The sequence below is a fragment of the Streptomyces sp. NPDC060064 genome (assembly GCF_042736455.1).
Classification (GTDB): Bacteria; Actinomycetota; Actinomycetes; order Streptomycetales; family Streptomycetaceae; genus Streptomyces.
On record NZ_JBHWWF010000036.1, the window covers coordinates 1 to 57671 of the forward strand.

A 57671-nucleotide genomic window follows, 5' to 3' on the forward strand; every position below is an offset into this window, starting at 1 on the left:
CTCCTCCAGCAGACCAGCCCGCTCCGCCGGCGAAACCACCTCGATACGCGTCACGGACGTTTCCGGGTCAGCCGTGACCGCCGCCAGTACCTGCAGCAGCCCCTGGACCATGCGCTCGGCAGTTGCAGCATCGAACAGATCAACCGCATAGGACAGGCCGGCCGACATCCCGTTCCGGCCGTCGGTGTCCGCTGTTCCCTCGGTGAAGGAGAACTGCTCGGCGAAGGAGAACTCCAGGTCGAACTTGGCCATTTCCAGGTCTGTCGGGACTGTGTCGATGTCCAGCCCGGGCAGGTACAGGTTGGCTTCGGTGTTGTTCTGCAGGTCCACCATGACCTGGAACAGCGGGTGGCGATTCGTGGAACGGGTCGGGTTGAGTGCCTCCACCACGGCCTCGAAGGGCACGTCCTGGTTCTCGTAGGCCGCGAGATCCGCTTCCCGAACCCGTTCCAGCACCTCACGGAAAGAGGGATTGTCGGAGAGGTCGGTGCGCAGGACGAGAGTGTTGACGAAGAAACCGACCAGATCATTGAGCGTGTCGTCGGTCCGGCCCGCGACGGGAGTACCCAGGGGAATATCGTCCCCCGCGCCGAATCCCTGCAGGGTCACAGCGACGGCGGCCTGCAGGACCATGAATTCGGTGACGCCGCATTTGGCGGCAAGGCCTGTGACGGCCCGGTGCAGGTCCTCCTCGACACGGAAGGGTATGACGGCACCCCGGTGGGAGGCTTCGGCCGGCCGCGGCCGGTCCCACGGGAGAGCCAGTTCCGTGGGCGTACCCGCGAGCGCCTGACGCCAGAACTCCGTCTGCCGACTCAGCACACTCTCCGCGTCGCCGGCGGAGCCCAGGAACTCACGCTGCCACAGCGTGTAATCCACATACTGGACCGGCAGCTCATCCCACCCCGGCACTCGTCCCGCGCAGCGCTCCGCATACGCCTGAGACAGGTCACGGGCCAACGGCGCCACAGACCATCCATCGCCCGCGATGTGATGAACCACAATCACAAGGACCGACTCGGTTTCCGACACCACACCCAGCGCCACGCGCGCAGGCATGTCCACCGAGACATCGAAACCGCGCGTTGCGACACCACGCACCCACTCACCGACATCACCACGGATCTGCTCTTCCGTCAGTACATGCTCAGCGGCCTGGAGCACGACCTGGGTAGGCTCCCCGTCACGCTCGGAGAACACCGTCCGCAGCGATTCATGCCGTGCCAGAACGTCACCCCACGCGGCGCGCAGCGCTTCACCGTCCAGCACACCCGACAGCCGCAGGGCCAGGGGCATGTTGTAGGTCGCGGAACGCCCTTCCCAGCGGTTGAGGAACCACAGCCGTCGCTGCGCGAACGACACTGGGACGATCTCCGGCCGCACCTGCCGCGACACCGCAGGACGCACCACACCCGACGCCTCGTCCAGCCGCACCACCAGAGCGGACACCGTCGGTGCGGCGAACAGATCCCGGATCCCCAGCTGGACACCCAGCATCGAGCGGATGCGGCTGACCAGACGAGTCGCCAGAAGCGAATGCCCGCCCAGCGCGAAGAAGTCGGCGTCGATGCCGACCGCGGGCAGCCCCAGCACCTCCGCGAACAGCCGCGCCAGCAACTCCTCCCGTACTGTTCGCGGACCACGCGCCACCGCGCCGCCGGAGAATTCGGGCGCGGGCAGTGCCTTGCGGTCGAGCTTGCCGTTGAGCGTCATCGGCAGCGCGTCCAGCACCACCACCACCGACGGCACCATGTACTCCGGCAGGCGTGCCTTCAGTGCTCGGCGCAGGCTTTCGGGCAGGTTACTGATGAATTCCGAGCGGGAGATCTCGCCGGCCACCGCGTGTCCGTCGGCTGCGCTCTCGCCCGTGTCATCGCCGCGCACCACGTAGGCAGTCAGCCGGACGTCTCCGGGGCGGTCCTCCCGCACCACGACCACGGCCTGTTCCACGCCGGGCTGGTCCAGCAGCGCCGTCTCGACCTCGCCGGCCTCGATGCGGAAGCCTCGCAGCTTCAGCTGGCCGTCAACTCGTCCCTCGTAGACCAGTTGACCGTCCGCGTTCCAGCGTGCCAGGTCCCCCGTGCGGTACATGCGCTCGCCCTGGGCGCCAAAGGGGCAGGCCACGAAGCGCTGGGAGGTCAGTCCCGGCATGTTGTGGTATCCGCGGGCCAGGCCCGGGCCTGCGAGGTAGAGCTCGCCCACGACGCCTTCCGGCACGGGTCGCAGGTCGGCATCCAGAACGTAGGCCCGGGCGCCTGCCACGGGGGTGCCGATCGGGGGCATACCGTCGCCGCTGAGCTCACCACTCGTGGTGGCGCAGATGGTGGCCTCGGTCGGCCCGTACGCGTTCAGCATGCGGCGGCCCACATTCCAGCGGGCAGCGCGTTCGGCGGGGCACGCCTCGCCACCGACCAGGAGGGTACGGAGGCCGGGAAGAGCCTCGGGCTTGACGCCGGCGAGGACCGTGGGCGGGACAAGAGCGAGCGACACACGCTGCTCGGCCACGAATGAAACAAGGGTGTCGTCCGCCAGGACGGTGTCCTCCGGCGGTACGACGAGAGCCGCGCCGTTCGGGAGCGCCATGAGGAGTTCCATGACGGACGCGTCGAAGCTGGGAGAGGCGAACTGCAGCACCCGGGTGTCGGCGTCGATGCCGAAGCGCTCGGCCATGGTGGCGACCAGGCCGCCGATGCCCGTGTGGGTGACGACGACGCCCTTGGGCGTGCCGGTGGAGCCCGACGTGTAGATGACGTACGCCGGGTGCTCGGGAAGAAGGGGGCGGCACCGGTCGCTGTCGCTGGGGTCGTGGTCGGCTCCCCCGGTCGCGTCGTCGGCCGGAAGGTCCAGGAGAAGCAGCCGGTCGGGCATGACCGGCAGCTCGTCGGTGAAGGTCGAAAGCGTGACCACCAGCGCCGGGCCGGCGTCACCGAGCATGTACGCGATGCGCTCCGCGGGGTACGACGGGTCGACGGGGAGGAAGGCGGCTCCCGCCTTGGCCACGGCCAGCGCGGTGACGATCAGGTCCGCGGAACGTGGCAGGGCGATCGCCACCGTGTGCTCCGGACCGATGTCACGGCTGATGAGCGTGTGGGCCAGGCGGTTGGCGCGGGCGTTCAGTTCCCGGTAGCTGAGCTCCGCCGTCCCGGTGACGAGCGCCACGGCGTCGGGTGAGAGGGCCGCGCGGTCTTCGACGAGCGCGGGCAACGTGACCGCCCGCTGGGTGTCGCCGGTCCCGTCCGACTCGCCCAGCAGCTGGGGGCGTTCGTCCGCGGCGAGCAGATGCGCGTGGCCGATCGGCTGTCCGGGCTCTTCGACGAACTGTTCCAGCAACCGCGTCCACCGTGCCATCAGCGCCTCGACGGTGGCGCGGTGGAACAGGTCTGTGGCGTACTCGGCCACTCCGGCGATGCCGGCAGGGGTGCCGTCGTCCTCGTGCTGCTCGAGCAGGCTCAGGGCGAGGTCGAAGCGGGATACCCCGATGTACATGGGCCGGCCGGTGGCTTCCATGCCGGGAAGTGCGAGATGGGGGTACTCGTTGTTCTGCAGCGCCAGTGAGACCTGGAACAGAGGGTGGTGGCCGGACGATCGCTGCGGCCTGATGGCCTCGACGATGCGTTCGAACGGCATGTCCTGGTGGGCATACGCGGCCAGGCTGTCGCGGCGGACCTGGTCGAGCAGTCCCTCGAAGGTCGGGGACCCGGACGTGTCGATGCGCAGGACGAGGAGGTTGACGAAGCAGCCCACCAGGTCGTTCAGCGCCTCGTCCGTGCGGGCCGCGATCGGTGAACCGATGGGGATGTCGTTACCGGCGCCCACTCGGGTCAGCAGTGCCGCCAGGCTCGCCTGGAGCGCCATGAACAGGGTGGCGTCGTGTGAGCCGGCCAGTTGCCTGATCCGGGCGACCAGGTCGGCGTCGAGTGGGAAGTCCAGGGTGTCGCCGCGGTGCGAGGCGATCGCGGGGCGGGGCCGGTCCGTGGGTGCCGTCACCACGTCCGGCAGGCCGTCCAGCTGACGGCTCCAGTACGCCAGCTGCTGGTGGCCGAGGCTGTCCGGGTCGTCCTCGTCGCCGAGGAGTGAGCGCTGCCAGAGGGTGTAGTCGGCGTACTGCACCGGAAGAGGTGCCCACTGCGGCGGGGCGCCTTCGACCCGGCTGGAATACGCCGTCAGCAGGTCCTTCGCCAGCGGCGTGAAGGACCAGCCGTCAGCGGCGATGTGGTGCAGCAGGATGAGCACGGTGTGCTCGTCCTCGGCCGTCTCGTACAGCGTCACCCGCAGCGGGAGCGTGGTGGCCAGGTCGAAGAGGTGGAAGGCAGCCGCCTCCAGCTCACTGTTCAGGTCCTGTTCCGTGGTCTTCTGTGCGAACCACGGCACCGGCGCCTGCTCGGGAGGAAGGACGCGCTGGTAGGGCCGGTCGGCCTCGTCCACGGCGAAGAGCGTCCGCAGGGACTCGTGCCGGTCCACGATGTCCTGGAAGGACTGCCGCAGCGCCGCCTCGTCGAGGGTGCCCGACAGGCGCAGGATCAGCGGAATGTTGTAGGTGGGCGACGGGCCTTCCATCCGGTGGAGGAACCACAGGCTGCTCTGGGCGTAGGACAGCGGCACCGGGTTCGGGCGCTCGTGGCGCTTCAGCGGTACGCGCCGTGTGCCGGGGTGGTCGTTGTTCAGCCAGGTGGCGAGCCCGGCCACGGTGGGCGCGTCGAACACCGCGCGCACCGGGACCTCCAGGCCGAGTACGGACCGTATGCGGCTGGTGAGGCGCGTGGCGCTGAGTGAGTGGCCGCCGAGATCGAAGAACGAGTCGTCGATGCCGACCCGGTCCACCTTGAGCACCTCGCTGAAGAGCTCGCACAGCAGCTGTTCGCGGTGGTCGCGGGGAGCGCGGCTGGTGGCGGTCGCGGCCGCGGTGGGGGCGGGCAGCGCTCTGAGGTCGAGCTTGCCGTTCGGTGTCAGGGGCAGGTGGTCCGTGATCACGACGTGGGCGGGGACCAGGTGGCCGGGCAGGCTCCGGGCCACGTCGCTGCGCAGTTCGGCTCCGGTGGTGTGGGCGCCGATGGCGGGGATCGCGTAGGCCACCAACTGGTTCTGCCCGTCGCTGTCCTCGCGCACGACGACGGCTGCCTGACCGACCTGGGGGTGGGCGAGCAGGGCCGCCCGGACCTCGCCGGGCTCGACGCGGACTCCCCGGACCTTCACCTGGTCGTCGACGCGTCCCACATAGAGGAGTTCGCCGCTGTCGTTCCAGCGCACGAGGTCGCCGGTGCGGTACATCCGGCCGCCGGTGGGGTCGAAGGGGTTGGCGACGAACCGGGAGGCCGTCAGTCCGGCACGGCCGCGGTAGCCCCGGGCCAGTTGGGCGCCGGCGAGGTACAACTCGCCCACCACGCCGACGGGTACGGCGTTCAGCGCCTGGTCCAGCACGTACATCTGCGTGTTCCAGACGGGGCCGCCGATCGACACCGGTCCGGCCGGGTCCGTCGGGCGCAGACGTCCCGAGGCGCTGACGTCGATGGCGGCTTCGGTGGGGCCGTAGAGGTTGCGCAGGTCGACATCGAGCTGCTCCAGCAGGCCGTCGCGCAGGGCCGGCGTCAGTTCCTCGCCGCTGCACAGAACCAGGCGCAGACTGTCGCAGGAACGGGCCAGCCCCTCGCGGACGAACATGTCGAGCATGGACGGTACGAAGTGCAGGACGCTGATCTGCTCCTGGCTGATGACGGACGCCAGGTACGCGGGGTCGCGGTGGCCGCCGGGCTCTGCGAGGACCAGTACCGCGCCGGTGCACAGCGGCCAGAACAGTTCCCACACCGAGACGTCGAAGCTCGCAGGAGTCTTCTGCAGCACCCTGTCGGTGGCGTCGAGGCCGTAGGCGGACTGCATCCAGAGCAGCCGGTTGACGAGGGCGGCGTGCGAGACCACGACGCCCTTCGGCCGGCCGGTGGAGCCGGATGTGTAGATCATGTACGCGGGATGGCCCGAGACGGCCGAAGAGCCGGACCCGGTGGTGGGAGGCGGGGCGTCGGCGCCGGTGTCGGGTATCCGTGCGCCCTGCTCGTCGAGCACGAGCACCCGGGCACCGTCTCCCAGGGCAGCCTCCACGGTCGGCCGTAGCTGCTCGGTGGTGAGAACCACGGACGGCCGGGCGTCGTCGAGCATGAACCGCACGCGCTCGACCGGGTATTCGGGGTCGACGGGCACATAGGCGCCACCGGCCTTCGTCACGGCCAGGGCGGCCACCACGAGCGACAGCGACCGAGGCAGAACCAGGGCGACGAACTGCTCGGGGGCGACGCCCTGTTCGCGCAGTGACCGGGCCAGGGCGTCGGTGACGGCGTCCAACTCGCCGTAGGTCACCTCCCGTCCGTCAGCCACGACAGCGGGAGCGTCCGGTGTCCTGGAGACCTGCTCGGCGAAGAGGTCCGGCAGGGTCAGGTCATGTACCTCGTGCCGGGTGTCGTTGTACTCGGCCACGACTCGGCGGTGCTCGTCCTCGGAGAGCAGCGAGAGTTCACCCACCCGCACTGTCGGCCCGGCCTCGCGCACGCGTCGCAGCACTGTCGACAGTCGATCGGCCAACTCGTTGAGCCCTGCCTCGCTGTGGCGATCGGCGTCGCCCTCGATCTCAAGGCTGAGGCCGTGGTGTTCGGCGTCCATCCTGAGGTTCAGGGTGACGTCGTGCACCGGCCCCGTACTGATCATTCGGAACTCGGCCGCCACGTCACCCAGCCGGAGATCCGAGTTGAAGTTCATGATGTTGACCCCGACTCCGAAGAGCGGATCCTGCCGGCCGTGGATGCGGCGGCTGTCGTGGATCAGCCACTCGTAGCGGTAGCGCTGGTGCTTCATGGACGCCCGGACGGTGGCCGAGACTTCGCCCGCCAGGGCAGCAAAGTCCTGGTTGGGCTGTCCGCTGAGTCGTACCGGCAGAATGTTGGACATCATGCCGGGGATCGCCTTCAATGCGGGGTCCACCCGCGCTGCCACAGGAAGCCCGATGGGCATGTCGTACCGGCCGGTCGACTTCCACAGCAGAAGGGCGACGTGCGTCAGCAGGACCGTCGACGTGGACACGCCCAGCTGCTCGGACAGGCTCACGACGCCGACCGCGTCCTCCTTCTCGAACTCCCGTCGCAGTACGTGGGTTCGGGGCGCGAGGCGCACCGGGTGTCCGGAGAGGGTCACGGCCTCGGGGCGGTCGACGAGCTGGGCATGCCAGAACTCGGCGTCCTGCTCCCGGTCGGCCGATGTGCGGTACTGCGTCTCGCTGGCCACAATGTCGGCGACCGGACCGAACCAACGGGCCGAGATCTCCTGCCCCTGGGTCAGCTCGGTGTAGACCTGGCTGATGCGGAGCGCGACCAGCACCCCGCCGAGCCCGTCGATCACCAGGTGACTGCCGTGCTGGAAGAACAGCGCGTGGTCGGGGCCGACGTGGATCAGGGCGAAGCCCGTCAGGATGTCCTGCTCCTGATACCCCGTCACCCAGATGCGGTTGCGCATCCACTCCTCGGCCGCCGACAGCGGGTCGGGGGCGGCCGTGAAGTCGAGGATCTCCAGGTCGACTTCCGCCTCGGAAGCGACGACCTGCTCGACGTCATCGCCATCGGCACGGACGCTGCTGCGCAGCGCGTCGCTCTCGGTCACGACGGTACGGAGCGCGCGGCGCAGCAGGTCCACGTCCAGGGTGCCTCGGAGTTCGAGGGCCTCGCCGATGTTGTAGACACCCGTGGACGGGTCCACCTGCTGAGCGAGCCAGACACCCCGCTGGGCCTCGGTGAGCGGCAGGCGGTACTCGGTGCCGGTGCCGGTCGCGTCGGTGCTCTCGGCGTTCGCTTCGACTGCGTCCACGATCTGCTTACTCCTGTACATCACGAGCATGAGGTTTGTAATGGATGAGCGCCGGCAGGGGGTGCTGTCCCCAGAAAGTCAGCAGCCGGCTTCGGCGAGCTCCATCAGGCCGTCGTCCGGCGCCTCGACGGCCCTCAAGGGGGCAGCCGGCCGGGAGGAACGGTGGCGGCGAAGAGCTTCGCGGCGGTGGTCTTGCCTTCGTAGAATGCAGCGTGTGTGGCGCCGGCTCCGTCGTCGGGCGCCGTCGCGGCGACCTCGGTGTGGATCAACAGGCGCCAGCCAACGACGAGTTCGCCGACTGCGGTGAGGAACGGCACGCGGTGACTGCTTGTCCGGTGCAGGGCGGCAGGGCCGGCACCGCACTGTCGGGGTGGCCTCGCAGGGTCCCCAGCACGGCCCGTACGTGCGTCATCGCGTCCGCGAGTGTGATGCGGACCTCGGTCAGCCGCTCATTGCCCGCGGCCTCGGCTCTCGCGGCGATCCCGGCAGTGACCGCGGCGAATGCCGCGCCGTCATCCCGGACGATCTTGCGAGAGAGGATGTCCGTCGACCGGATGTCCGTGGTGCCCTCGTATGGTCGGCAGCGGTGACGGGAAAACAACCGTGCCCAGCCTGCTCAATGCGAAAAGCCACGCAGGAAATCCGGTTCGTTGCCCACGAGGACGCCGACCCGGTCCCCGGCTGGATTCCGCAGGCGGTCAGGTACGCCGCCCTACGTGAGGACTCTTCGCTTAACTCCCCCAGGGCATGCGTGACCCTCAAGTGTTCCCCCGGTATTTGTCGCCACATGAATCACAACAGTCACAGTGATCATTGCCCGCCACACGCATATATGTCAAGATCAGTAAACGTCACACTGGGTCAGCTTCAGTGGGTGTGACCGACATCTCAAGACGGGCACTGAGTCGCTCCAACCTGCCTGTCTGCTGGGCGAGTTGGCTTGGGCGCGGGAGGGCCGCCACCCCCGGGCGACCTTCTTTGCGGGGGTGGGGCCTGGACGCCGTCCGGTGCTCTCCATGGCGCTGCCTTGTACGCCCCTCTCTCTGCCGGGCGCGCGACCGCCCGCCTCGGAGCCGCTGGGAGCGCCGTGGCTTCCTGCGGTCCGAGACGGGCGGTTGCCTGGGCCCCGGCGGGCGGACAGCCCGATCTGCTCTGCTGTTACGGCGCCATCTCGTACGCCCCGGACAGCGCCTCGACGCGCTCCCAGACTCGGGCCGAGCGGGCGTCGTCGACGACCGGGCGACGGACCGCGCCCAGCGCCCAGTGCTGCTGTTCCGCGGTGGCGGAGTCCTTGCCGTGCAGTTCGACGGCGTGCGCGGAGAAGTCGCGTACGAGGACGGAGAACAGTTCGTCGAGCACGTCCTCCTCGACGCCGGTCAGGCGCGCCTGTTCCAGGATCAGCTGGCCGTGCACGACCAGCGCGAACAACTGGCCGACAGCGAGAAGAAGATCGAGGTCACGGCTCTGCTCCTCGCCGGGAGCTGCGGTGGTGACGAACTCGCACAGGGCGTCCGCCTGCTCCCGGAAGCGGCCGACGTTGGGCACATCGGCATACGCGTCGTAGGCGGTGCGCCAGTCGTGGAAGCGTATGGAGCCCAGGCCGCGGGCCGGTCCCTGCCGGAAGAGGAAGGCGTCGTCGGCTGCGTCGAGGCGGGTCGGCACGGGGGCGTACTGGGCCGGGTGCAGCAGGTGATTGCGCATGAACTTGAGGATCAGCGCAAGGTTGACGTGGACCGTGCCCTCCAGCTTCGGCAACCCCCGGATCTCGACGGCGGCCTGGGCGAAGTAGGTGTCCTTCTCGAAGCCCTTGGCCGCGATGACGTCCCACATCAGGTCGATGACCTTCTCGCCCTCCGTGGTCACCTTCATCTTCGTCATCGGGTTGAACAGCAGGTAGCGACGGTCATCGGGGCCGGCCGAGCGGAAGTAGTCGACGGCGCGGTCGCTGAACAGCTTCATGCCGACGAGGCGGACGTACGCGTCGGTCAGCTCGCGGCGCACGTGCGGGAAGGCGGTGACGGGGCGGCCGTAGAGGATGCGGTTGTGCGCGTGGGTGACGGCCTCGTACATCGCGTGCTCGCAGATGCCGATCGAGGCGGTGCAGAGGTTGAACTTTCCGACATTGACAGTGTTGAGGGCGGCGTCGAAGGCAGCGCGGCCGGTGTGCAGTACGTCGTCGGGGCCGACCGGGTAGTTGTCGAGGCGGAACTCGCTGACGTACTTCGAGGAGTCGACGACGTTCTTCACGAGGTGGTACGCCGGGTGGCGGCTGTCGGCGGCGAAGAAGACGTAGCCGTCGGGGCCCTCGACGTCGGTGCGGCGGCCGAAGACGGAGACCAGGCCGGCGGCGTTGCCGTTGCCGATGTAGTACTTGGAGCCGCTGGCCCGGAAGCCGCCGTCGCCGTCGGGCTCCAGCAGCATGTCGGTGGAGTAGATGTCCGCCCCGTGGGCCTTCTCGGACAGGCCGAAGGCGAACACCTCGCCCTGGGAGAGGAGTTCCGCCGCACGGGTGCGAGCAGCGGCGTTGTCGCTCTGCCAGACCGGGCCGAGGCCGAGGATGGTCACCTGCCACGCGTACCAGTAGTCGAGCCCGTAGAACCCGAAGATCTCGTTGAGGGCGGCGATCCGTGCGGTGTCCCAGCGGTCGTCCTTCTGCCCGCCGGCGGAGGCCGGGGTGAGGAAGGTGGAGAACAGCCCTTCCTTGGCGGAGAACGCAAGGAAGTCCGCCAGCCAGGCACGGGAGCGGTAGTCCTCGATCAGCTTGCGCTTGCCGCGGTCCTCGAACCAGTCGACGGTGGCGCGCAGCAGCCTGCGGGTCTCGGGGTCGAAGTGCGCCGGGTCGTAGGTGCGCGGGTTGAACAGCAGTGGGTCAGCCATGGATGTTCGCCTTTCCGGCTTGAGGGTCGAGGATTGTGGGCTGGAGAGCTTCAGGTAAGGAGGGCTGACGGGAGTGGTCGGGACGGACCGGTGGCTGTCGGCGGCGGTTCAGCGTTCGGGACCGAGCCGGTGAAGCGTCTCGAGTACGTCGTCGAGCCAGGCCAGCGTCATCCGCTCGTACGCGATGCCGCCGCGCAGCACGACATGCTGGAGTTCCCGCCCGGCGTCGGGCGTTCCGGGAACCTCGGGTCCCGTGAAGTCACGCCGCTCCCCCACGAGATAGTGCGCGAGTCGTTCGGTGTGTGCCTGGTGGTGCCGCTCGACCTCGCGGATCAGCGCGGCGGGGTCGTCGAAGGCCGCGCCGCGGATCTTCACGGCGAGGTCGTGCCGGACGCTCTCGGGTTCGATCGGCTCGTGCAGCCACTGGGAGAGGGCGGCCCGGCCCGGGGTGGCGACGGAATACTCCTTCTTGTCCGGCCGGGCCTGCTGCGGCACCTCGCGGACGTCGATCCAGCCGTCGCTCTCCATACGCTTGAGGACGCGGTAGATCTGCTGATGGGTCGCGGTCCAGAAGTAGCCGATGGACCGGTCGAACCGCCGGGCCAGCTCATAGCCGGAGCCCGGCTTCTCCAGCAGAGAGACGAGAATCGCGTGCTCGAGCGCCATGCCCCCGATCCTTCTATGCAACTAGTTGCATAGACAAGCGGCACCGCCCAGGTGAGACACGGCTCACCCGGGCGGCCGGGCGGAGCCACAGCGCACATGGGCTGCTTCGAACGGGAGCCGTTCCGGGCCATGGCCCGACCGCTGGACAGAGGTGCGGAGCTCTTCCACGGGCGCGTGTCCTGGCCCGGACGGGATGCTGCTCGCCGTCCCCGACTCGGTCGACAACCGGGAGAGCTTCGGCAAGCGCGGCTCGCAGCGCAGCCCGATGGGTTTACCCGCAGGCGTGGGTGGTCGCGGTGGCGGTCATCGCGGCGACGAAGACCGTGGCCGCAAGCGCCGGCACCAGCAGCCGGGCGCATACGTAGGTGGAGACCTCAAGCCCGGTCATCGCCTCGCGCGCGGCGTCCGCGGCCGCTGCGGTCCGCGGGGCGGCCGAGAGTGAGGGGATCATCGATCCGGCGCTCTCCGTCACGACTCCGCCGAGTTGCTCGGCGTCCTGGCCCGAGAGCCCGGTACTGGTGAGGCGGTCGCGCAGGCTGGAGGTGAGCGTGCTGAAGAACGGTGTAGTGAGTACAGCGATACCGAGCGCGGACCCCACACCTCACCCGCGAGGGCTCGCCGCTGACGAGCTCCCCCTCCAGCGCAAAGGTGAGGGCTTCGAGAAGCCATCGGGCGAGTACGCCCCCGGCGAGATTGTGCCTGCCATGTGATCCAACCCCACGCTTGCGTACGGCACTCAGGGGGAATAACCCTTGCTTCTCAGGGGGAACAAGGGGGGGCCTGATCATGACCGCGGGGGATCCACAGAGCCGTATTCCGGCCTATCCGGGCGTCGAGCGCTTCATCGACGCGTTCGACAAACTGGTGGTACAGCCGCGGCGCAGCCGCAGCAGAGTGCCGGTCGTCCTGCTCAGTGAGCCGGGCGGCGGCAATGCGGGACGCCGGATCGTCACGGGGCTCCGCTCACGGATGCGCGGCCGCAGCGAGGTCCTCGCCCCACACGCGTACATCCCGCAGATCCCGGACGGGACCGACCCGCCGCCGCTCGAACTCTTCGAGCATCTGACCCTTCAGCTCGCCGAGACCATGCCGCCCGGCACCGGTGAACTACGGCTGCACAGCTACCGGTTACTGCGCTCCGTCGTCACCGCGCCCGCCATCGAGGGACTCATGGAGCGCCGCCACGCCGAGCTGCGCAATCACTGCTACGCGGAGCACCGCAACTGGTCGCGTACCGCCCAGACCCTGTGGTGGCTCGGCGGCCGCGACCAGGCCAGCGGCGGCACGCTCCTCGAGCTGCTCTGGAACTTCATCGCAGGCCCGCTCTTCCAGCGGCTGCCACGCGCCTTCTACGGCTGGCGCGCCAACCGCCGCATGCTGGGGCGGGCCCGCAGCCGCAGCTGGTACGCGGAGTGGGTGCGCCGTCAGCACGGCAGCCCGCCCACCGACTTCTTCCGCTCCGCGCTCGACCTCGTACACGGCGAGCCCGCCAATGAGCCGGAGCGTATGGACCGAGTGCTCATGCACGCCCTGCTCGCCGACCTCGACCAGGCGTGCCGGGCCCGTCTCTTCAACCCCTGGCGGCGACGCCGCACCACCCGCTTCGTACTGCTCTTCGACGAGGCAGGGCCGGCCGACTCACGCGTCCAGCGCTTCCTGCGTGAACTCCGCTCCGCCATGGAGGACTTGCGCTGTACCTCGGTGTTCGCCGTGGCGGGCGGCGTACGTTCGCTGGCCTCGCGCATCCCCGACATCGACGCATCGGGCCTCGCCCACGCCGGCGCCGAGCTGGTCAACATCGAGCGGCGCGGGATGTCGCCGGGTCAGCCGACCGGCATCGTCGTGCCGGTGGCCGAGGGACCCGAGGACGACCAGGCCGCGGTGTACTGGCTCGGCCGCTGGCCCACGCTGGTGACCCCCTCGCCGCGCTGGGGTCCCGGCGCCGAGGTGGCCGGAGTGCTCGGCATCGGAACGCTCGCACTCGCGCTCGCCGCCGGCCTCGTCCTCGTACCGGACCTCGGGAGCAGCGAAGAGGACGACCCCTGCCAGGGCTCCACCTTCCTCGGCACGGACGGGCAGTGCGTCGGCGTCGCCGAAGGCGCGGCCGGCTTCGGCAAGGAGCCCAGTGAGCAGGCCGTACGGGCCGTACTCCAGCAGATCGAACAGCAGAACGAGGAGGTCGACAAGGAGCTCGCGGGCCGGCCCGGCGACGACCCGCGCCCCGGTCGTCGCACCGTCGTCTACTTCGGCCCGCTCACCGGCGGCAAGGACGCCGAGGACCCGGTGCGCGGCGGCACATTGGCGGAGCTGCGCGGCATCGCGCTGGCGCAGCAGCACATCAACGCCCAGGCGCTGCGTTCCGGCGAGCGCGTCCCGCTGCGGGTGCTCGCCGCCAACGCGGGTGACCGTTTCAAGGACGCACCCGCCGTCGCCGACCGGATCGCGGAGCTCGCCGCGAGCGATCCGTCCATCGCGGGCGTCGTCGGCTTCGGGCAGAGCCGCCGTAATACGTACGACGCGATACGCACACTCGACAAGGCAGGCATTCCGATGGTCGGTACCTCGGGCACCGCCGATGAACTCCTTCGCCAGGGCGAGCACTACTACCAGACGGCCCCCACCGATGCGCGGGCCGCCGAGCTGATGGCAGCGTTCGCTTCGGGCGCGGGGATGACCACGGGCGGGCAGAAGGCGCGCCGGGTGAGTCTCGTTGCCGACGCCACCGACGCCTACAGCAACAGCCTTGCCGCGTCCTTCCGTGCTTCGTACGGGCCCGGGCGCACCGACGTACTCCTCTACACCCCCACCGACGCACCGGAACCGGGACCTGTGCCGGGTGCGCTCGGCGGGCGGCCCGTGCCGACCGTGGAGGACCTGGCCCGCGAGGTCTGCCGTGCCGTGCGTGAGGAGCCGCGGACGGCGGTGGTGTGGTCGGCGCGGGCCAGCCAGTTCCAGCTGTTCCTGGCCGAGATCGCCCGTATCTCCGGCGGCTGCCCGAAGATCAGCGTGCTCGGCGGCGACGACGTCACCAACACGCTGACGGAAGAGCGGCGCCCCTGGGACGACTTCAAGGGCCTCACCCTCTTCTATGTCTCGCACGGCTACGCCCCCACGCTGGCGGCACGGAGCCCGGAGGCCGCGGCCTTCCTCGCCGCGTACGACCGCGCCTACGGCGGCGATCACAGCGCCAGGACGAAGGCCATGCGCGAGGACGGCCATGTCGCCCTCGCCTGGGACGCGTTGCGCTATCTCGCTGAGGGCATCGACCAGGCCTGGCGCACTACCGGCGGACATGACGACCGCCTCGACCGCGGGCTGCTGCAAGGCGTGCTCTACCAGGGCCTGGGCGGCGGGGGCTTCGACGGCGCCACCGGCCGTATCGACGCGCACGGCGCGGCGGGCGGGGGCCGGCTGACGGAGGACAAGCTGCTTGCGGTGCTGCGGGGCAGCAACGACGAGCCGACGACCGAGCTGCTGTGCGGCACGGTGGCGCGCGGCGATGAACGCACGACGTGGGGGCCGAAGGGCGAGGCGCATCCGTGTCCGTAACCGCGTCGGCTCATCGAACCTGGCCGATGCGATCCGGGGGACGCTGTGGGCGTAGGGTCGGCGAGGGTGGGACGTTGCCGACTCTGTGGAGGTGGGAGTGTGGATGCCTCGCACGGTGCGGATCCGCCTGCAGCATCATTGCCGCGCAGATTGGCCGCATTGGAGATCTGTCCGCTGACGGATCGGTCGGGAGTGCACGCGGCCGGCGAGATCACTCTGACCACCCGCACGGCGTGGGAGCGGACACTGGAGGATTTGGTCGGCGGGGGTGGTGACGTTCACCTGGATCTGTCCGCGGTGACGTTCGTCGACGTGGCGGGTGCGTCCGCCGTGGCGGTTGCGGCCCAGCAGCTGGGCAGCGGCAGGCGCATGGTCCTCACGGGGCCGCCGCCCGGACTGCGGCGTGCTTTGGAGATGTTCTGGCCCGGCTTGGTGGCGATCGAGGTGACGGCGTGACGCACTCGGCTGAGTCGTTCGTCCACCCGGCGTTGTTCTACCGGGGAAGCCAGGAGTACCTGGCCGGGACGGTGCCGTTCATCCAGGAGGGTCTCGCCCTGGGTGAGCCGGTGGCGGTGGCCGCCCCCGGGAGCAACCTCGAACTGCTGCGCGCGGAGCTGGGGGGAAGCGCGGAGACAGTGCGGTTCATCGACATGACCGAGGCCGGGCGCAACCCGGGGCGGATCATTCCCAAGGTACTGCGGGCCTTTGCCGATGCCTCTCCCGACCGGCGGGTGCGGATCATCGGTGAGCCGATCTGGGCCGGCCGTACTCCGGCCGAGTACCCGGCCTGTGTCCAGCACGAGGCGCTGATCAACACCGCGTTCCGCGGACGGGAGGTCACCATCGTGTGCCCTTACGACGCCGAACGGCTCGATGCCGCGGTGCTCGCCGACGCGTACGCCACACACCCCGTCGTCGTCGACGGAGGACGTGAGGAGCGCAGCGACACGTACGACCCCGACCGGGTCGTGGCTGCCTACAACCAGCCGCTGGCACGCCCGCTGCGGGCCGCCGCGTTCGCCTTTGAAGCCGAACGCCTTCCCGATGCCAGGGACTTCGCGGTCGAACAGGCCAAGCACCTGGGTCTGACGGGCCAGCGTCTGGGGGACTTCGCCCTGGCTGTCGCCGAACTGACCACCAACAGCGTGGTGCACGGCGGTGGATCAGGCACCGTATGGGTCTGGGACGAGGGCGGACAGGCCCTGTGCGAGGTGAGGGACTCGGGGCACCTGAGCGACCCACTGGCGGGCCGACGTCCGCCCCTGCGCGACCAACTCGGCGGCCGGGGCCTGCTGATGGTCAACTACCTCACCGACCTGGTCCGCGTCCACACCAGCTCGGAGGGCACCGCGGTCCGCTTCCACCTCGGGTACTGACCGGGACACCGAACTCTTGGCGCGCGGGGCGGATGGAATGCGTGCCGAACGAAAAAGCGAGATTCCTAAAACGCGCGCATGGAGTGCCAAACCCCGGGCACATGAGGTCCTGGAGGTTGATAACTATGGTTCCCCTGCTTCTCGTTCTCTTGCTCGCCCTCATTCTCTTCGGTGCCGGATTTGCATTGAAGGCACTGTGGATCGTGGCGGTGATCGTGCTCGCTGTGTGGCTGCTCGGCTTCGTCATGCGCTCCGCCGGAACCGGAGGAAGCCGCGGCCGCTGGTACCGCTGGTAGCGGCACGACCCCAGATTCGCAGGGCGGCCCCGGACATCCTTGTCCGGGGCCGCCCTGCGCGGCATTTCATTCCGGCGAATGGGGTTGCGGCGTGCACGAAGGAGCGAATCCAGAACAGGAAGCGCGTATGACAGCAACCCTCCCGGAGTCCTCTCCATTTCCGGTATGCAGCTATGCAGCAGCCACAGGATCGAGTTGGTCAACGGAAGGCCGCCTCGAAAAGGTTGGCGAGGACTACCACCACCCCTGATGGCACGTATGTCGGCCGAAGGCTGCGCTGCCCCAATGGATCCGGCGACCGCAAGGTCACCTCTCCCCTCCAGCCGCGCCTGACGCCTCGCTCCCTTGCGGCGGGTCACCCACCCCATGCCGACGGAATCCGCGTTCCGCCGATCTTTGTCGGCGTTGCAGCTCGTGGGCTAGTCTTTGGCGAATTTGCCGTCTTCAAGGGCGGCGGATCGTAGCGTTGGCTCGGGCATTTGCGATCTGTCCGAGACAGGCACTTCGTACCTCCGTGTACTGCTCTCGTAGCGGCCGAACTCGAGTGAGGTTGACATGGCTGACACGACCGGATCACCGTCTGCGGTGGGCAGCACGGCTGCACACGGCGGCGCCAAGGTCGGTGAGCTGGAGTTGCGGCAACTGCTTGCCGGGCTGACCGCCGTACGCGACGGTGATTTCGGCACCAGGCTGCCCAATGAGGCCGACGGCCTGCTCGGTGAGATCGCCACGGTCTTCAACGGCATGGTCGACCAACTCTCCTTGTTCACATCCGAGGTGACCCGCGTGGCCCGCGAGGTGGGCACCGAAGGAACACTGGGCGGACAGGCCGAGGTACCCGGCGTGTCCGGCACCTGGGCGGATCTCACCGACTCCGTGAACGCCATGGCCGGCAACCTCACCGCTCAGGTGCGTTCCATCGCGCAGGTGGCCACTGCGGTCGCCAAGGGCGATCTGTCCCAGAAGATCACCGTCACCGCGCGCGGCGAGATCCTGGAACTGAAGAACACGATCAACACCATGGTCGACCAACTCTCCGCATTCGCCGACGAGGTGACCCGCGTCGCACGCGAGGTCGGCACGGAGGGCAGGCTCGGCGGCCAAGCGGACGTCAAGGGAGTCTCGGGCACCTGGAAGGACCTGACGGAGTCCGTCAACGTGATGGCCGACAACCTCACGGCCCAGGTGCGGTCCATCGCTCAGGTCACGACCGCGGTGGCGCAGGGAGATCTGTCACAGAAGATCCGCGTGGACGCGCGCGGCGAGATCTTTGAGCTCAAGGACACCATCAACACGATGGTCGACCAACTCTCCGCATTCGCCGACGAGGTGACCCGCGTCGCACGCGAGGTCGGCACGGAGGGAAATCTGGGGGGCCAGGCGACCGTGCGCGGTGTGTCGGGCACCTGGAAGGATCTCACCGACAATGTCAACGTCATGGCCTCCAACCTCACGGGCCAGGTGCGGTCCATCGCTCAGGTGGCCACCGCCGTGGCACGCGGCGACCTGTCGCAGAAGATCACCGTTGAGGCCAAGGGCGAGGTGGCGGCGCTCGCCGAGGTGATCAACACCATGGTCGACACGTTGTCGGCGTTCGCGGACGAGGTCACTCGCGTGGCGCGTGAGGTCGGTACCGAGGGCATCCTCGGCGGCCAAGCGCACGTCCCCAATGTGGCCGGGACCTGGAAGGACCTGACAGAAAACGTCAACTCGATGGCGAACAACCTGACCGGCCAGGTACGCAACATCGCCCTGGTGACCACCGCTGTCGCCAACGGCGACCTGTCGAAGAAGATCGACGTCGATGCGCGCGGCGAAATCCTGGAACTCAAGACCACCATCAACACGATGGTCGACCAGCTGTCGTCCTTCGCAGCCGAGGTGACGCGTGTCGCCCGGGAGGTCGGCAGCGAGGGGCGACTCGGGGGCCAGGCGGAGGTCGAGGGAGTTTCGGGTATGTGGAAGCGCCTCACTGAGAACGTCAACGAGTTGGCAGGCAATCTGACGCGGCAGGTACGGGCCATCGCAGAGGTGACCAGCGCTGTTGCCGAGGGCGATCTGACCCGCTCCATCACCGTGGACGCTTCCGGCGAGGTCGCCGAACTCAAGGACAACATCAACTCCATGGTGGGGTCGCTGCGGGAGACAACCCGGGCCAATCACGAGCAGGACTGGCTGAAGTCAAATCTGGCGCGCATCTCCGCGCTGATGCAGGGCCATCGTGACCTGGCTGTCGTAGCAGAGAACATCATGGATGAACTGACCCCTCTGGTGGAGGCTCAGTACGGTGCTTTCTATCTCGCCGTGGACGGCGACCAGGGCGTGGAACTGACGCTTGTCAGCTCCTACGGCCGCCCGGCGCGATCCGCCCCGGACACACGGTTCAAGCTGGGCGAATCCCTGGTCGGCCAAGCTGCGCGCAGCCGCCGCGTCATCGCCACGGACAAGGTTCCCGGCGACTACGTCACCCTGTCGTCCGGCCTTGGCCGCACGACGCCGGGTAGCTTGATCGTGCTGCCGATTCTCGTCGAGGACCAAGTCCTCGGTGTCATCGAGCTCGCGTCCTTCACTGCCTTCGCGCCCGTCCACCGCGACTTCCTCGAGCGGCTCATGGGAACCGTGGGCGTCAACGTCAGCACCATCGTGGCCAACGCCCGTACGGATGAACTGCTCGGCGAGTCGCAACGCCTGACGAGCGAGCTCCGGGCGCGCTCGGAGGAACTGCAGGTGCAGCAGGAGGAGCTGCAGAGGTCCAACGCCGAGCTGGAGGAGAAGGCCGCGCTGCTGGCCGCGCAGAACAGTGACATCGAGGCCAAGAACCTGGAGATCGAGCAGGCCCGCGGCGAGTTGGAGGCCCGGGCTCAGCAGCTGTCCCTCGCTTCGAAGTACAAGTCGGAGTTCTTGGCCAATATGAGCCACGAGCTGAGGACGCCGTTGAACAGTCTCCTCATCCTCGCGCAGCTTCTGTCGCAGAACCCCGCGCGCAACCTCACGCCCAAGCAGGTCGAGTACGCGGGCATCATCCATTCAGCCGGCTCCGATCTGCTGCAATTGATCAACGACATCCTGGACTTGTCGAAGGTCGAGGCCGGCAAGATGGACATCAATCCGGAGAGAGTCCCACTGCGTCGGCTCCTGGAATACGTCGAAGCCACATTCCAGCCGCTCACCGTTCAAAAGAGTCTCGGCTTCACGATCACCACAGCACCCGGAGTGCCGGCTGACCTGCTGACCGACGACGCGCGGCTGCGTCAGGTACTGCGCAATCTGCTGTCCAACGCGGTCAAGTTCACCGAACGCGGCAGCGTTGAACTTCGTATTGAGGCGGCGGCGGACAGCGAACTGCCGCAGACCATGCACCGGGTCGGGCCCACCGTGGCATTCCGTGTCAAGGATTCCGGAATCGGCATCGCCGAGCAGCAGCTGGAATCCATCTTCGGCGCCTTCCAGCAGGCAGACGGCACCACGAGCCGAAATTACGGCGGCACAGGGCTGGGTCTGTCCATCAGCAGGGAGATTGCCCACCTGCTCGGAGGCGCGGTCACCGCTGAGAGCACGCTGGGCCAGGGAAGCACTTTCACCCTTTATCTGCCCGCGTGCCGCGCGGACTTCGAACACCGCGCCGCACCGGCGCCGAGCGCCGAAGTCGGCAGTAGTGAAACGGCCCCCGACGATACCCTTCGTCCCACCGCTCCCCCGGCCCTTCAAACGTTCCCGCGCCAACGACGCCTTCTGGTGATCGAGGAGCGGCCGCGTGGCCTCATGACGCTGGTCGCCGAAAGCACCGTCACCGAGTTCACCGACAGCCGCGACCTGACCGACCCGCGCGCCTCAGTGGAAGTCATCAGCGCCCTCGGAGCCCAGGAGGCGGCCGCCGCGCTCGCCGCAGAATCCTGTCACTGCGTCGTACTGGACCTGGACATGCCCGACGGCGAGGCCCTGCGGTTCCTTGACGCCATGGACGGCGACGCGGGACTCCGCGGCGTTCCCGTCCTGGCCCACAACAACCGTCGTCTGGGCCAGGCACACGAACGGAAACTGCAGACGCGAGCCGAGACCCAACCGCTGGAGCTGCTCTCCAGCCTGGACGAGCTGCGGGAACGCATCGCCCTGCACCTCTCCGCCGAGCAGCCGGGCGACGTCCTGCCACTCATGCGACCCGAGGAGGCCGCGCTCGCTTCGCCCCAGGACACTGACGAAGCCCTGGCCGGGCGCACCGTCCTCGTCGTCGATGACGACGCCCGTAACCTGTACGCCCTCAGCGGCATCCTGGAACTCCACGGCATCAATGTTCTGCATGCCGAGAACGGCCGTAAGGGCATCGACACTCTCTCCGAGAACCCCGGTGTCGATCTGATCCTGATGGACGTGATGATGCCGGAGATGGACGGCTATACCGCCACCGCTGAGATTCGGCGGATGCCGGCCCACAGCACGCTGCCGGTCATCGCCGTGACAGCCAAGGCCATGCCTGGGGACCGCGAGAAGTGCCTGGCCGCAGGAGCCAGCGACTATGTCACCAAACCGTTGGACGCCGATGACCTCATCGCGTGCGTCCGCCGCTGGGTGAACACGTAGCCGGCTCCCCGTCCCTGCCGACCACTTTCGCGCGTCAACCATCCCGTCAGGAGCAGCACTACGGTGAAAACCCCCCAGCCGCCCGAAGAGCCCGTCCGGGATGACGGGCCGCTGGGGGCTACCTCCGATCACCGGTACCCCCGCGTCAATACCCTGCCCCCGTCCTACGGTTCGGAAGACAGCACCAACGACGAGGCAGGCTCCGGGCTCTCCGACATCCTGGAGCGCGCCCGGGCTGAGGTCAGCGCTGACCCAGTCGGCGCTTCGGCGGTCGGCCGACTGGCCGCGACAGTCGAACGCCTTCGCCGCGAAGTCCAGGCAGCCCATGCCGCCGCTGACGGCCGCGCCCTGATCGAGCTCGCCAAAGGCGTCCTGATCGAGCGGCTCCACTGCGGCCCCACCGAGGCAGCCGGGCACCTGGCCGGTCTCGCCGAACAATCGGGCATGTCACAGCTTGAGCTGGCTGCCGACATCATCAATCAGTCCGCACATGACAGTTTCACCGAGGCGGCCCGCGACTTCATCTCTCGGACCAACAGTGCCGGTGAGACGTCCGACGGGACAGCCGGATCTGTCGCGGTCCGGCTGCGCGCGGCCGAGAGCGGCGCACTGGCCGCAGACGACACGCAGGCCGTGGCCGAGTCCGTCATGCAGCACGCGCTCGCCCCGCTGGGTGCCACTGCGGTCGCCATCTGGGCAGCAGGACATGACGCGTCTCTCACCCTCGCCGGCAACGCCGGGTTCCCTGCGGAAGAAGCCGGGCGCTGGCACTACGTGCCGCCCGGTGTGGAGACCGTGGCGCGCCGAGCGCTGACCGAGCGCCGGACCGTGTGGTTCCAGGCACTCGCCGAAGCGGGCCTTCCCTCAATCAGCGATTGTCAGGCGACCGGGGGCGGTCGAGTAGCCGTACCGGCCGGCGCCGGCGGCCGGATCATCGGAGTCCTGGAAATCTGCTGGCCCCACCGCCTTGCGCCGCAACCGCCCCAGATCCAGCGTCAAGTGGAAGCCCTCGCTGAACTCTGCGCCCACACACTGGAAACGCACACAGCGCCAGTCATCGGTTCACCGGGCGCACCCAACGCGCTGAAACGAGACCTCGCCGAACTGGTCGACCTCGTCGACGGCCTCTACGACCCCGCTTTGGTGCTGCTGCCTCACCTCGAGGCCGACGGGCACCTGACCGACTTCCGCATCCATCACACGAACCGTCACTTCGTCGACCCTGCAGGTCGACCGCGCACCGCCGTCAGCGGAGCGATGCTTCTGGAGGCCTACCCCATGGCCGCCGGCGACAGTGACCTGTTCGAGAGGGTAGAGCGGGTGCATGCCACCGGTGAACCCTTCCACGCCCAGCGGATGACGCTCACCGCGCTGGTCGATCAGGTGCCGCTCGAAGCTGTTGCCGACATCAGTATCAGCAGGCACGGCGGTGCCGTATTGCTCATCTGGCGGATAGAAGACGAAGCGGGCCGGCTGGCCAGCCTGTTGCAGCACGCCCAGCGCCTGGGCCGCATCGGCGGTTTCGAGGAGAACACCACAACCGGCAAGATCACCTGGAACCAGCAGCTGCACAGCCTCCACGGCCTGCCGCCCACCGCCGCACCCATACCCTTGGAGCAACTGCCCGCGCACGCCCACCCCGACGACGCAGTCGCCATCGGCCGCTTTCTCCGTACGCTGTTTCGGCATCGGCGGGCCGCTTCCACTGCCTTTCGTCTGCAACGTCCCGACGGCATTACTCGGCACGTCCGGGTCGTCGCCGAGCCGGTTCTCGACGCGGACGATCGGCTGCTGGCTGTGCGAGGTGCCTTCCAGGACATCTCCTCCCAGCACTGGACCGAAGTGGCGCTGGCAGCGACACGCGACCAACTCGCCCACACGGAACAGGAGTCGGCCGAGCGCAACCGCCTGGCTCTGCAACTCCAGCAGGCAATCATGCCGCCCGCCGGGGGGCCGATCATCGCTCCTGGGCTCAGCGTAGGAGTGCGCTACCGGCCAGCGGAGACCGAGCACCTGGTCGGCGGCGACTGGTACGACGCATTCGTCCTGCCGTCCGGCCAGGTCCTCGTATGCGTCGGTGACATCGCAGGCCATGGAATCGAGGCTGCGACCAGCATGATCGTCCTCCGTAACGCCCTACGTGGCCTCGCGGTTACCGGCGCAGGCCCCGCGCAGCTCCTGACCTGGCTCAACATAGTGACTCACCATCTGACCGAACCGGTCACCGCCACTGCGGTCTGCGGTCTCTACGATCCCAGCCGCCGCGTCCTGCGCTGGGCCCGTGCCGGTCACCTGCCGCCCGTCCTGGTGAGCGAGCAGCAGGCCACGACACTGCCGCTCATCCGCGGCATGCTCCTCGGCGCCGTCGCACAAGCGGAATACGAGGAAGGCGAAGTACGACTCGAGGCGGGCGACACGTTGCTGATGTACACCGACGGACTGGTCGAGCGAAGAGACTCCTCCATCCACGACTCACTACAACATCTGATCGCCACCGCGAGCGTTGCCACCCAGTCGCTGGAACAACGACTGGACCGGCTCCTCACTCACAGCAGGGCAGACACCGATGACGACACATGCGTCGTCGGCCTTCAGGTGGAGTGATGGTGCGCTCCGACGTTTTTGGGCATCCCGGCACCTGACCGGAATGCTCATGCGCGGTCGGGGAAGGCGCATTCTCGCCGGACCTTCACTCTGGAAAGGATGACGCATGTCGACAGCCACACCGTCCACACGCCACATGGCCACGGAGTCGCTGCCCCAGAGCAACTTCCACGACAGCGTCGGTGAACTGCCGTGGATCGAGGACACGGAGAAGATCGCCCCGAAGGACGCGCGCGAGCTGTCGAAGCTGTTCTTCGATCGACTGCGGGTCCTCGATGAAGGCACCCACGAGTACCAGTACGCCCGCAACACGCTCATCGAGATAAACCTGTCCCTGGTCCGGTTCGCCGCCCGCCGCTTCCGCAACCGGGGCAACGGCGAGATGGAGGACATCATCCAGGTCGGCACCATCGGTCTGATCAAAGCCATCGACCGCTTCGACCTGTCCCGCGAAGTCGAGTTCACTTCCTTCGCCATCCCCTGCATCGTCGGCGAGATCAAGCGGTTCTTCCGCGACACCAGCTGGGCCGTCCATGGCCCCCGTCGACTCCAGGAACTTCATGTCGACCTGACCAAGGCCAAGGAAGAACTCGTCACACGCCTGGGCCGCCAGCCCGGCGTGACGGAGTTGGCCGAGCACCTCGGTCTCAGCGAGGACGAAGTCGTCGAAGGCCTCATCGCCTCCAACGGCTACGCCGCCGGCTCCCTCGACACACCGGGCGGCTCCAACGACGAAGGCGCCGGCATCGCCCCCGCCTACACCGAGATCCTCGGCGAGAGCGACCCCGCAATGGAACTCGTCGAAGATCTCCACGCCCTCGCCCCGCTCCTTGACCAACTCGACGGGCGCGAACGCCACATCATCGAGTTGCGCTTCGGCCAGGAGTGGACCCAGTCCCAGATCGGTGAAGAGCTCGGCATCTCCCAGATGCACGTCTCCCGCCTCCTCGCCCGCACACTGACAAAGCTCCGGACCGGCATGCTCACCGACCACTGACCGTCGGCACCGGTCCCTTCCCACTGAGCACATGCGTGGCTACGCACGACGCACAGCCATGAAGTTCGGCACGCAGGAGATCCCTGGCCGAGAAGGGGCGGCACGGCCAGCAGAGGTCAATCGTCCACAGCGCCTTCCTGGGCGAGTGCGTTCGCGCGGTCGATCTCGGCCATGTGCTCTTCGGCCCAGGCCCGGACCGCGGCCAGCGGCCCCTCCAGGGAAAGACCCAGCGGGGTGAGCCGGTAGTACACCCGCGGCGGCACGGTCGGCTCCACCCGACGGTCGACCAAACCGTCGCGGGTCAATCCCCGCAGAGTGACCGACAGCATCTTCTGGGAGACACCGGTCATGCGGCGCTGCAACTCCGCGAAGCGCACCTCCTGCGGAGATCCCTCCGCCAGGACCTTGACGGCCATCGAGGTCCACTTCGTGCCGATCCGGTCGAGCAGACGGCGGGTCGGACACTGCGGGTCGAACAGGTCGCCGCGCGCCCCCCTGGGCGCTCGCGCTGCGGGAGGGGTCACCTGGAGCTCACCACCTGTGGCAGAAGTGCGGTCTTGGAGCGCCCACCGTAGTCACCTACGGTTTTGTTGTCACCATTCGTAACCCCCTTGGAGGTCATCGTGACCGTCGCGCCGACCCTCGCCCTGCACGACCACCCGGCCGACATCGAGCTCCGGCGCGTCACGGCCAACGGCGTCGAACTCAACGTGGCGCTCGCGGGCGAGGGCCCCGCTGTCCTGCTGCTGCACGGTTTCCCCCACACCTGGCAGTTGTGGACCGACGTCCTGAGCGGACTGGCCCGGCGACACCGGGTGATCGCACCGGACCTGCGCGGCTTCGGCGCGAGCGCACGCGCGGCAGACGGATACGACGCCGGGACCCTCGCCTCCGACGCCGAGGCGCTCCTCGCCGAGCTCGGGGAGACATCCGCATCCGTGGTCGGCATCGACCTGGGGACCCCGCCCGCCTTCCTCCTCGCCATGCGCCGCCCCGGCCTCGTCCGACGGCTGGTGGTCATGGAGTCACTCCTGGGCAGGCTGCCCGGCGCGGAAAAGTTCCTCACCGACGGGGCACCGTGGTGGTTCGGCTTCCACAGCGCGCCCGGCCTGCCGGAATCGGTGCTGACCGGCAACGAGGCGCGCTACATCGACTGGTTCCTCGAGGCCGGCACCCTCGGTCAGGGCATGCGCCCTGCCATCCGTGACGCCTTCGTCGCCGCCTACACCGGCAGCGACGCCCTGCGCTGCGCGTTCTCGGCCTACCGCGCGATGCCCACCAGCGCCCGGCAGATCCAGGAAGCTGTCGACCGGGGCAGGTTGGCCCTCCCCGCCATGGCCATCGGCTCCCACCCGGTGGGCCGGGCCCTCGAACATCAGCTGCGGCCTGTGGCGGACGATCTCGTCGGCCACGTCATGGAGGACTGCGGCCACATCATCCCGCTCCACCGCCCCGAGGCTCTGCTCCGTCTCCTGCTGCCGTTCCTCGCCGCCTGAGTGGGCGGGCCTGATCAACCGGGCTCGGAAAGTCGGGATACCAGCCGCTGCCACCTCGATCTTACGGACCAGGTCGTCGGCGTCGGGGTGGCCCGATTCGTTGAGAATGGCCAGGGCCCGTCGCCAGGCGTCATCGGCTGAGGACCGATCGCCCTGCGCGTCGTGGACGTCGCCGATGTGGGCGAGAGTGTCAGCCTCCAGGTAGTGGTCGCTGATGTTCATGCCGTCCAGGAGGTCTTCGATTATCTCCTCGATCTGTGGACGCATCTCCCGCATGCGACGGGCGGTGAATTTCCCGGTCAGCTGCTGGCGGATGCGCGTGTGCTCAGGCCGGTCCATGTCCAGGATCCAGCCGGGCAGAGCGGGAACGCCGAAATAGGGATCCACACCAGGGCGCGCCACCGGCGCTCGTTTGCATTCGGAGCGGGCACTGAAGCGCGGATCGGAAAGCAACTGGCGGGCCAGGCTGTGGCTGGTGACAAGCCAGCCCAGGTGGCCGTCCGGGTAGCGCATCCGGCTTATGGGCTCTTGCTCACGGCGGGCGGGTCGAACGGATTAGTGCGCAGGGAGGGGTACGAAGGGACGTCTTGAGTATTCATCATACGTTCTCCTCGTTCAGAAGACAGCCAGTTACTGCACGTCCGCGTCGATGTGTTCCGTGATCGAGGCAGGCGCACGAGAGCCGGAGCGGGGTTCGCCGACGCTGCCAAGTGAGCGCTCTGCCATGGGCGTCCACAGCAGTGACGATCTGACCCGTTCGTACGAACCCGCGTCAACATCATTCGGGGGATGCGCCCGCTGGTGCGGGTGCATTGCCCGTTCGGGCAGAAATAGCCGGCCGTGGTTGCGGGGCAACGGACGACGCAGCCGAAACGGTTTCGAAACAACGCGACTCGGAGAATTGTTTTCCACGGCTGCATTGCGAAGGACAACTCGGCCTGCTCGGAGTCGGGCCTGACCGGGAGGCGGACGGAGATCCGGAGGTGCGCCCGGTGTGTCGCCCGGCAGCACCGGTGCCCCGGCGTTGACGCCTGGGTTGCCCTGGTCGCGGAGCTGTCCGCACCGGGCGCCGCCCGTACAACCCCAGCCAGACCGCACCGCGTCGAGCGTGCGCCTCCCACGACGGCCAGCGGTGTACGCCGGTGCTGTCGCGGGTCGCGGGTCGCGCGGACCGCCTACCGCTCAGCGCGCGTCGGGGTTGCCACCCTCTCCACGGCGCCGGGTGCGCCGGCCGTCTCGCCCGCAACGCCACCGTCTAGCCTCGGTGCCGGGCACCGAGCGAGTCCCGCGAGCGGCGTGCGAATGGGCAGTCATGCTGGAGAATTCCGATGAGCGCGGTTTGCGACCCCCGGCCGTTCCGCCGCGGCCGCCTGCCCCCACCGACCCAGGAGGTGCCTTCCGTCGTGGCCGATCACAACCGGCCCGGCCGGCCCCGCCCCATCGAACGCCTCGCCGCGTTCACCGCCCTGGCGGCGCTGCCGGGAGCGCTGACCACCCTCATCGTCGGAGCGGTCATGAACTGGGCGGCCCTGGTCGCCACCGTCGCGGCGCTGCTGGTCGGGGTGACGGCAGGCTGGCACGCGGTCTCGCGCAGAGGAATGCGACGCGCGATGGCGGGCCTGGGCATGGTCCTGGCGCTGGCACTGCTGGTGGCTGTCGCGTTCCTCTCGGACTTCAGCCTGCCGCGTTTCGCGGTGATCCTCGTGCTGGCGGCGCTCTCCACGACCGCGGCGCGCGTCGCGCTGCGGTCGCGGGGAGGGTCCGTCGCGGCGGCGGGCAGACCCGCCGCGAAGCCGGTCCGCCCGGTCCTGCTGATGAACCCGAAGTCCGGCGGAGGCAAGGTCGGGCAGTTCGGCCTGCCGGACGAGTGCCGCCGCCGCGGCATCAAAGCCGTTCTGTTGAAGCCGGGTGAGGACCTGCGAGAACTCGCCGAGGAGGCGGTCGCGCGCGGTGCCGATGCGATCGGCATGGCCGGCGGGGACGGCTCGCAGGCGATCGTCGCGGAGGTCTCCGCGCGGCACGACATCCCGCACGTCGTGGTCCCCACCGGCACGCGCAACCATCTCGCGCTCGACCTCGGACTGGACCGTGACGATGTGGTCGGCGCCCTCGACGCGTTCGTCGACGGGGTCGAACGGCGGATCGATCTGGCGACCATCAACGGCCGTGTGTTCGTCAACAACGCCTCGCTCGGCCTGTACGGGCGCCTCGTGCAGTCGCCCCAGTACCGGGATGCCAAGCTCAAAACCGCCGCGGAGACACTCCCCGACCTTCTTGGTCCGGACGCGGTCCCGCCCGACCTGCGCTTCATCGGGCCGGACGGCGCTCCGCACTCCACGGCGACGGTGATCCTCGTCTCGAACGGCCCCTACCAGCTCGACCGCCTCGAAGGCCACGGCACCCGGGAGCGCATGGACTCCGGGAGGCTCGGTGTGGTCACGCTCACGATCCGCGACGCAGCCGAAGCCGTGGGGTTCACGACCCTGCAGGCGGCCGGGCAGGTGCGGCGGTTCCCCGGCTGGCGCGAGTGGACCGCGGAGCGGTTCGAGGTACGCTCCGGCGGTCCCGTGGCCGTCGGGGTCGACGGCGAGGCGTTGACGCTCGAGCCGCCGGTCGTGTTCGCCACGCTGCCCGGGGCTCTCCGCCTGCGGCTCCCCCGGCACGCGGTCGGCCTCTCCCCGGCGAGGCGGGCGGTCCACCTGCTCTCGCGGTCGACCGTCGCCGACCTTGTCGCCGTGTTCCTCGGCCGCCCGGCGGACCGGCAACACCCGGCCGGCGAGACCCGCTGAACGCAGCGGGGGCGGCGGGCGGCCCGCTTTCTGCTGCGCCTGCGCGATGCCACCCGAAAGCCTGAGCACTTCGGGCCACACGTCCGCCCGTGCCGCACTCCCCATGGGCGGTCAACGCCCGTGCCATCTCCTGCCCTTGTTCTCGGGGACGAGGGACTCCGCCACCAGAGACAGCCCGGCGCCCCCGGGATCCGACCGCCGGCGCACCGCGGTATCGACCCGCCGGGATGCTCAGCGCACCGGGATGATGTCGGGGGCGCCGAGCCGCACCGCGTCGGCCGTCTGGTCGTCCGGCTGCTGCTGAGCCTCGCGTTCGGCCGCCACCCGCTTCAGGTAGTGGTCGACCTCGCGCTCCCGGTGCGCCCGGTCCCACTCCAGATGAGGTGCCATGAGTTCGGCGACGGTACGCGCCGCGTCCACGCCGCGGTCCCAGGACTCGATGGAGATCCGGGTACGCCTGGCGAGCACATCCTCCACATGGCGGGCTCCCTCATGGGTCACCGCGTAGACGGCCTCGACCCGCAAATAATCGTCGGAGCTCGGCAACGGCTCACCGAGTGAGGGGTCGGTCTCGACCATGTCGAGCAGTTCTTGCACCAGGGAGCCGTAACGGTTCAGCAGGTGTTCGATGCGGGCGACATGCAGCCCGGAGCGCTTGGCGAGACTGTGCCGGGAGTTCCACAGGGCCGGATAGCCGTCGGCACCGAGCAGCGGAACGCGCTGTGTGACGCAGGAGGCCACCTTCTCGTCCAGACCACGGGCCGCCTCGTCGACCGCGTCCTTGGCCATGACCCGATAGGTCGTGTACTTGCCGCCGGCCACCACGACAAGCCCGGGGACCGGGTGCGCGACCAGGTGCTCCCGGGACAGCTTGCTGGTCTCCGCGGCCTCGCCGGACAGGAGCGGGCGCAGACCGGCGTAGACTCCCTCGACGTCCTCGGCGGCCAGCGGTGTGACCAGAACGCGGTTGACGTGTTCCAGCAGGTAGCTGACGTCCTTGGAGCTCAGCGCGGGGTGGGCCTTGTCCAGTGTCCAGTCGGTGTCGGTCGTCCCGATGATCCAGTGCCGCCCCCAGGGAATGACGAAGAGCACGCTCTTCTCCGTGCGCAGGATCAGCCCGGTGCGGGAAATGATCCGGTCACGCGGGACCAGCAGATGCACGCCCTTGGAGGCGCGGACGTGGAACTGGCCGCGGGTACCGGCCATGGCCTGGGTGTCGTCGGTCCACACGCCGGTCGCGTTGATGACCTGCTTGGCTCGCACCTCGGTCTCGTTGCCGGTCTCCAGGTCCGTGACCACAGCTCCCACCACCCGCTCGCCCTGGCGTAGGAAACGGCTGACGCGGGTGCGGTTGGCGGCCAATGCCCCGTAGGCGGCCGCGGTGCGCGCGAGGAACATGGTGTGCCGGGCATCGTCCACCTGGGCGTCCCAGTACTGGATCGCGCCGACCAGGGCGTCGGAGCGCAGAGCGGGCGCCTCGCGCAATGCCTGGCGCTTGAGCATGTGGCGGTGGTGGGGCAGGCCGCTGGAGGTGCCCGAGGCCGCGGCCATGGTGTCGTAGAGCAGCACGCCGGCGCCGACGTAAGGGCGCTCCCAGACCCGGTGTTGCAGCGGGTAGAGGAAGGGCACCGGCCGCACCAGATGCGGCGCCAGGAGCTGGAGCAGCAGTCCCCGCTCCTTGAGTGCTTCGGCGACCAGCCGGAAGTCGAGCATCTCGAGGTAGCGCAGGCCGCCGTGAATCAGCTTGCTGGAGCGGCTGGACGTGCCCGAGGCCCAGTCCCGGGCTTCGACGAGACCGACCGTCAGGCCCCGGGTGGCGGCATCGAGGGCTGACCCGGCGCCCACGACACCACCACCGACGACGAGGACGTCCAGCTCACCCTCTCCCAGCCGGACGAGAGCCTCCGCGCGTGCCTCGGGCGAGAGAGCCACCGGGTTCGCCATCGGTCTCCTCCTCGTACTGCGGCCGTGCGCCGCGCGTGGCCGGGGGCGTGGCCGGCGAAGGACCTACTCGACCTTGGCCCAGTCGAGCGTGCGCTCCACCGCCTTCTTCCAGCCCGCATAGCCTTCCGCGCGCTGTTCCTCGGACCACCCGGGCTCCCAGCGCTTGGACTCCTGCCAGTGGGTGCGCAGTTCGTCGGTGTCCTGCCAGAAGCCGGTGGCCAGACCGGCCGCGTAGGCGGCACCGAGCGCGGTGGTCTCGGCGACGACCGGGCGGCTGACCGGTACGCCGAGGACATCGGCCTGGATCTGCATGCACAGGTCGTTGGCCGTCACTCCGCCGTCGACCTTGAGCACGTCCAGGTGGACGCCGGAGTCCTGCTCCATGGCCTCCACCACGTCGCGGCTCTGGTAGCAGATGGCTTCCAGGGTGGCCCGCGCCAGATGGCCGTTGTTGTTGTACCGGGCGAGGCCGACGATCGCGCCACGGGCGTCGGAGCGCCAGTACGGGGCGAACAGGCCCGAGAAGGCGGGGACGAAGTACATGCCGCCGTTGTCCTCGACGGTGCCGGCCAGACGCTCGCTCTCGGCGGCGTCAGTGATGATCTTCATCTGGTCGCGCAGCCATTGCACCGCGGACCCGGTGACCGCGATGGAGCCCTCCAGGGCGTAGACCGCCGGGCTGTCGCCGAACTGGTACGCCACGGTGGTGAGCAGGCCGTGCTGCGAGCGGACCAGTTCGGTCCCGGTGTTGAGCACCAGGAAGTTACCGGTGCCGTAGGTGTTCTTGGCTTCGCCGGGCGCGTAACAGACCTGCCCGACGGTGGCCGCCTGCTGGTCGCCGAGCACCCCGGTGATGGGAATGGCGGCGCGCAGCGGCCGGGAGGTACGGGTCGCGCCGAATGCCTCCCGGTGGGAGGACGGGTTGATGGTGGGCAGCATCGCCCGGGGAATGTCGAAGAAACCCAGCAACTCGTCGTCCCAGTCGAGGGTCTCCAGGTTCATCAGCATCGTGCGGCTGGCGTTGGTCACGTCGGTGGCGTGGATGCCGCCGTCGGGGCCGCCGGTGAGGTTCCACAGGACCCAGCAGTCCGTGTTGCCGAAGAGGGCATGGCCCTGCTCCGCCGCCTCACGGACTCCGTCGACGTTCTCCAGAATCCACTTGATCTTGCCGCCGGAGAAGTAGGTGGCCGGCGGCAGCCCCGCCTTACGACGGATGACGTCACCCTGGCCCGAGCGTTCCAGGGCGGCCGCGATGGAGTCGGTGCGGGTGTCCTGCCAGACAATGGCGTTGTAGTAGGGCCGGCCGTCGCGGGGGTCCCAGACAACGGTGGTCTCCCGCTGGTTGGTGATGCCGATCGCCGCCAGGTCGGACGGGGACAGGTTCCCGTGCCGGAGGGCGTTCTGTATCACCGAGTTGGTACGTTCCCAGATCTCCACCGGGTCGTGCTCGACCCACCCCGAGCGCGGGAGAATCTGCGCGTGCTCCATCTGGTGCTTCGCCACTTCGTTCCCGTCGTGGTCGAAGATCATGAAACGCGTGCTGGTGGTTCCCTGGTCCACTGCGCCGACGAAGTCCGCCATGGCATGCCGCCTCTCCTGTGGGATGGACTGGGTTGCGGCCTCGCGCTGGGCCGTTCAGGCCTCGGGGGTCGGGACGCGTCCTGGGGGCTCCGGCTCCGCGGTCGGCAGGAACCGGCCGACGAAGAACTTGTACAGGAACGCTCCGACCAGGCCGCCGATCAGTGGACCGATGATGGGCACCCAGAAGTAGAAGTTCCCGTACTGATCTCGCCACGCTCCGCCGTACCCGGTGAAGAAGCTGGCCAGCCGCGGACCGAAGTCACGTGCGGGGTTGATCGCGTACCCCGCGTCGGTACCCCAGGCCATGCCGATCGCCACGACGACCAGGCCGATGATGAAGGGGGCCAGGTTGGCGCCGGGGGGCGTGTTGAGCAGGTCGGTGATCGCCATGATCAGCAGCAGCAGGATCGCGGTGCCGATGATCTGGTCGCGGAACGCACCCCATTCGCTGACCGGCAGATTCGGGTTGCCGTTGGCGGGCAGCGTGGAGAAGACGATCTGCGTCTTGAAGGTGTGGTCGGGGTCCGCCTTCGCCAGCGCCTCGGTGTAGTTCCAGCGCACCAGCAGGGCTGCGACGAACGCGCCGGCCGTCTGCGCCAGCGCGTAGGGCGCCACCTTGGTCCACGGAAAACCCCTGAACGCCGCCAGGGCCACGGTCACCGCGGGGTTGAGGTGAGCACCACTCATTCGCGCCGCCACATAGACGCCGAGGGTCACGCCGAGACCCCATGCCCAGGCGATGCTGTCGTGGTTCCCCAGGCCGCCCGGGGGATCCGTGAGGGCTCCGCCGGCGACCACTTGGGCCACCACGCCGCAACCGAAGAGGATGAGAATCATGGTGCCGACGAATTCGGCCGAAAGCTCGCCGATCAACCCTGATCTTTTGAGTCGCTCAGCCATGGAAGCCCACTTTCCGCCGGCCCAGCACCGGCCGTCGACTGCCCGATTTCTCCACATATCAGCATAGGACGATCAAGAGCCGGCCGCACGCACAGCCCTTGCTCACCCCTGCTCACCGTGTGGTGGGCGGACCGGCCGGCTTTCGTCACCAGCATCGCGACTCGTCCGGCAGTTGGTGAACGCGCTCACTCCGCAGGTCAGAGCCCCTCCGAGCTCAGCCGCTGTGGGCCGCATCGAGAGTCAGCCGCGCGATCGCATGGGGGTGCGTGACGATGCTCAGGGGAGCTGCCGGGAACCGGCGGCGGGATGAAGCCGGCAGGGGGCCGACAGAGGGCCTCTGACCGGCAGGGACGTAGGCCACGCCGGTCAGAGGCCTGCGCTCAGCTGTCCTTGGCCGCGGGCTCCAGGACGAAGACGGGGATCTCGCGGTCCGTCTTCGTCTGATAGTCGGCGTAGTCGGGGTACGCCTCGACGGCCCGCTCCCACCACACGGCCTTCTCGTGCCCGGTCACCTCACGGGCCGTCATGTCCTGACGCACCGGGCCGTCCTGCAGCTCCACCCGGGGGTCGGCGACGACATTGTAGTACCAGACGGGGTTCTTCGGGGCGCCTCCCAGCGAAGCGACCACGGCGTAGGTGCCCTCGTGCTCGACCCTCATGAGCGGGGACTTACGGATCTTGCCGCTCTTGGCGCCCTTGGTCGTCAGGAGGATGACGGGCATACCTCGCATCGTCGTTCCCTTGGTACCGCCGGAGCTCTCGAAGAGCTCGACCTGGTCGCGCACCCACTTCTCCGGGCTCGGCTCGTACTCGCCCTCAAGAGGCATGTCATCCATCCCATCGTCGGAGACTTGCGTACAGGGACTCAACGCCCTGGGGCCACGCAATCATCCCGCCGGACGTTCGTAGCGGAGCAGCACGGTCCGCGCGTCGAAGGACCGCGACTCGACGAACTCGAGGTTCAGCCGCTCCTTCCCCTGCAGGAACAGCGGCCTGCCGCCGCCCAGGACCACCGGGTGCACGACGATGTGGTACTCGTCGATCAGGCCGAGCTCCGTGAGGGCGGCCGGCAGCGTCGAACCGCCGGTCAGCAGCAGGTCCTTGCCCGGGCCCCGCTGCAGGGCCGCGACCTCTTCGGCGAGGTTCTCGCCGATGACTCGGACGTTCCCGTCCGGCTGTTGCAAGGTCCTGGAGAAGACGATCTTCGGAGTACGGCGCCATACGGGCGCGAAGGCGAGGTCGTGCGGGTCGTCGGAGATCGACTCGGCGTCGGGCCAGTAACCGGACATCATCTCCCAGACCACACGCCCGTAGAGAAAGGTGTCGACGCGTTCCTGCAGGCCGTCGCCGTACGCGCCGAGCTCCGGTCCGAGCACCGGCCAGTCGAAGGCTCCGCCGGGCCCGTCGATGTGTCCGTCGAGCGACGAGTGGACAAAGTAAATGATCTTCCGCATGACCGTTCCTCCTGGTGCGTGGTGCGCCCCTTTCGGCGCCTGCACCGGTATGTCGAACAGTGTCGCGCCCGATCGACACCCCAGGGGGAGAATCTTCCGCGAAGGCGCTGCAACGGCATTGCAACCTCGCCGGTGCTCTGCTGGCGGGATGACTGAGGCCCCACGCGTGGAGCTGACCCCCGCAGCCGCCGATCTGTTGCGGCGGCTGCGGGCGGCCCACGGTCCGTTGATGTTCCACCAGTCGGGCGGCTGCTGCGACGGCAGCGCGCCCATGTGCTACCCGGACGGTGAATTCCGCACGGGCGCGTCCGACGTCCTCCTCGAGGACCTCCGGGTCGACGGCGTCGAGGAGTCCGTCTCCTTCTGGATGTCCAGGAGCCAGTACGAGGTCTGGAGCCACACCCGGCTCATCGTCGATGTCGTCGAGGGCCGGGGCAGTGGTTTCTCGCTGGAGGCGCCGGAAGGAGTGCGGTTCCTGATCCGGTCGCGCGTCGTGGGGGCATGAGGCGTCAGCCGCGGTCCCGTACCGCCACGATGCCGTTGAAGACCCCGGCGTAGGCCGAGCCGTCGGGGCCGATGGTGATCGGCGCCCAGTTGTTGTCGTACGACGGGCCCGTGCCCGTGAGCTGCTTCCAGCGCCGCTCGCCGGTGCGGAAGTCGACGGCGGTCAGATACCAGGCGTCGATGCCGAGTTGGTTGGGCTCCTTCTCGTAGAAGTAGAGGAGGCCGTTGGCGGTGGAGAGCTTGGGGACGGTGGAGGGCGAGCGGACGCCGCTCTGCCAGACCGTGTCGCAGCCACTGCCGTCCTCGCGTACGTCGATCCTGCTCACGCCGCCGACAACGGTGCGGCCGAAGGTGAGTGAGGCCGGGTTCTCGTAGCCGTAGTTGTTCTCGACGACGATGCTGTTGCCCCAGGTGATCAGGGAGTTGTCGGTGGTGGACGCGCCGGATCCGAAGACGGGCACCTTGCAGACGAGGCGGCGGTCGGCCGGGACGTCGGTGCCGCGGCGGTAGACGAGGACGTTCATCCGGTCGTCGGCGTTGTCGGTGATGGCGGCATAGCCGTCGCCGAACAGGTCCGGCGTGGTGCCGGAGCCCTGGTTCACGGAACCGGGCTTGGTGCCCGTACCGCGGTCGTACGTCTGGCGCCACTGGATCTTCGGCGTCCCGTCGGCGTCCGAACGGAAGCTGTAGAGGGCGTGGTCGGAGACGATCGACACGCCGTCCTGGGCGACGGAGAAGGAGTTCTGGATCTCTTCGCCGTCGAGCCGGACCGAACGGATTGCGGACGTCCGAGGATCGACGCTGCCGACGCGTCCGAGTCGTGTCACCCACCAGATGCGGCCCTGCCAGTCGGGCATGACGGAGGTGACGGGGTCGCAGGTGCCGCTGGGGAACAGGTTCGTCCAGCTGACGCAGTCGTGCGGGACGTGGGCGGTCAGATCCCAGTCGTTGTCGACGACGAAGCGCCAACTGCCGTTCCCCGCCTGCTCATGGGCGATACGGAGGATGTGCTGTCGCGAGTCCGCCAGCACCACCCGGTCCTGGTCGTCGAGGTAGAAGTAGGCGCCGCCGGACGTGTCCTTGAAGATTTTGGAGAAGTCCAGCCGGGTGATGGCCTCGACGGTCGATGAGCGCTGCGGCAACCGGTACTCGGCGAGCGTGTCGAGCGTGCGCGGGTCGAGAAGCTTCAGCCGGAACCCGGTGAAGGTCCCGCAGACGGTGATCAGCCGGCCGGCGGCGTCGAAGGTCGCGGTGGCGCACTCGCCACCGACCGGGGCGATCCGCTCGCTGGTGACCTCGGGGTCGCGGCCGAGGGGACCGGAGTAGGGATGGGTGCCACTGCCCGCCGCGTCCGCGTGCATGCCGCTGCGCCCATTGGGCGCGAGGAAGGGGTGCTGCGGGGGCGCCTGCCCCGGCACCGGCCGAGCGTCGGCGGGCGCGCCCTCGTACTGGCTGACCAGTCGGTGGCCGGGTGCCTTGGGTATCTCCTCCGCCTGCGCGGCGGGGGCGGTGAAGGTGGTCGTGGCAACGGCCAGGGCCAGGGCCACTGCGCGGACGAGCGCTCTTCGGGACATACGGCTCCTCGGTTGCGTACGGGTGTACGGGTCGCGCCGCCGCCCGACGTTAGAGCCGGCCCCTTGAGGTGTCCATGGAAAGGCCATGGGTTTTACGGACGCTTCATGATCGCGAAATGAGCGGGCCGCACGTCAGCGGCTGACATGCTGGTACATGTGAATGCCCCCACTCGCGGCGCCTGGCTGCGCGCCGGAATCAGCCGCAACGGCGGACCCCTGCAGGAGAACGAGCAGGTGGTCTGGCTCCAGATCGACGCCTATTACGCGGACAGCCGCGGCTTCGCCGGCATCACCACGTACGACGGCACCGATGTCCGCTTCCACCACGACGTCGGGGAACCCGGCGAGGATGTGGGAACCCTTCAACGGGACGGTGACCGGCTGATCGAGACGGGTACGAACCCGGACGGCAGCACGTTCCGCGAGGTGTGGACGCCACTGGTGGACAGCGAGGAAGAGTGCGGGTCCTGGCGGGTCGGCGAGGCTCAGATCGTCCGCGTCGGGACCCATGTGGTGCATGTGGACGCCGGCGGCGGAGGCTACTTCGAGCTGCCGCCGGACGTCGAAGTGCCGCCGGAGGTCACGGTCTGAGGCTGCCCACCACATGGGCGGTGGCCGCGATGCCTTCCTGGATGGTCGGCGCCATGCTCGTGCTCGCGAGAAAGAACCCGAGCAGGGCACAGACCACGGCGTGAGACATCTTCAGTCCGCCGTTCCGCAGGAAGATCACTGTGAGCACCAGCAGAAACAGCACCACCGAGATCGAAATAGCCATCGCCAACCTCCTCCGCCGCGTCGGAATTGCGGCATTCGGCCGTCAGTCTGGCGTAGTGGAGGGCCCATACGGCCGACTGGCGTGTCCGCCGTTCGGGTGTTGTCTGCCGGTGACTTCGAGTGGAGAGGTGCCGGACGAAGGTGCTGAACGCGTGCCGGTGACGCGGAGCATCTGCCCCATCGCGGCCAGTACGGACGGCTCGACGCGGCCGGCCCGACCGCGCCACGGCCTGCGGCGCGTCCACCCACACGGCGTGCGCGAGCTCACTTATCCCGGCTATAGCTGCGGCAGGAGCACAATCGAGTGAGGGGGAACGAGAAACAGCTCCGTCCGGAGGGTGTCAGATGCCAGGGAACCGGCCTCCGTCCCGCTACGCCCCGGATCAGGGACTCACCACCCGCATGGTGACGACGATGTTCCTGATCGGGCTGCTCTATGTCGTCTTCGTCGGCGCCCTGCTGGCGATCCTCCGAGGCTCGTGGCCGATCATTCTGCTGATCGCAGGCGGTCTTTTCATCGCGCAGTTCTGGTTCAGCGACCGGCTCGCGGCCTTCAGCATGGGCGCTCGCGAGGTCACGCCGGAGCAGGCGCCGGAGCTGCACGGCGCCGTCGACCGTATCTGCGCGCTCGCCGACATGCCCAAGCCCCGCGTCGCGATCGCCCAGAGCGATGTGCCGAACGCCTTCGCCGTCGGCCGCAACGAGAAGACCGCGCTGGTCTGCGCCACCACCGGCCTGCTCCGCCGGCTGGAGCCGGAGGAGTTGGAGGGCGTCCTCGCCCACGAGCTGTCGCACGTCGCCCACCGCGATGTCGCAGTGATGACGATCGCATCGTTCCTCGGTGTCCTGGCCGGCGTGATGACCCGCATCGCCGTGTGGGGCGGCTTCGGCCGGGCGGGTGGCAGCCGCGACAGCAACGCCGCGATCGCCATGCTCCTGATACCCCTGGTCAGCGCGGTCGTCTACGTGATCAGCTTCCTGCTGACCCGACTGCTCTCCCGCTACCGCGAACTGTCCGCCGACCGCGCGGCCGCCCTGCTGACCGGCCGCCCCTCGGCGCTCGCGTCCGCGCTCACCAAGGTGACGGGCGACATGGCGAGAATCCCGACGCAGGACCTGCGCAAGGCGGAGCCGTTCAACGCCTTCTGGTTCGCGCCGGCGTTCTCCTCCAAGGAGAGCCTGAGCCGCCTGCTGTCCTCGCACCCGACGCTGGAGCAGCGTCTGGACCAGCTGGGCAAGATCTCGACGCAGCTGGCCCGCCCGTAACGCGCCCCCGCGACAACTGACAGACGCCCGACAGACGACTGACAGAGGCACTTCTGTGGGACTCCTCGACACGATCCTCGGCCGCAGCAAGCCGGTACGGCCCGACCTCGACCAGCTCTTCGGCCTGCCCGCCGCCGCCATCACCCTCCAGGCGGGCGCCGGCTTCACTCCGACCGGCATCGGCTCGGTGTGCTTCGCCAGCGTGGAGGGCGGCGCCTTCGCGCAACTCCAGGAGGACGTACGAGAGCTGCTCGACGCCGACACCGACCGGGGCGGCGTCCCGGTCGAGTTCAGTCAGGACGCGTACGGCTACACCTGGCTCCTCGCCCGCCACCCCGCCGACGACACGGCCTCGCTGGTCAACGACCTGCACGCGGTCAACACCCTGCTCCAGGACGCCGGCTTCGGCCCGCAACTGCTCTGCTCCCTGATCGCCTTCCATGAGACATCCGGCGATCGCTCGCTGGCGCTGGTCTACCTGTACAAGCGCGGCACCTTCTACCCCTTCGCACCGCTCGCCGGTACGAAGGAGAAGCGCGACAACGCCCTGGAACTGCAGACCAGGGCGTTGCTCACGGACGACCTCCGCATCGAGACGGACCTGGCCCGCTGGTTCCCGGTCTGGGGCGCGCCGGGCCTCGGGGGTCCGAGGTAGGTGGCGGACTTGACCGCCGCGGGCACTACCGCACCGAGCGACCGCGGACTGCCGGCCCGGCCTTCTGCCCGCCCACCTGTGTGCGGCGCGGCTGACTGCTACGCCGGGGTGCTGTTCTCGGTCATGGCCTGGGTGCCGATGACGTTGAGGAGCCCAGCCGGCCGGAGACGTCGCTGCCGGGAACCATCAGGACGTCACAGTCGAGGGTGAGTACTCCGACATCGGGGTGGTCGATGGTTTTGGTGTCCGTCTCGTGGACGCCCCCGATGTCTACTGACCCCGTGCGCGGAGGAAGTGCTCGAGCGCGGCCAGATCATCCGTATTGATGTGGTCGACGCGGGCGGCGAGCAGCTCGGTCCACACTGCGTCGCGGTCGGGACCGGCCACGTCGGGCGTCGCCCAGAAACGGACGCGCTGCCCGTGGTCATGAGCGTCGGCGACGATCGCGTGCAGCTTCTGCCGCTCGGCGGCCGGGAATTGGCCGGTGCCCAGCCAGCTGAAGCTCTCCGTCCAGTTGCTGGAGATCAGCGGGACGAAGGAGGCGGGGGCGGTGGTGCCGAGGTCTTCGAGGCGGCCGTCGTAGAAGGCGTACCGCACGCGCTGCGCCTCCATGGGTACGCGGGCGGCGCGGTCGCCGGAGATGACCGGGGTGACGGCGCCGAGGCGGACATGGCCGTACGCGTAGGTGCTGAGCATCCGCCGGTAGTGCCGCAGCTGGCGGTCGAGTTCAAGATACGCGGCGGCGCCGTCCGTCTTGATGTCGATCAGCAGCTGGACGGGCCGCCGGTAACCGCGGTACACGGAGCCGTGGTTGGCCTTCACCCGGGCCAGCAGCGGGTCGAGGTAGAGCGAGCGCAGGGTGCGGGTCGGGTCGAGGTCCGCCGGCTCATGGGCGACGAGCAGCTCGCCGTTCACCAGGAAGATATCGGCCTCCACGCTGGTGAAGCCGTGCGACAGGGCGTCGTGGAGGGGCCGTTCATGCAGGTAGTCGTTGTGGGCGTGGGCCCGGCGGAGCGGCTGCGGGCCGGTCTGCCCGCCGTGCTTCTCGGCGGCCTGCGCATAGGCGGGCACGGCGACGGCGCCGGCCAGCGCGGCGGCGAGGGTGGTGACGGCTCTGCGACGGGTGGTCAGCACGATGGTGCCTCCGGGCTCTGCGGGTCGGGAGGGACACCGGTGAGTATCCGCCCGGGGCAGCCCAATGGGCAGAGCAGCGCGAAGAGTTCGGCCATCCGTCACCTGGTGCTCAAGACGGCTGCCGGAGCGCGGGGAGCTCGCCGTCCAGCGGCCGAACGGATCAGGGGCGTGGCGGTCCCGGGTGCCGGAGGCGTGGCGGTCCCGGGTGGTGAACGGCCGGATCCCGTCTGGTGATTGCCGCGTCGGACGGCGCGGGCGGGCCGCACGGCCCTGCTCACGCGGAGCTGAGTTCCGGCGGCATCGAGCAGGCCGCCGCGCCGATGGTCGGCGCGGCGGCCCGAGTTGCGGTGAACAGTGCCTCGGTGCACAGCCCCCTACGGAGCCTGCAGGTCGACCAGTGCGGCCAGCGCCTCCTTGTGGCGGCCCGGCGTGCCCAGGGCGATCTCGTCGGACTTGGCGCGCTTGAGGTACAGATGAGCGGGGTGTTCCCAGGTCATGCCGATACCGGCGTGCAGCTGGACGCACTCCTCAGCCGCGCGCACGGCCACCCGGGAGCAGTATGTCTGCGCCACGGTCACCGCGAGGGCGGCGTCGGAGCTGTCCGTGGCGAGGGCGTCCGCCGCGTTGCGGGCCGCGGCCCGGGCCGAGACGACCTCCAGCCACATCTGGGCCATGCGGTGCTTGAGCGCCTGGAACGAACCGATGGGCCGGTTGAACTGGTGGCGCTCGCGGGTGTGACGGACCGTCTCCTCCAGGCACCATTCGGCGAGTCCGAGCTGCTCGGAGGCGAGCAGCCCGGCCCCGGCGAGCAGTCCGCGGCGTACGGCCGTCTCAGCGGTCTCCGCGTCCGCGAGCCGGGTGGCATCGGCCGTGTCGTCGAGGGTGACGGCGGCGAGCGGACGGGTCAGATCGAGCGGGGTCAGCGCCTCGAGGGTGGCGTTCGCCGTCTCGACCGCGTACAGGCCGTCGGACTTGAGCACCAGGAGGACATCGGCGGCAGCGGCATCCGCTACACCGGTGATCCTGCGTGCGTCGACCGGGAGCGGCCCGTCGGGCGAAGCCGACAGCGGCACGGCGAGGACGGCGGTCCGGCGGCCGGCCGCCAGCTCGGTCAGCAGCCCGGCGACGGCCTCCGTCTCCGTGTCGAGCGCGAGCAGGGTCCGGGTCGCGATGACGGAGCTGGTGAGATACGGCGCGGGGGTGACGCTGCGGCCCAGCTCCTCCAGCACGACGGCGGCCTCGCGGTGGCTCGCGCCGTGCCCGCCGAGCTTCTCGGGTACGAGGAGTCCCGCCGCGCCGATGTCCCCGGCGAGCGCCTTCCACAGCTCGGGGTCGTACGGCGTACCGGACTCGGCGCGCACCAGGACGGACGCCGTATCGACGCGGTCGGCGAGCAGAGAGCGTACGGCGGCCCGCAGGTCGTCCTCGGCCTCGGAGTACAGCAGATCGGGCTGTGTGGGCTGAGTCGTCATCGGGCCAGGTCCTTCCAGGCGACGTCCTTGTCGTTGCGCGGCTCGGAGGGCAGCCCGAGGACGCGTTCGGCGACGATGTTCAGCAGCACTTCGCTGGTGCCGCCCTCGATGGAGTTGCCCTTGGAGCGGAGATAGCGGTAGCCGGCGTCGCGCCCGGTGAAGTCGACGAAGTCGGGACGGCTCATGGTCCAGTCGTCGTACAACAGACCTTCCTCGCCGCGGAGTTCGACCTCGAGGCCGCTGATCTCCTGGTTGAGGCGGGCGAAGGCGAGCTTCATTCCGCTGCCTTCGGGGCCCGGCTGGCCGGCGGCGAGCTGTTGGCGCAGCCGCTCTCCGGCCAGCCGGGCGACCTCCGCCTCCACCCAGAGCGTCAGCAGCCGCTGGTGCAGATCGTGGTTGCGCAGTTCGGGGCGTTCGCGCCAGGTCTGCGCGATCGGGCCGATCATCCCGCCCTCGCGCGGGAGGCGGCTGCCGCCGATGGAGACCCGTTCGTTCATAAGGGTGGTCTGGGCGACCTTCCAGCCCTCGCCGACCTCGCCGAGGCGGTGTGCGTCGGGGATACGCACATCGGTCAGGAAGACCTCGTTGAACTCCGCCTCACCGGTGATCTGGCGCAGCGGCCGCACCTCGACACCCGGGTCGGTCATATCGCAGATGAAGTAGGTGATGCCCCGGTGCTTGGGCAGGTCCGGGTCGGTGCGGGCGATGAGGATCGCCCAGCGGGCCACATGGGCGCTGGACGTCCACACCTTCTGGCCGTTGACGACCCAGTCGTCGCCGTCCCGTACGGCCCGGGTGCCGAGCGCCGCGAGGTCGGAGCCCGCGCCCGGCTCGCTGAACAGCTGGCACCACACCTCCTCGCCGACCCACAGAGGACGAAGGAAGCGCTGCTTCACCTCTTCGGAGCCGTACTTGAGGATGGTCGGCGCGGCCATGCCGAGGCCGATACCGATACGGCGCGGGTCGTTGTCGGGCGCGCCGGCAGCCGTCAGCTCGGCGTCGACGGCGGTCTGCAGCGTGCGCGGGGCGTCGAGTCCGCCGAGGCCCTTGGGGTAGTGCACCCAGGCGAGGCCGGCGTCGAAGCGTGCCTTCAGGAAGTCGGTGCGGTCCGTGGTGGCCGGCGGGTGCGCGGCCAGCAACTGCTCAGTGCGGCTGCGCACTTCGGTGGCGTCCGTCATCGGGCTTCTCCTTCCGGGATGACGACCAGGCGGCCCGTGGTCGTGCCGTCCGCGACGCGCTGGACGGCGTCCGCGGCGTCCTTCATGGCGACGCGCCCGCTGATCAGCGGCTTGATCACGCCCTGCGCAGCGAGCTTGGTCAGCTCCTCGTGGCAGTCGCGGATCGCGCTCGGCTCCATCGTGTTGTACAGGCCCCAGTGGAGGCCGACGATCGAGTAGTTCTTCACCAGGGCGTGGTTGAGGGCCGGGGTGGGGATCGAGCCGCTGGCGAAGCCGACGATCACGATCCGGCCCTCGAAGGCGATGCACTTCACCGACTTGGCGTAGGCGTCACCGCCGACCGGGTCGTAGACGACGTCCGCGCCGCGGCCGCCGGTGGCTTCCTTGACCGCGGCGACGATGTCGTCCTTCCGGCGGTCGATGACGATGTCGCAGCCGAGCTCCCTTGCCGTGCGCGCCTTCTCCGCGCCGCCGACGACACCGATCACCCGCGCGCCGGCCGCCTTGCCGAGCTGGACGGCGGCGCTGCCGACGCCGCCCGCCGCGGCGTGCACGAGCAGCGTCTCCCCCGCCTGGAGGTGCGCACGGCGGTGCAGCCCGAACCAGCCCGTCTGGTAGCCGATGTGCAGTGCGGCCGCCTCGGCGTCGTCCAGGGCCTCGGGCGCGGGCAGCACCGCCGCCGCGTCGGCGACGACGTACTCGGCGAGTCCGCCGTTCGGCAGCGCGGGGTTGGCGATCACCCGGCGGCCGTCCTCGGTCTCACCGCAGATCTCCACACCCGGCGTGAACGGCAGCGGCGGCCTGATCTGGTACTGGCCGCGGCAGAGCAGCGCGTCGGGAAAGTTGATGTTCGCGGCGCGGACCTTCAGCAGCAGCTGCCCCTCGCCCGGCGTGGGCCGGTCCACCTCTTCGAGTCGCATCACCTCGCTCGGCTCGCCGTTCCGGTGCACTCGCCATGCCTGCATTTCGGGGCCTCCACAAACCGTAGGCGGTACTCTGCTCCTTCGCATACTAAGCGGTCGCTTGCCTCTACGGAAGACCCGATCAGGCCTGCTTCGGCCTGGCCCGGACCCGTGGCGCAACCCTCAGGAGAGGGCGCCGTGCCGGTGGCGGGTCGGCGGGACGAGATCGACGTCCGCACCGGCCCGGCGCGCCCGCCGGATCCCGTCGCACCGCATCCGTACGGCACAACGGGCCCTGCGCTCGACCTGACCGGTGACGCTGCCGAGCCGTGCGGACCGGTACGCCCGGTCGTACCGGTGGATCGCGAAGCCGGTCCGTACGAGCCGGGGCCGGACTCGGCGGCCTCGGCGCGGGCCGGCACCTGCCCGCGGCGCGGCCGGCCCTGCTCGCGATGGCTGTACCGCAGGGAGCGCAGCACAAGCGCGCGGAGCGCGACGGAGTCCACACTGCTGCCCGGCCCCATTCTGACGAACTATCAGAAAGCCGGACCGCCGACGTCAGCGCCGGAACAGCTCGAAGGTGACCGCAGGACGGCCGCCGAAGCGCTCCGCCGCACCCTGGGCGCTTCCGGTGAGGAAGTTGCGGCAGTACGTCTCCGGGTCCTGGTCCGTCAGCACCTCGATATAGCTGCGGTGCTCCAGCAGCGAGAGTACGGAGCGCTCCAGGCCGGGCGTCGCGTCGACCGCGTGGGTGGGCGTTGCGGAGCCCGCGACGGCCACCCATCGCACCCCGTTCCACGGCTCGAGGCCCTGCTCGGCGATGAGTTCGGGGAAGATCCAGCGGTTTCCCGCATCCCCTGCCGCGTCCAGCGTGGCCCTGCCCACGGCCCGGTGGTCGGGGGTGTTCCACGCGGTTCCGCCCCAGGTGTCACGGTGATTGAGGGTGATGACCAGCTCGGGCCGGTGGCGCCGGATGGCCGCCGCGATGTCCCGGCGCAGCCCCGTCCCGTACTCGATCACTCCGTCCTTGTGGTCCAGGAACTCCACCGTGGAGACGCCGACGACGGCCGCGCTCGCCCGCTGCTCCTGCTCGCGCAGCGGGGCGCACCGGGCCGGTTCCATGGTGTCGATGCCGGCCTCGCCGCGGCTGGCCAGGAGGTAGGCGACCTCACGTCCGCCGTCGGTCCAGCCGGCGACGGCCGCGGCGCAGCCGTACTCGAGATCGTCGGGGTGGGCGACCACGGCCAGCGCGCGCTGCCAGTCGTCGGGCATGGGTTCCAACTGCTCGGTCATGGGCGCAGGATACGGCGCTGAATGTGCGTCAGAGCTCCGCCCGGGCGAGGGAGAGCAGCCGGTCGAGGACGCGCGGACCGCCCGCCCGCACCCCGTCGTGCTCGTACTCGTCGGTGACCCAGGTGCGCAGTCCGCGGATGGTGCGCGCCGTGCGCAGCGAGTGCTCCGTGTCGACGTACATGTCGTCGTGGTAGATGGCCGCGGCGACCGGCACACGATTGGCGGCGAGCCGGGCCGGGTCGTACAGCGGGGTCCAATCGGTGCGCGCGGCGAGGAGTTCCGCGGCCTCGCGCAGCGGGCGCAGCGCTGGGTCCACCTCGAAGTGCCAGGGGTGGACGGTCTCCCCGGTGAACAGCAGGGGCCCGTCACCGGCCAGGGCTGTGGCAGCGTCGAACTGCGGGAATTCGGCCCGGACCCGTTCGGCCGCCCAGGCGGTCGGCTCCGCGCCCTGGGCGTAGATCGCTTCGTGCAGTACGGCGTACAGCGGATGTGCGGCGTGCGAGAGGGTGGCGAGCACGCTCTCCTGGAACGCGTCGGAGAGTTCGTACCCCGCTCGCGTACGGACAAAGGCGTCCTCCAGCAGATAGTGCAGCTGGTGGCTGCCCTCCCCGCCGCCGAGCAGGATGCCGAGTGACTGGAAGGCCTCGGGCGTGAGGGCGTAGCCGCCCGGCAGCACGATCTTGTGCTCCGCGAGATGCGCGGCGATACGGCGGGCCCGTTCCACGTCCTGCGGGTAGCGGGCGTAGTGGGCCTCGGTCTTGCGCTGGATGCGGGGGTACGCGGCTCGGTAGACGTCCTCGGCGCCGGCGTCCAGGGAGGGCAGACCGCCGGTGACAAGCACCGTGCGCAGGCCCTCGGGCGCCGTGGAGAGATAGTGCGTGGCGCAGAATCCGCCGAAGCTCTGGCCCAGTACGGTCCACGGCGCGCCGCCGGTGAGCCGCGGCCGGATCGTCTCGCAGTCGCGCACGATGCTGTCGGCCCGGAAGTTCGCGAGGTGGTCGGCCTGGGCCTGCGGTCCGCCGCGCAGCGACAGTGTCTGGCGGTTCAGCGGAGTGGAGCGGCCGGTGCCACGCTGGTCGAGGAGCAGCACCCGGTACTCCTGCACGGCCCGTCCCAGCCACGCCTGTTTGCCGATGAAGCGGCGGGCACCGAAGCCGGGGCCGCCCTCCAGATAGACCAGCCAGGGCAGATCCGCGCCGGCCCGCCCGCTCGCGACGACTTCGCGGCCGTACAGCTCGAGCTGCTCCCCCGCCGGGTCGGCGTGGTCGAGCGGGACGGTGAAGTGCCGGTCGGTGAGGACGATTCCCGGCTGGCGATAGCTGGTCACTGCTGCTCCTGCTCCTGTCTTTCAGTACACCCCGCCCGCCCATGGGATCACATGGGCGGGCGGGGTCCAGACGGAGCCGGTGTCAGCTTGTCGGGAAGTCGTCCGGGGTCCTGGCCCGGTCGCGGACCCAGACACCGGCGGGCTTGAGCTGTCCGGTGCCGGTCCAGGGACCGTTCTTGTTGCAGGTTCCTTCCTTGAAGACGGCGCCGGAGCGTTCGTCGTCGGAGTAGTTCCAGTTGGACCAGCTGATCTTCTTGCTCGCCATCAGATCGATGTACTGCTGGGCCCTGGTGAAGTTGTTGCCGCCGTCGCCGGAGGCGGTCTGGGTGCCGAACTCGGTGACGAACATGGGGAGTCTGTCGGCGGCACGAGAGAGCGTATTGAGGTACTCGGTGCCGTGCGAGGCCGCGTAGAAGTGGAACGTGTACATGATGTTGGAGGCGTTGACCGGGTTGTTCACGATCTCCTTCTCGTCCGAGTCCTCGGAGACGCCGAGGGATGACCAGGCGCGGGTGCCGACCAGGATCGGGGTGTCCGGGTCGCTCTGCCGGATGACCGGAATGAGCTGCTCGGCGTAGCTCTTGATCTTCGACCAGCTCACACCGCTGGGCTCATTGGCGATCTCGTACAGCAGGTTGTTCTTGTTGGCGTGGCGCTGCGAGATCTCGGTGAAGAAGGTCTTGGCGCGGGAGAGGTTCACGTTCGGGTCGCCGGGGCTGAGCATGTGCCAGTCGACGATCACGTACAGCCCGCGCACGGTGGCCTGCTCGATGATCGAGTGGACCAGGTCGGTGAACTTGCGCGGGTTGGTCTCGTAGCCGCCCTCCTGGATGTACATGGAGATGCGCAGGACGTCGGCGTTCCAGTCGGTGGCCAGGGCGTCGAGTGAGCCGGAGGTCACGCACTGGCTGTACCACTGCAGACCGTGGGTGCTCATGCCGCGCAGCTGAACGGGTTTGCCGTACTGGTTGCAGAGCTTGGTGCCGCAGACCTTGAGCTGTCCGTTGATCGCGACGGGGGTCTTGTCGCCGGGGGCCGGCCCGCCCGTCTCGACAGCGAGATGGTCCACGTCGGGACCGCCGTTGGCCGTGGTTGAGGTGGCCCGGATGATATTGGCGCCGGCCTTGAGGTCGGCGGTGACGGTGGTCGTGGCCCAGGAGGTCCAGGCGCCGGTGCCGGGGAAGGCGCGCTCGGCGGCGGCGACGGCGCCGTTGACGGTGATGTCCATCGGACGGTTGGCGGTGGTGCCGTTGGCGTAGCGGAGGGTCAGCGAGGTGCTGCCGGACTGGGCGGCGTCGACCGTCCACTCGACATAACTGCCGGTGCTGTTGTTGTAGTTGACGAAGCCGGTGCCGGTGAAGCCGGCGTGATTGGACTCGACAACGCCTTGCGAGATGACCGCGTTCTCGGCCTCGTGGGTGACGGCGGCAGCCGCCGGGGCCGCGGACGCCGCAGGGGCGGCCGGGGCTGTGGGCGCCGCGGTGAGGCCGAGGAGCAGGGCGGCGCCGAGGGCGCCGACGCCGCCGAGCGAGCGTAACCAGAACCGTGCCAATCTCATGGGGGGTCTCCCTTGCCTGGGCTGGTGGGGGCGGGACTGACTGCCGGACAGAGATGACCGGCGGTTGAAACTGACTGGCGGATACGACGGACCAACGGATTCGGCTGCCTGACGGATACGACTGGAAGGAAACTTTCCTAACCGGTGGAATAGCAGCGTGCCCCCCGCCCTACAAGGGCCATGACAAGAATCGGCGGCGCGTGGGTGCCGTACGACTCGTACAGCCCTGCCCGTGTGCGCTGCCGCCCGGCCGCCGTGCCGGGCCGTGGGCTCCGGCGGGCCGCCCGCACGGCCGGAAGCCTTCGGCCAGGGTGTATCGCACCCTGCGGGCGGATTCGGCTTCGGGTTCGGCTTCGGTCGAGGCGGCGTCGGCTACGGTGCTGGTTGTGGTGATCAACGGAGGGGACACAGCAGAACCGGGAACCGCACTGCTCATCGCAGCCGCCCCGGTCGGCAAGGGCCGTCTCATCGACGCGAGTTCGGTGCTGCCCGCGCTCGCCGCCGTACCGCCCAGCGCGCTGACGGGCACACCTGCCGCGACCGTGATCGAGCTCGCCGATCCGCTCGACCCCCAGACCGTACTCACCCGGATCCGGGCGACCGCGACCGCGGAAGGGCCGCTGTCCCTGTACATCGCCGGGCAGCTGCAGCTGGACCGCAGGCAGCGGCTCCTGCATCTCGCGCTCGCCCGGACGACACCCACGACCATGCGCTACACGGCGCTTCCCTGGCACTGGCTCGCGGGCGAACTGGCGATCCGGCGTCCGGACACCACGACTGTGGTCGTCGATCTGGTCGCCGATGCCCAGGCGTGGCAGCACATCGCGGCGCAAGGCCTCACCCTCGGGCATGGCGTCCGTCTCTACGGCCGTATCGCGCCGGCGTCCCCACGCCGCGGGACCGCGGACCCCGTCTATCTGAAGGCGTGCGCGGCGATCTGGCGCAGCGGCGCACGGCCGGACCGTGCCACGCTGCACGAACAGGCCGCGGCGCGGGCCGGCACCGACGACGCGCTGCTGCTCAGGATCGGCACTCCTCCGCCCGCGGGCGTCCCGGCCGCGCGGGCCGCGGTGGCTTCCGACCCGCATCCGGCGATTCTCGCCGCCGCGCAGGCCGGGCGGCACGCCGAGGCCGCGGCGGCGGCCGCGGCCTGGGAACAGCAGGAGCTACGGACCCACGGCCCCGGCTCGGTGCAGGCCATCCACTGGCTGGAGGTCCGGGCCGATCTCGCCCGGCTCGCCCGGGATCCCGGTCTCAGCTGCGAGTTGTGGATGGCCGCCGCCGAAGCCCGGCTGACGCGTAGGCAGGCCCCGGACGATCCCGATGTCGAAGGGGCGGTCGACCGGGCCCACCACCAGTGGGAACAGATCCGCGATCTGCCCCGGGCACGCTCACTCGCGCCGGCGCTCGTCAGGCTGCGCCAGGGTGTCCCGGGCCGTCAGCGCGGGGCGCTGCAGGTGCTCCAGCGGCGCCTGGAGAGCCTGCACGCCGGCCAGGCTTAGCGAACCCGGCGAGAGACACCGTCAGCGCCGGACCCTTGTGCCCCTCAGCGGCCGTGCGGGCGAGCCCGGCGGCGAGGACACAGCGCGCCTCTCGGCTCGGCCGGGTCGCTCGGAGTGCGGCGCTCCAGCAGCACACCACGGCAGGGCGCGCGGCGCTCGGCCGTGGTGCGGTGTATTCAGGGTCCATGGGCTCTCGACGACTCCGTGGGGATGAGCGCTGGTCATGGAAGCAGGGGCATGTGCTGGTGGCGGTACCGCTCGCGCTGATCGCGATCGTCACGGTGGTCGACATCCTGGCTCCGCCCGACGTCCACCTCGGCCCCTTCCTGGTCGCCGCTCCCGCTATCACGGCGTCTTTCGCCGGTCCTCGGACGACGGGCCTCGTCGGCGCGGTAGCCGTGCTGGCTCAGGCCGTGGTCGCGATGTTGCGCACCAGCCTCACCGACCTGAACCACACCTTCCAGATCATCGCTCTGATCCTGATCTCGGTGTTCGTGACCTTCCTCGCCCATCTGCGGGAACGGCACGAGAAGGAACTGACCCAGCTGCGCTGGGTGGCCCAGGCGGCACAGGAAGTGGTGCTGCGGCCGCTTCCCCACCGGATCGGCTCGTTGCGCATCGCCTCCGTCTATCTGGCCGCCGAAGCCGAGGCGCAGATCGGCGGCGACCTGTATGCCGCCGCCCGCACAGCCCAGGGAACCAGGCTCATCATCGGTGACGTGCGGGGCAAGGGCCTGGAGGCGATCGGAGACGCCGCTCTCCTCCTCGGCGCCTTCCGGGCCGCCGCCCACCAGCAGGCCGACCTGCCGGTGTTGGTGGCCTATTTGGAGCGAACCGTCTCCTCGGACCTGACCGACCCCGGAGCCCCTGGAAGCGACATGGAGGATTACAGCGAAACATTCATCACCGCTGCCGTGCTCGACGTCCCCGACGACGAGTCGGCCCTGCACGTGATCAACTGCGGCCACCCTCCACCTCTGCTGCTGCGTGATGGCCAGGTCACCCCGCTCGAAGTTCGCCGCCCGGCACCGCCTCTGGGCCTCACCGAATTCGTGGAGGCCGCCTTCGCCGCCGAAGTCTTTGCCTTCGAGGTCGGCGACATCGTCCTGCTCTACACGGACGGTGTCATCGAGGCCCGCGACAAGGCCGGCACGTTCTACCCCTTGGCTGAACGGGTGACCGTCTGGTCCGGCGAGGGACCTCGCGCCCTCCTGAGTTACCTGTGCAACGACCTGCTCAGCCATGCAGGCGGATATCTGGACGACGACGCTGCCATGGTGGCGATCGAGCGTCTGCCGCGGACATGAGCAGCAATGGGGCACGTGACCACAGCAGCGAGCTGTAGGCGGCGCGGCGACGGGCCGATTTCACCGCTTCCCCGCAGCCGTACACACGCCTGCCGCCGGGCGGCGGCGGGGGTGCGGGAGACTCGGCAAGCTGTTGGAGCGGCGGGGCGCCGCGGGCTGGAGGCGGATGAGGGCCCGGAGGCCGCCGCCCGGGGCGGGGAGGAGCAGGGCCTCGCCGCCACTGGCCAGGATGAGGCGCTGAACGAGGGCGGAGGCCGAGGCCGGTGCCACCCTTGGGGGCGTCGGGGGCACGCCAGAAGCGGTCGAACGCGCGGTTGCGTTGTTCGGCGGTCATACCGGGGCCCTGGTCTTCGACCTGCAGCTCCGCCGCCGTGGCCGAGAGCCGCCGGGAGACGGTCACCACGCTGCGCGTGGGGGCGACGCGCAGGGCGTTGGAGAGCAGGTTGTCCAGAATCTGTTCGAGGGCGCCAGGCACCGCGAGGGCGATGCCGACCGGATTGCCCTTGAGGACGAGGCGGACGCCCTCCCGGGCGTACAGCCCGGACCAGGCGAGGGTGCGGTCCTGCAGTACCCGGTCCAGGTCGACGGGTTCGGGCGTGAGCGCGGTCTCCTCCATCCGGGCGAAGGCGAGGAGGCCCTCGACCATTCTGGCCAGCCTGTCGGTCTCGGTCATCGCCGCGTTCAGGTTGCCGCGCACGTGGGGCGGGATACCGGGTTCCATGTTGTCCAGGCGCAGCCGCAGCGCGGCAAGCGGGGTCTTCAACTGGTGGGACGCCTCGCCCGCGAAGGCGCTCTGTGCAGCGAGCAGATGCTCAAGCAGGGCGGCCGTGCGGTTGAAAGTGGCGGCCAGGCTGCGTACTTCGGGCGGGCCTGTGGTGACGGAGGCCGGGGTGGAGAGGCTGCCGCCGGCCAACGTGTGGGCGGCGCGCTCCAGTTCGAGGATCGGGCGGCCAATCCACCGGGCCAGCGCGAAGGCGGCCATGGTTACAACGGCCAGCACCCCGAGCCCGCCGAGTCCCAGCACAAGCCACACCCGGTGGACGTTGTTCGCGATCTCGTCGGTGGGGACAGTGAGGCGTACGGCGCCGGGAAGCGTCGCACCATGCCGTACCGGAACGGCGACCGAGAGCCACTGGACGCCGCCGATGGTGGAGGTGCGTACGTTGGCTCCGTCACCACCGAGCAGCGCGGCAGCGATCTCCGGGTGCTGGGCGAGCCCGGCCTGCTGGTCGCGGCTGAGCGGGTGCGAGGTGGCGAGCAGGGTGCCACTGCTGTCCACAACCAGGAGTCGGCCACCGATGCGTGCTGCGCAGACGTCGACCCGTTCGGCGAGTTCCTTGGGGCGGCCGTAGGCGAGGGAGAGGGCAGCGTAGTCGGCGACCGATTCCGCTTCTTCCGTGGCGGCGTTGGTGGCGCGCTCACGCTCGGCCCGAGCGTAGACGTAGCCAAGTGGGAACTCCAGGCAGACGAGGACGAGGGCCGCGAGGGTCAGATAGCTGAGCAGCAGTCGGCGTGTCATCGGGGCTGTGATTCCGGGTGGTTGGTGTCGGTGCGGGGGCGTACGGCGAGGCGCAGGCCCACCCCGCGCAAGGTCTGGATCCAGGCCGGGTCACCCAACTTGCGCCGCAGCGTGGCGACATGGACGTCCAGGGTCTTGGTGGGGCCGTGGAAATGCAGATCCCAGACCCGGTCAAGGATGTCCTGGCGCGAGTAGACCGCCCCGGGGTCCTCGGCCAGGAGGGCCAGCAGGTCGAACTCCTTGGGGGTGAGGATGATCGGCCTTTCCCCGATCCAGACCTCGCGGGTGCGGCGGTCGACGACCAGCCGCCCCGGTCGGGGAGGACTGCGGCGCTATGCGGCCGGGTACGGGCGAGGGTTCGGGGTCCTGCCACGCAGATGCCCCCAATCCCCAGTCGGGTGCTGTGGCGGGCGGGTTCGCCACAGCCGCCCGCGGTAAGGCCCCGGCGCCGTTGGCGGCTTCCGCGGCAGACGCGGCACCCGACCATGCTGCGGTGCGGCGGGTCACGGCCCGGATGCGTGCGATCAACTCCCGGATGCTGACTGGTTTCGCCAGGTTTCACCATCATCGCCTCGGCGGAGAGCCTGTTCACCGCAGCTGCCGCGGACCGCATGCACACCGGCGAACGCACCCGCTACAACTCCGAGTTGATTGCCCAGGGGGCAGGCAATGCCCTCTGCGGCTTTCTCGGCGCGCTGCCGATGACCGCGGTTGTCGCACGCAGCTCGGCCAATGTGCAGGCAGGGGCCAAGACCAGGCTGTCCCGCACGCTGCACGGCCTGTGGCTGCTCGCGTTCGCCCTGCTGCTGCCGAGTGTGCTGGCTCTCATCCCGATCTCCGTACTGGCGGGTGTGCTGGTGCACAGCGGCTGGAAGTTGTTCGCGCCGGAGGAATTCCCGAAGATGTGGCGGCAGGACCGCGGCGAGCTCGTGGTGATGACCCTCACCACGGTCGCGATCGTCGCCACCGCTCTGCTCGAAGGCGTCCTGGTGGGTCTGGCGGCGGGCATTGTGCTGGCCGCGCTGCGGATGTCACAGACCTCGGTACGCACCAGCGTGGAGGGCGACACCGCGAAGTTGGTCATGGCGGGCAATATGACCTTCCTACGGCTGCCGAAGCTGATCGACGCGCTGGAGACGGTCGCCGCCGCCGGGAAGTCGAGGGTACGGCTCGATCTGACCGCCGTGGCGCACTGGGACCACGCCTGTCGCAGCCAGGTGGACGAGTTCGTGGCACAGCACCGAGGATCGGACGTACGCGTGGAGCTGCTGCGCCCGGACACACCGAACGCGCCGGCCCCGCCCGGCCCGTCGGCATCCGAGGCGCAGCCGCCGCCCGACAACAGCGCGGCGCATGTGCCGGGGCCGACGGCTCAGTGGTTCTACCTCGATCCGACTCCGGTGGAGGGCCCAATCAACTCAATGGACTCGGCGGACTCGGCCGTCTCGGCGGACTCGGCGGACTCGGCGGACTCGGCGGACTCGGCCGTCTCGGCGGACTCGGCGGACTCGGCGGACTCGGCGGACTCGGCGGACTCGGCGGACTCGGCGGAGGAATACGGGTCCCGGGTGCGAATGCGCTGACCCGGTCGCCCCCGCCGAAGGCGCGCCGTCACCGGCGCGCTGGGGGCTCCAGCACCACCGCAGCACAGGAATTTCACGCAAGCTCCCTGGCCTCGATTCAGCATGCGTCGCCGGCCTGCCGTCCTCCGGGACGAGCCGGCGTCGCGGCAGCGTGGCCTCAACTGATCGTCAAGGATCAAGCGGGTCCCCCTTGAGGGGGTGTCAGGCGTCCAGGACCGCCTCCGAAAAGGGCCATTCGATTCTCACCCGTACGGGCTAGCAACCGTCGGGGAGCCCTTCTCTCCGTTGGGCTGTCCCCACTTCGGAGTTGCGTGGCCACGGGAGCCATGAGTCGGTTGGAGTCGTGTTCTGCCAGATCTCACCATCAGGAGGAGACATGAGCACTGCGCAGAAGGGCCAATCGGCCGAGCGGCTGTCCGTGGTGTACGCGGTCCACGTCGTCGAGGGCGGCGAGCAAGGGTTTCTGGACGTGTACGAGCGAATACGCAAGTCCGTCGCCCGCGTCCCCGGACACCTCATCGACCGACTGGGCGAACCGCTCGACGGATCCCGGCAGTGGGTGATCACCAGCGAGTGGGAGACGCCCGAGCACTTCTTCGCCTGGCAGCAGGGCGAGGACCACCGCGCACTGGTGGCTCCGCTGCGCGAGTGGGTCGACGAGACCCAGTCGCTGCGGTTCCGGGTCATTCAGGAGACCGTGGGAGGTAAGGCATGAAGCGCCCCGACGGCCCTGTCGCCGTCCTCGGTCTCGGCACGATGGGAACCGGCCTGGCCACCCGCCTTCTTGACCAGGGCATTCAGGTACGGGTCTGGAACCGCACCGCGGAGCGGACCGCGCCGCTCGCCCAGGCCGGCGCCTTCGCCGCAGCCCATCCGGCCGATGCCGTCGAGGGCACGAGCGCTGCCATCTGCACCGTGGCCGACGGCGAAGCCCTCGGAGCCGTGCTGCGGGGACCGGACGGGGTCCTGGCCGGGGGCCCGTACCCCGGCGCCCTGGTCTGCGCCAGCACAGTCGCCCCCGACGAGGTCGTCCGCCTCACCGGGGACACGCACTCCGTTCTGGACGTCGGCATGCTCGGCAACCGGGAGCACGCCCGCACCGGGGAGCTGCGCCTCTTCGTCGGCGGCGAGGAGCGGGTCTTCACCGCGGGGCGGCCGCTGCTCGAACTGCTGGGCAAGGAGGTCGTCCACCTCGGCGAACTCGGTTCCGGCATGCGGATGAAGCTGCTCCTCAACCTGCTGATGGGGATCGAGGTGCAGGCTCTGGCCGAGGCCGTCGAGTTGGCAGCCGCCGCCGGACTCGACCGGAAGCTCGTCCTCAGCACGATCGCCGGCAGCGGCTTCGCCTCGCCGGTCATGGCGTTCAAGTCGAAACGCCTGGCAGCCGGGCGCTTCGACAAGCCCGACTTCCGGCTGCGCCTGATGGCCAAGGACCTCATGCTCGTCGCGGACCAGGCCGCGGCGGCCGGACTGCGGCTTCCGCTCGCCGCCGCAGCCGCGGAGACCCACGTCCGCGCCACCGAGCAGGGACTCGGCGACGAGGACTGTGTCGCGGTCGCCCACGCACTCACACCGAACCCGGGAAGTCGCACATGATCATCGATATCCACGGGCATCTGTCCCCACCGGAGGCAGCCCGACGCTTCCCCATGCCCCCCAGCCTGACCGACGTCGACGGGATGCTCGCCGCCCGCGCCGAGGCCGGGATCGACCTCACCATCATCGGCAGTCCGGTCGGCGCCGGCGCGATGGCGCGAGTCCCGGGCGTCGACAACTACGCGCAACCACGGGACCGGCTGCGCGGCTTCCACGACTGGATGTCGGGCCTGATCGCATCCTTCCCCGACCAGCTGCGCGGGTATGTGTACGCCAACCCGTTCGGCGACGACGATCACCTGGATGGGGTACGCGAGACGCTCGCGGACCCCGCCTTCGTCGGCCTGATCACCACATCCAGTGTCCACGGCGAGCTGCTCGGCTCTCCGCGAGCCGACTCCTTCTTCGCGCTGGCCGCCGAGACGGGAGTGCCGGTCCTGGTGCACGCCCCGGCCGAACCGATCGGCACGGAACGGGTCGACGACTTCGGCTTCGTCGAGCAGATCGGCCGGTTCGGCGACGTGTCGATGGGCATGGCCATGATCGCGTTCGCGGGGTGGCTGGACAAGTACCCCGGCCTGCGGCTGATCGGTGCCACCGGCGGCGGCGCGCTGGCACTGCTGTCGGAACGCCTGCAGACAGCGGCGCGCCCCCGGCACTGGGGTGGGGGCGCGCCGGCGGGGCAGCCCTCCGCCCCGACGCCGCCCTCCGCCCCACCGGCGGCCGACCCGGGCGCGGCGCTGCAGCGCATGTATGTCGACACCAGCACGTTCAGCCCGGCGCACCTGGGCCTCAACGCGGAGGTACTGGGGCCGGAGCGGATGCTGTTCGGCACTGACTCGCCGCCGATGTCCGTGCCCCTGGAGGAGTTCATGCGCATGATCGAGAAGCTGCCGATCGACAAGGCGTCGCAGCAGCTCATCCTCGGCGGCAACGCCGAGGCCATCTTCGACCTCAGGAGCCGTCCGTGACCACAGTGGATGACCCAGCCACCGCAGCCGAGCGGTGCACCCCCGAGTTCCGACGGAACCCACACCCCGTCTACGCGAACCTCAGGGAAACGGCGCCCGTCTGCCCCATGCGGCCGCCGCACGGCATCGACACGTACCTGATCACGCGGTACCAGGACGCGCGGGCCGCCCTGGCGGATCCGCGGCTGAGCAAGGACATGTACGGGGCCATGGACGCCTACCGAAGGATCTTCGGTGACTCGTCCGTGGCACTGGACGATCACATGCTCAACGCCGACCCGCCCAAGCACACCCGGCTGCGCAAGCTGGTCAACTCCGAGTTCACCCCGCGCCGTGTGGAGGCGCTGCGGCCGCAGATCCAGGACATCGTCGAGACGCTGCTGGACGGATGCTCGGCCCGGGAACCGGTCGACCTGCTGCCCGCGTTCGCCTTCCCGCTGCCGATCACCGTGATCTGCGAACTGCTCGGCGTGCCGCCGGACGAGCGGTCACAGGTGCAGGAATGGTCCACCACGGTGGCGCACACCGGGTTCAGCAAGGAATCCAAGCAGGCCCAGCAGAAGGCGGAGGAGAGCCTGCACGCGTACTTCGCGGATCTCCTCACACG

At 69.4% G+C, this 57671-nt stretch carries 40 protein-coding genes and 2 pseudogenes (1 of these 42 running past the window's edge); 20 read left to right on the forward strand and 22 right to left on the reverse strand.

Translation table 11 applies throughout. The features are described from left to right. The 5 genes from ACFWDI_RS32535 to ACFWDI_RS32555 form a co-directional block, all read right to left on the reverse strand. Nucleotides 1–7842, reverse strand: a 7842-nt coding sequence (locus tag ACFWDI_RS32535) for an amino acid adenylation domain-containing protein (RefSeq protein ID WP_385309552.1), incomplete at its 3' end; no start/stop codon positions are given. A 134-nt stretch (nt 7843–7976) separates the two neighbouring features. Beyond that, nucleotides 7977–8159, reverse strand: coding sequence for an acyl-CoA dehydrogenase C-terminal domain-containing protein (locus ACFWDI_RS32540; RefSeq protein WP_385309554.1), 183 nt, complete (start codon nt 8157–8159; stop codon nt 7977–7979). Between the two features lie 841 nt (nt 8160–9000). Further along, nucleotides 9001–10719 (reverse strand): acyl-CoA dehydrogenase family protein, encoded by a 1719-nt coding sequence (locus ACFWDI_RS32545; protein ID WP_385309556.1) that lies wholly within the window; start codon nt 10717–10719, stop codon nt 9001–9003. A 108-nt stretch (nt 10720–10827) separates the two neighbouring features. Beyond that, nucleotides 10828–11385: a PadR family transcriptional regulator gene (locus ACFWDI_RS32550; RefSeq protein WP_385309558.1), complete on the reverse strand. Its 558-nt coding sequence runs from the start codon at nt 11383–11385 to the stop codon at nt 10828–10830. Between the two features lie 271 nt (nt 11386–11656). Then, nucleotides 11657–11983 (reverse strand): hypothetical protein, encoded by a 327-nt coding sequence (locus tag ACFWDI_RS32555; RefSeq protein ID WP_385309560.1) that lies wholly within the window; start codon nt 11981–11983, stop codon nt 11657–11659. A gap of 188 nt (nt 11984–12171) precedes the next feature. On the opposite strand from ACFWDI_RS32555, the gene ACFWDI_RS32560 reads away from it, so the two are divergent. From ACFWDI_RS32560 to ACFWDI_RS32590, 7 genes are all read left to right on the forward strand, one after another. Continuing rightward, the gene (locus ACFWDI_RS32560) at nt 12172–14934 is read left to right on the forward strand and encodes an ABC transporter substrate-binding protein (RefSeq protein WP_385309562.1); all 2763 of its coding nucleotides are present in this window, start codon (nt 12172–12174) and stop codon (nt 14932–14934) included. 159 nt (nt 14935–15093) lie between these two features. Then, a complete protein-coding gene (locus ACFWDI_RS32565; RefSeq protein WP_385309564.1) occupies nt 15094–15390 on the forward strand; it encodes an STAS domain-containing protein in 297 nt (98 codons plus the stop codon). Beyond that, nucleotides 15387–16310, forward strand: a complete 924-nt coding sequence (locus ACFWDI_RS32570; RefSeq protein WP_385309566.1) for an anti-sigma factor RsbA family regulatory protein — start codon at nt 15387–15389, stop codon at nt 16308–16310. Before ACFWDI_RS32565 ends, ACFWDI_RS32570 begins: the two co-directional genes overlap by 4 nt. A gap of 125 nt (nt 16311–16435) precedes the next feature. Beyond that, a complete protein-coding gene (locus ACFWDI_RS32575; RefSeq protein WP_326654632.1) occupies nt 16436–16606 on the forward strand; it encodes a hydrophobic protein in 171 nt (56 codons plus the stop codon). A gap of 555 nt (nt 16607–17161) precedes the next feature. Next, nucleotides 17162–21184 carry a HAMP domain-containing protein gene (locus ACFWDI_RS32580; RefSeq protein ID WP_385309568.1) on the forward strand — a complete coding sequence of 1341 codons (4023 nt, stop codon included), beginning with the start codon at nt 17162–17164 and terminating at the stop codon, nt 21182–21184. A gap of 63 nt (nt 21185–21247) precedes the next feature. Continuing rightward, entirely contained in the window at nt 21248–23788 is a 2541-nt protein-coding gene (locus ACFWDI_RS32585; RefSeq protein ID WP_385309570.1) for a SpoIIE family protein phosphatase, read from the forward strand. A 136-nt stretch (nt 23789–23924) separates the two neighbouring features. After that, entirely contained in the window at nt 23925–24785 is an 861-nt protein-coding gene (locus tag ACFWDI_RS32590) for a SigB/SigF/SigG family RNA polymerase sigma factor (protein ID WP_385309665.1), read from the forward strand. A gap of 116 nt (nt 24786–24901) precedes the next feature. Here ACFWDI_RS32590 and ACFWDI_RS32595 read toward each other — a convergent pair whose 3' ends face one another. Continuing rightward, nucleotides 24902–25309 carry a winged helix-turn-helix transcriptional regulator gene (locus tag ACFWDI_RS32595; RefSeq protein ID WP_385309572.1) on the reverse strand — a complete coding sequence of 136 codons (408 nt, stop codon included), beginning with the start codon at nt 25307–25309 and terminating at the stop codon, nt 24902–24904. A 99-nt stretch (nt 25310–25408) separates the two neighbouring features. On the opposite strand from ACFWDI_RS32595, the gene ACFWDI_RS32600 reads away from it, so the two are divergent. Both ACFWDI_RS32600 and ACFWDI_RS32605 read left to right on the forward strand, forming a co-directional pair. Continuing rightward, on the forward strand, nt 25409–26281 hold the full coding sequence (locus ACFWDI_RS32600; protein WP_385309574.1) for an alpha/beta hydrolase: 873 nt from the start codon (nt 25409–25411) through the stop codon (nt 26279–26281). A gap of 1403 nt (nt 26282–27684) precedes the next feature. Continuing rightward, the gene (locus ACFWDI_RS32605) at nt 27685–29070 is read left to right on the forward strand and encodes a diacylglycerol/lipid kinase family protein (RefSeq protein WP_385309576.1); all 1386 of its coding nucleotides are present in this window, start codon (nt 27685–27687) and stop codon (nt 29068–29070) included. Nucleotides 29071–29301: 231 nt separating this feature from the next. Here the strand turns inward: ACFWDI_RS32605 and ACFWDI_RS32610 are convergent, their stop codons facing one another. From ACFWDI_RS32610 to ACFWDI_RS32630, 5 genes are all read right to left on the reverse strand, one after another. Then, nucleotides 29302–31014: a glycerol-3-phosphate dehydrogenase/oxidase gene (locus ACFWDI_RS32610; protein ID WP_385309578.1), complete on the reverse strand. Its 1713-nt coding sequence runs from the start codon at nt 31012–31014 to the stop codon at nt 29302–29304. Nucleotides 31015–31077: 63 nt separating this feature from the next. Then, nucleotides 31078–32595 (reverse strand): glycerol kinase GlpK, encoded by a 1518-nt coding sequence (gene glpK / locus ACFWDI_RS32615; RefSeq protein WP_385309580.1) that lies wholly within the window; start codon nt 32593–32595, stop codon nt 31078–31080. Nucleotides 32596–32649: 54 nt separating this feature from the next. Further along, nucleotides 32650–33495 (reverse strand): MIP/aquaporin family protein, encoded by an 846-nt coding sequence (locus ACFWDI_RS32620; protein ID WP_385309582.1) that lies wholly within the window; start codon nt 33493–33495, stop codon nt 32650–32652. A 380-nt stretch (nt 33496–33875) separates the two neighbouring features. Next, complete coding sequence (locus tag ACFWDI_RS32625; protein WP_385309584.1) at nt 33876–34322, reverse strand: nitroreductase family deazaflavin-dependent oxidoreductase; 447 nt, start codon at nt 34320–34322, stop codon at nt 33876–33878. Nucleotides 34323–34382: 60 nt separating this feature from the next. After that, nucleotides 34383–34949 carry a dihydrofolate reductase family protein gene (locus ACFWDI_RS32630; protein ID WP_385309586.1) on the reverse strand — a complete coding sequence of 189 codons (567 nt, stop codon included), beginning with the start codon at nt 34947–34949 and terminating at the stop codon, nt 34383–34385. 148 nt (nt 34950–35097) lie between these two features. Between ACFWDI_RS32630 and ACFWDI_RS32635 the strand changes: the two genes are divergently transcribed. Further along, nucleotides 35098–35454: a DUF779 domain-containing protein gene (locus tag ACFWDI_RS32635; RefSeq protein WP_362683712.1), complete on the forward strand. Its 357-nt coding sequence runs from the start codon at nt 35098–35100 to the stop codon at nt 35452–35454. 4 nt (nt 35455–35458) lie between these two features. Here ACFWDI_RS32635 and ACFWDI_RS32640 read toward each other — a convergent pair whose 3' ends face one another. After that, entirely contained in the window at nt 35459–37027 is a 1569-nt protein-coding gene (locus ACFWDI_RS32640; protein WP_385309588.1) for a hypothetical protein, read from the reverse strand. Between the two features lie 156 nt (nt 37028–37183). On the opposite strand from ACFWDI_RS32640, the gene ACFWDI_RS32645 reads away from it, so the two are divergent. Further along, nucleotides 37184–37618, forward strand: a complete 435-nt coding sequence (locus tag ACFWDI_RS32645) for a hypothetical protein (protein ID WP_385309590.1) — start codon at nt 37184–37186, stop codon at nt 37616–37618. Here ACFWDI_RS32645 and ACFWDI_RS32650 read toward each other — a convergent pair. Further along, a complete protein-coding gene (locus ACFWDI_RS32650) occupies nt 37608–37802 on the reverse strand; it encodes a hypothetical protein (RefSeq protein WP_385309592.1) in 195 nt (64 codons plus the stop codon). The two genes, ACFWDI_RS32645 and ACFWDI_RS32650, sit on opposite strands and share 11 nt — an antisense overlap. A 344-nt stretch (nt 37803–38146) precedes the next feature. On the opposite strand from ACFWDI_RS32650, the gene htpX reads away from it, so the two are divergent. Both htpX and ACFWDI_RS32660 read left to right on the forward strand, forming a co-directional pair. After that, nucleotides 38147–39067 carry a zinc metalloprotease HtpX gene (gene htpX, locus ACFWDI_RS32655; RefSeq protein WP_385309594.1) on the forward strand — a complete coding sequence of 307 codons (921 nt, stop codon included), beginning with the start codon at nt 38147–38149 and terminating at the stop codon, nt 39065–39067. A 55-nt stretch (nt 39068–39122) separates the two neighbouring features. Continuing rightward, on the forward strand, nt 39123–39722 hold the full coding sequence (locus ACFWDI_RS32660; protein ID WP_385309596.1) for a hypothetical protein: 600 nt from the start codon (nt 39123–39125) through the stop codon (nt 39720–39722). Nucleotides 39723–39992: 270 nt separating this feature from the next. Here ACFWDI_RS32660 and ACFWDI_RS32665 read toward each other — a convergent pair whose 3' ends face one another. The 7 genes from ACFWDI_RS32665 to ACFWDI_RS32695 form a co-directional block, all read right to left on the reverse strand. Further along, entirely contained in the window at nt 39993–40859 is an 867-nt protein-coding gene (locus tag ACFWDI_RS32665) for a phosphatidylinositol-specific phospholipase C/glycerophosphodiester phosphodiesterase family protein (protein WP_385309667.1), read from the reverse strand. A gap of 371 nt (nt 40860–41230) precedes the next feature. Beyond that, entirely contained in the window at nt 41231–42328 is a 1098-nt protein-coding gene (locus ACFWDI_RS32670) for an acyl-CoA dehydrogenase family protein (protein ID WP_385309598.1), read from the reverse strand. Beyond that, complete coding sequence (locus tag ACFWDI_RS32675) at nt 42325–43506, reverse strand: acyl-CoA dehydrogenase family protein (protein WP_385309600.1); 1182 nt, start codon at nt 43504–43506, stop codon at nt 42325–42327. The genes ACFWDI_RS32670 and ACFWDI_RS32675 overlap by 4 nt, the downstream gene beginning before the upstream one ends. Beyond that, nucleotides 43503–44471 (reverse strand): NADPH:quinone oxidoreductase family protein, encoded by a 969-nt coding sequence (locus tag ACFWDI_RS32680; protein ID WP_385309602.1) that lies wholly within the window; start codon nt 44469–44471, stop codon nt 43503–43505. The genes ACFWDI_RS32675 and ACFWDI_RS32680 overlap by 4 nt, the downstream gene beginning before the upstream one ends. Nucleotides 44472–44966: 495 nt before the next feature. Further along, nucleotides 44967–45701: a PIG-L deacetylase family protein gene (locus ACFWDI_RS32685; protein WP_385309604.1), complete on the reverse strand. Its 735-nt coding sequence runs from the start codon at nt 45699–45701 to the stop codon at nt 44967–44969. A gap of 28 nt (nt 45702–45729) precedes the next feature. Next, complete coding sequence (locus tag ACFWDI_RS32690) at nt 45730–47028, reverse strand: alpha/beta fold hydrolase (RefSeq protein ID WP_385309606.1); 1299 nt, start codon at nt 47026–47028, stop codon at nt 45730–45732. Between the two features lie 82 nt (nt 47029–47110). Next, nucleotides 47111–48586 carry a cellulase family glycosylhydrolase gene (locus ACFWDI_RS32695; protein ID WP_385309608.1) on the reverse strand — a complete coding sequence of 492 codons (1476 nt, stop codon included), beginning with the start codon at nt 48584–48586 and terminating at the stop codon, nt 47111–47113. 380 nt (nt 48587–48966) lie between these two features. Here ACFWDI_RS32695 and ACFWDI_RS32700 point away from each other — a divergent pair, with 380 nt between their 5' ends. Both ACFWDI_RS32700 and ACFWDI_RS32705 read left to right on the forward strand, forming a co-directional pair. Beyond that, nucleotides 48967–50088 carry a hypothetical protein gene (locus ACFWDI_RS32700; protein WP_385309669.1) on the forward strand — a complete coding sequence of 374 codons (1122 nt, stop codon included), beginning with the start codon at nt 48967–48969 and terminating at the stop codon, nt 50086–50088. Nucleotides 50089–50273: 185 nt separating this feature from the next. Beyond that, the gene (locus tag ACFWDI_RS32705; protein WP_385309610.1) at nt 50274–51395 is read left to right on the forward strand and encodes a PP2C family protein-serine/threonine phosphatase; all 1122 of its coding nucleotides are present in this window, start codon (nt 50274–50276) and stop codon (nt 51393–51395) included. Here the strand turns inward: ACFWDI_RS32705 and ACFWDI_RS32710 are convergent. Then, nucleotides 51325–52914 carry an ATP-binding protein gene (locus tag ACFWDI_RS32710; RefSeq protein WP_385309612.1) on the reverse strand — a complete coding sequence of 530 codons (1590 nt, stop codon included), beginning with the start codon at nt 52912–52914 and terminating at the stop codon, nt 51325–51327. The genes ACFWDI_RS32705 and ACFWDI_RS32710 overlap by 71 nt on opposite strands. Beyond that, nucleotides 52911–53469 (reverse strand): annotated as a pseudogene (locus ACFWDI_RS32715) (winged helix-turn-helix domain-containing protein); the annotation flags it as partial. The pseudogene ACFWDI_RS32715 and the gene ACFWDI_RS32710, both read right to left, overlap by 4 nt. 2 nt (nt 53470–53471) lie before the next feature. Here ACFWDI_RS32715 and ACFWDI_RS32720 point away from each other — a divergent pair. From ACFWDI_RS32720 to ACFWDI_RS32740, 5 genes and pseudogenes are all read left to right on the forward strand, one after another. After that, nucleotides 53472–54497, forward strand: a pseudogene (locus tag ACFWDI_RS32720) (SulP family inorganic anion transporter); the annotation flags it as partial. Nucleotides 54498–54873: 376 nt separating this feature from the next. After that, nucleotides 54874–55212: an antibiotic biosynthesis monooxygenase family protein gene (locus ACFWDI_RS32725; protein ID WP_385309614.1), complete on the forward strand. Its 339-nt coding sequence runs from the start codon at nt 54874–54876 to the stop codon at nt 55210–55212. Continuing rightward, nucleotides 55209–56093: an NAD(P)-dependent oxidoreductase gene (locus ACFWDI_RS32730; protein ID WP_385309616.1), complete on the forward strand. Its 885-nt coding sequence runs from the start codon at nt 55209–55211 to the stop codon at nt 56091–56093. The genes ACFWDI_RS32725 and ACFWDI_RS32730 overlap by 4 nt, the downstream gene beginning before the upstream one ends. Continuing rightward, nucleotides 56090–57064, forward strand: coding sequence for an amidohydrolase family protein (locus tag ACFWDI_RS32735; protein ID WP_327327539.1), 975 nt, complete (start codon nt 56090–56092; stop codon nt 57062–57064). The genes ACFWDI_RS32730 and ACFWDI_RS32735 overlap by 4 nt, the downstream gene beginning before the upstream one ends. Further along, nucleotides 57061–57671 carry the beginning of a cytochrome P450 gene (locus tag ACFWDI_RS32740; protein ID WP_385309618.1) on the forward strand. Its footprint extends 634 nt past the window's final position, so 611 of the gene's 1245 nt are visible here — the first part of the coding sequence; it begins with the start codon at nt 57061–57063; the stop codon falls past the right edge of the window. Before ACFWDI_RS32735 ends, ACFWDI_RS32740 begins: the two co-directional genes overlap by 4 nt.

Bases quoted from the DNA above. Each gene is read 5' to 3' on its own strand.
- ACFWDI_RS32620 (WP_385309582.1), bottom strand. From the start codon at position 33,495: ATGGCTGAGCGACTCAAAAGATCAGGGTTGATCGGCGAGCTTTCGGCC.
- ACFWDI_RS32560 (WP_385309562.1), top strand. From the start codon at position 12,172: ATGACCGCGGGGGATCCACAGAGCCGTATTCCGGCCTATCCGGGCGTC.
- ACFWDI_RS32580 (WP_385309568.1), top strand. From the start codon at position 17,162: ATGGCTGACACGACCGGATCACCGTCTGCGGTGGGCAGCACGGCTGCA.
- htpX (WP_385309594.1), top strand. From the start codon at position 38,147: ATGCCAGGGAACCGGCCTCCGTCCCGCTACGCCCCGGATCAGGGACTC.
- ACFWDI_RS32675 (WP_385309600.1), bottom strand. From the start codon at position 43,506: ATGACGGACGCCACCGAAGTGCGCAGCCGCACTGAGCAGTTGCTGGCC.
- ACFWDI_RS32545 (WP_385309556.1), bottom strand. From the start codon at position 10,719: ATGGCTGACCCACTGCTGTTCAACCCGCGCACCTACGACCCGGCGCAC.
- ACFWDI_RS32590 (WP_385309665.1), top strand. From the start codon at position 23,925: ATGGCCACGGAGTCGCTGCCCCAGAGCAACTTCCACGACAGCGTCGGT.
- ACFWDI_RS32610 (WP_385309578.1), bottom strand. From the start codon at position 31,014: ATGGCGAACCCGGTGGCTCTCTCGCCCGAGGCACGCGCGGAGGCTCTC.
- glpK (WP_385309580.1), bottom strand. From the start codon at position 32,595: ATGGCGGACTTCGTCGGCGCAGTGGACCAGGGAACCACCAGCACGCGT.
- ACFWDI_RS32725 (WP_385309614.1), top strand. From the start codon at position 54,874: ATGAGCACTGCGCAGAAGGGCCAATCGGCCGAGCGGCTGTCCGTGGTG.
- ACFWDI_RS32630 (WP_385309586.1), bottom strand. From the start codon at position 34,949: ATGCGGAAGATCATTTACTTTGTCCACTCGTCGCTCGACGGACACATC.
- ACFWDI_RS32635 (WP_362683712.1), top strand. From the start codon at position 35,098: ATGACTGAGGCCCCACGCGTGGAGCTGACCCCCGCAGCCGCCGATCTG.
- ACFWDI_RS32670 (WP_385309598.1), bottom strand. From the start codon at position 42,328: ATGACGACTCAGCCCACACAGCCCGATCTGCTGTACTCCGAGGCCGAG.
- ACFWDI_RS32680 (WP_385309602.1), bottom strand. From the start codon at position 44,471: ATGCAGGCATGGCGAGTGCACCGGAACGGCGAGCCGAGCGAGGTGATG.
- ACFWDI_RS32705 (WP_385309610.1), top strand. From the start codon at position 50,274: ATGGGCTCTCGACGACTCCGTGGGGATGAGCGCTGGTCATGGAAGCAG.
- ACFWDI_RS32730 (WP_385309616.1), top strand. From the start codon at position 55,209: ATGAAGCGCCCCGACGGCCCTGTCGCCGTCCTCGGTCTCGGCACGATG.
- ACFWDI_RS32650 (WP_385309592.1), bottom strand. From the start codon at position 37,802: ATGGCTATTTCGATCTCGGTGGTGCTGTTTCTGCTGGTGCTCACAGTG.
- ACFWDI_RS32640 (WP_385309588.1), bottom strand. From the start codon at position 37,027: ATGTCCCGAAGAGCGCTCGTCCGCGCAGTGGCCCTGGCCCTGGCCGTT.
- ACFWDI_RS32685 (WP_385309604.1), bottom strand. From the start codon at position 45,701: ATGACCGAGCAGTTGGAACCCATGCCCGACGACTGGCAGCGCGCGCTG.
- ACFWDI_RS32575 (WP_326654632.1), top strand. From the start codon at position 16,436: ATGGTTCCCCTGCTTCTCGTTCTCTTGCTCGCCCTCATTCTCTTCGGT.
- ACFWDI_RS32625 (WP_385309584.1), bottom strand. From the start codon at position 34,322: ATGCCTCTTGAGGGCGAGTACGAGCCGAGCCCGGAGAAGTGGGTGCGC.
- ACFWDI_RS32695 (WP_385309608.1), bottom strand. From the start codon at position 48,586: ATGAGATTGGCACGGTTCTGGTTACGCTCGCTCGGCGGCGTCGGCGCC.
- ACFWDI_RS32710 (WP_385309612.1), bottom strand. From the start codon at position 52,914: ATGACACGCCGACTGCTGCTCAGCTATCTGACCCTCGCGGCCCTCGTC.
- ACFWDI_RS32735 (WP_327327539.1), top strand. From the start codon at position 56,090: ATGATCATCGATATCCACGGGCATCTGTCCCCACCGGAGGCAGCCCGA.
- ACFWDI_RS32550 (WP_385309558.1), bottom strand. From the start codon at position 11,385: ATGGCGCTCGAGCACGCGATTCTCGTCTCTCTGCTGGAGAAGCCGGGC.